This window comes from Mesoplasma grammopterae ATCC 49580, from assembly GCF_000701525.1.
Lineage (GTDB): Bacteria > Bacillota_I > Bacilli_A > Mycoplasmatales > Mycoplasmataceae > Mesoplasma > Mesoplasma grammopterae.
Map to the genome: position 1 here is coordinate 1 of NZ_JNJC01000006.1, position 46,526 is coordinate 46,526.

Sequence of the window (46,526 nt, forward strand, 5' to 3'; positions counted from 1 at the left end):
GGTACAAAAGAAGAGGCTCAAGCAGCAATTCAAAATGTTTTATTAAGTGATGCTTGAAAAGATCAAGTTACTGGAGTTGTTTCAACTACTGGTGATGCTTCAGAAACTGAAGTTGTTGAAGGTACATATTCAGTTGTTTTAACAGCAAAAGAAGGACACCAATTAAGTGGTGAAAAAACTATTACAGGAACTTTTGATTTAACTCAACAAGAAAAAAAATAAAATTAGACGAATTAAATTTAGTTACAAACATCACAGTTCTTGATATTAATTCTGAAACTATAATAGATGATATATTAGATGGTGTAATTGACCAAAATTCTTCAGCTATTTTAGATAGAACACAATTAACTGTTAGACAAGAAAATAATGATTTCTTTTTAGAACCTAATAATGATCAATCTAAATATTCTGGAAGTATTAAATTAAATGTAACAGAAGCAGATCAAGAAACTAATAAACTTTCTATCTTCTCATATTCAATAATTTCAGATAAATATTCTAACTAATTAGTTAACTATTTATTAATAATAAGTAAAAGAACTCAATCGAGTTCTTTTTTATTTATTCAGACTAAACAGTAAACAATTTATGTTAAAATATTATAATTTATTAAATTAAAAAAGGAGTATATATGATTAACAAATTACATTTTAAAAGTCTTAAAGACTTAATTGATAACTTAAAACAAAACAAAAACATTATTGGGATTATTCAATGTGGAAGTAGAGACTATTTAAATCAAGATGATAATCAACAAGGTGATTATGATTTAACAATTGTTTTAAATAAACCTATTACACCAAATATTACAGGTATTCATTTTTATGTTAATGATATTCCTGTTGATTGCATGATTAAAACAATTGATCAGTTTTATTTACAAACTAATAATGTTTTTGATTTAATGCATTTAAATGGAGTTATTATTCATGATACTAATAATGAAGTTAATAAAGCATTAGATTATTTTATTAAACATCATAATAAAGTTATTAATAATCAATTATTAATAGATAAATATCGTTATAAGTTTACACATTTAAAATACAAGTTATTTAAAAGATTAAATACTAATGATTTAACTATTAAGTATTTATTTAAGGTTAGCTTTATTACATTTACAGACTTTTATATCTTAACTAGAAACATACAACAAGGTAAATTTAATCTTTCATTTAAGATAATGCAAGAAAAAGATAATAAGTTATTTAAGCTTATACAAGAATATGAAAATACTACTGATGAAAAACTAATGTATGAATTAATTGATCAGATCTTTTCATATATGTTAGAACCTTATAATGGTTATTGAAAACAAGATGAAATTTTATTTAGAAAAGATATTAATACTAAAAAAGAAGATGAAGAGATGTTAATTAACTATATTTTTAATAAATAATTATTTTTATTATTAATTTTTTAATTTTATTTTGTAATAACAATATGAAGTTAGAAAAGAGGTAATTATGCAAAAACTAAAAGTTGATGAATTAAAAGATATAAAAGGTGGAGCTGCTTCAGGAGCGTTGTTAAATGGAATAGGTTCTATTATTGGTAAAACAGGTGATTTTATTATTGATGTAGCAATGTTACCATTTGCTTATATAGAAGCTGCTAAAGGGCATGATAAAGCAAAGTTTAAATTAGGTAATTCTAGTTTTGAATTTGATGACACAACTTCTCTTAAGTTAAATGCTAATAGTAATATTTCAGATAATATAGTTAAACTAGAAACTATGAGATCATTTGATAATAATTTAATTAATCAAAATAATAATTTAGAAATGTCACAACGTATTAACACAACTTTAGATGCTAATATAGGTAAAGAAAAAGTTTTTAATAAGTATTTTGGTTAAAAACAAGTAAATATATTAAGTAGTTAATCTCTTTAGTTGAATTATAAATTGGTTTGTAGTATCATTTAAATGTTGAAATCAAGTTTCAACCGCTCTTAACTAATACGTACATAAGTAGATTTATATCTCACGTATAAAGGCGAGTCTAGACTGGAGGATAAATATGTTCGCAATTATAAAAACAGGTGGAAAACAAATTAAAGTTGAAGCTGGAATGGAAATCTTTATCGAAAAATTAGAAGGTGAATTAAACAGTGAAGTTACTTTCGAAGAGGTTTTAATGGTTGATGGAAAATTTGGTAGCCCATTAGTACAAGGTGCTAAAGTTACTGGTACAATCGTTAAACAAGGTAAAGGTAAAAAAATTCGTGTAGTTAGATACCACCCTAAGAAAAACGTTAATAAAGTTTATGGTCACAGACAACCATATACAAAAGTAAAAATTGAAAAAATTGAAGCTTAATTATGATTAAAGTCAAAATTAAAAATGAAGGTGAATTGTTAAAACAATTTGAAATATCAGGACATGCTGAATCTGGACCTTACGGACAAGATCTTGTATGTGCAGCTGTTTCAGGAATTACATTTGGAGCATTGAATGCTTTAGATATTCACTTTTCAAAAGAAGTTGATTTAAAAGTTTTAGAAAATAAAATTGTTATTACAAATAACAATATAGAAAATCAATCTTTACAAACAATGTTGAAAATGTTGAAAATACAATTATCAACAATACAAACACAATACAAACAGTTTATAGAAATTATGGAGGTATACTAATATGCGTTTTATATTAAATTTACAATTCTTCGCTTCTAAAAAAGGAGTAGGGTCAACTAAAAACGGTCGTGACTCAGAATCAAAACGTTTAGGAGCTAAAAAAGCTGATGGACAATTCGCAAACGCAGGTTCAATCATCTTTAGACAAAGAGGTACAAAAATTCACCCAGGTCAAAATGTTGGACGTGGTGGAGATGATACTTTATTTGCATTAGTATCAGGAATCGTTAAATATGAAAAATTTGGAAAAGGTCGTACAAGAGTTAAAGTTGTAGCTCCTGCTGAATAATTATTCATAAAAATCAATTAGTCGATTACTCGACTAATTTTTTTTGTTTATTTTGTTAAAATAATATAAACACTAAAGAGGTATAAAATGGTAAAAATGTTAATTATTATACTTTGTATAATCATAGCTTTATTTATTATTGGTTCTATAACATTTTTATTTACGTTTAAAAAGAATCGGATTGATTCACCAGACGCTCAAATAAAGAAAAATGAAGAGCTATTAAGCACTAATCGCAAGGTATGAATGAGAAATACTAAAAGAACTGTTTTAGTATCAAAATATGACTATTATGAAAGTTTTGAAGAATTTCCTTTTAATTCAGAGTTTAATAGTACAAAAGAATATTTATTAAAAAATAATTTTTCATTCACAACAACAAATGATGTAATTAAAGAATTAAATAAAGCACAATCAAAAATATTAAATTTTTGATTAGTTGAACAAAGAAAACTATTAAAAGCATTTGATCAAACTGGTTTAGAAGATAATTATCAAAATCGAAACTTTTTAATGAAATTTTATAATGAATCTTTAAATATATATATGAAAGTAGTTACTCAAGGTTTTGTACCAAGAATATTAAAAGCTAAAATAGATTTCTTAAAAGGAGATGCGTTATTAGATATTGATAAAGAAGTCAATTTAATGCATTCATGATTTACAAAAGCTATTGATGATTTAATTAATGAATTATATAAACAATCTGGAGTTTATCAACAATCAGAAACATTCAATAATCAATATCAACAATATACATATCAACAACAAAAACAATCAAAAATGTCAGATCAGTTCAGTGATATTAATTGAGCTTATCAAACACTTGGTGTTAATGAAAAATCAACAAGTGATGAAATTAAAAAACAATATCGTAAATTAGCAATGACTTATCACCCAGATAAAAATAAAACAGCAGAAGCAAAAGATAAAATGGTTGAGATAAATCGAGCTTATCAATTTTTAAAATCAATTAACAAAGTTAATTAAGGAGAATATTATGGAAATTAACAACAAATTATTATTAGATAAATATTTTACAGAAGCTTTAGAAAAAACTAAAGAATTAATTAGAATACCTTCAGTATTAGCAGATTCAATTGGAAATATGCCTTTTGGAAAAGGGGTTAATGATGCATTAGACTATATTTTAAATTTAGGTAATGAATTAGGTTTTGAAACATATCGTGATGAAACTAATAAATATGGATTTTTAGAATATGGTGAAGGAAAAGAATTATATGTAATCTTATGTCATTTAGATGTAGTTCCAGCTGGAGGTATGTCAGAATGAGTTACTAATCCTTTTGAACCAATTGAAAAAGATGGTAAATTAATTGGACGTGGTTCTATTGATGATAAAGGTCCAACAATGATGAATCTATATGCACTTAAATACTTAAAAGATCATAATTGAAAATCAGATACTTATAAAATTAGAATGATTTTTGGATTAAGTGAAGAAACAACATGAGAATGTATGGAAAAATATGTAGCAGATCATGGTATTGCTTCAGCTGGTTATGTGCCTGATGGTTTATTCCCTTGTGTATATGCAGAGAAGTGAATTAATAACATGGATGTTATTGCTAATGTGCCTTGTGATTTTGAAATTAAAGGTGGAGAAGCTTACAACATGATTTGTGATAAGGTTTCATATAAAGGACCTAGAATTGATGAGATTAAAGCTAAATTAGATACAATGAAAGATATTCATACTTCAATTAATAATGATGAATTAATTGTTAAAGGAAAACCTGGTCATGCTTCTACTCCTCATGTTGGAGTTAATGCTGTATCTCATTTAGCATTTGCTATGAATGAATTAGGTATTAAACACCCTTTAATTCAATTTATTGCAAAAGAAGCTCACTTGAACTTTAATATGTCTAATATTTTTGATAATATTGCTGATGAAACTGGAGATTTAACTCAAAACATTGGAATCATTGATATTAAAGATGGAAAAGGAATGTTTACATTTAACTTTAGAATACCTGTTTTATCAGAACCTAAAGTTAAATTCTTCCCAATCATTGAAGCAGCATTTAATAAATATGGTTTAGATCATACTAAACAAAGAATTGAAGATGCAGTATACTTTCCAAAAGATGGTGAAGTTGTTAAAAACATTATGCAAGTTTATCAAGAAATTACTGGAGATATGGTTAGTCAACCTCAAGCAATGGGTGGAGGAACTTATGCTAAAACAATGCCTAATTTAATTGCGTTTGGAGCTGTTATGAGTTTAGAAGATTCACCTATGCATGACTATAATGAATTTGCTACTATTGAAGAGTTACAAAAAATGATTAAAATATATGCTAAAGCAATAACAAAGTTAGCGAAGTAAGAAAAAATGCTAGTTTGTTCAAAATGTAAAAATGATATTTTACCTACACATAAATATATTCAAAATAGTGCAGGAACATATCATTTAGATTGTTACAAGAAAAATAGTAGAGTGATAGCATGAATGTTAGCAATATTCATAATAATAACTGTTATAGCATCAATAATAGTACCAATAATAACATTGTCATTATCTTAAAGTAAAAAACCAAATTAATTTGTTTGGTTTTTTTATTTGTGATATCATAAATCTAATATGAAAAAAGTGTTAATAAATTTTAAAGCTGAAATATTAACTTGAAAGTTTTTATTTTATGCAATGTATATTTTATTTTTTATATATTCAATCACTTTAAAGTTTTTCTTTACTGAATTTTTTTATGCTTTATTTTCTGCAAATTTAGCAATGTTCTTTTTTGTACATATGATAAAGTCTTTTAAAGCTATTTATAATAGAGAAAAATTAGAGTTTAGTTTAATGGATACATTAGTTAGAATATTATGAACATCATTATTGATACGTGAATTAGTTCAAATAATTATTCATAATAATATAAATCAATTTACTGCTTTATATTGAAATAACTTTATGTTTTCTATTTCATTTATAGCAAGTATATTTTTCTTTCTTATTTTCTTTTTTAATGTAAGCGTTATTAAATTACTTAATGACTATAAGTTGAAAATGACTTTTATTAAATTTTTTATCTTCATAAAAGAATTTATTAAAAATGATATAAATGTTCTTGTAAAAATAATCACAAAATCAATTTATCGAATTAAATCTTTGATATTTAAATTTCAATTTATGTTAATTTTATTATTAAATAAAATTTTGCTTATTAATAATATGATGAGTGTAAACCCTCCTGCTAAAAACCTTCTAATAATTTAATTAATAAGGAGGAAAAATATGAAAGAATTAATTAAAATAAATAATTTAACAAAAGAGTTTAAAAATGGTCATGGAATATATGACATTAGTCTTTCTATAAGAGAAGGTGAAGTTTTTGGTTATTTAGGTCCAAACGGGGCAGGTAAATCAACAACTATTAGACATATACTAGGTTTTATGAAACCACAAAAAGGTCAAATATCTGTAGATGGAATTGACGCTTGAAAAGAATCAAGTAAAGTAAATGCTATTTTAGGGTATGTCCCAGGAGAAATAGCAATGCCTGAATTTATGACAGGTATTGAATTTATAAAATATATATTTCAAATTAGAAAATTAAAAGACTGAAATTATGTAGAAGAATTAATTGAATTTTGAGAATTTGACCCAAAAGTTAAAATTAAAAGAATGTCAAAAGGAATGAAACAAAAAGTAAGTTTAATTTGTGCATTTATGCATAAACCAAAAGTTTTAGTTTTAGATGAACCAACATCAGGCTTAGATCCTTTAATGCAACAAAAGTTTATTAACTTAATTAAAGAAGTTAAAGCTGAAGGTAGAACTGTTATTTTAAGTTCTCACATTTTTCAAGAAATTGAAAAAACATGCGATAGAGTAGCTATTGTAAAAAATGGAAGAATTGTTTCAAATATTGATATGGATGAAATTAAATATAATGAAAACAAAAAATTCGAAATTGTATTTAAAAAAGAAAGTGATTTAAAATCATTTACTCAAGAATATAAAAACATTGATGTAATGGATAAAAATAAAGTAGTGATTAATTTAAAACAAAAAGAAATGAAAAAATTAATGCAAATAATTTCTAAATTTGATACAGAAATATTTAAAGAGATACCTTTCACTTTAGAAGAATACTTTATGGACTTTTACAAGTTTAAAAAGGATGGTGAATAGTATGATAAACAAATCAATAATAAAACAACATTTTAAATCAAATTTTATACTTTGATTAATATTAATAATAATGCCCGCTATTTTTGTTAATTTAATTGTTCCATTAACAATTAATCAATTTGCAGGACAAGAAGGATTGCCTCCAATTGCAAATCTTTTACAATTAGCAGTTTTTACTTCAATAGGTTTTGAAATACCATTAATCTTTGTAATAATTGCTTCTAATAAAATAATGGTTGGAGAAGTTCAAACAGGAAGAATAACTTACGTTGTAGCTTCACCTTTAAAAAGAACAACTATTATAAATACTAAAATCATATTTATGACATTAACTTTATTTGTTGGATTTATTTTAAATGTTATTTTAACAGCACCAGTTATAATAATGAATGCAAGTAAGATTGATATAACATTTGGTGCATACGTAACTTCTTTAGCTGGTATGTTCTTATTATTATTTATGATTAGCGGAATAACTTTCTTAGCTTCAACTTACTTTAATAAAGCAGTTTGATCATATGTAGTTGGAGCAGGTCTACCAATACTATTTTTTATAGTTTCAATGTTGTCATCAAGTGTTGAAGCACTAGAACCTTTAAAATATATAACTTTAAATAGTTTATATAATAGAACAAATGTTTTTGAAATAGAAAATGGAACAAATACATTAGCATCTGCTAATCATTGAATTGGACAATATTTAACAATGTTTATAATAGGTGTTGGATTATATGTAACATCATCATATGTATTTAAAACAAAAGATTTATTATTATAATTATAAAAACCAAATCTATTGATTTGGTTTTATTTTGTTTAGATTAAATTGTATAATCATAGTTAAGAGGTGATTTATATCTTACTAGCATCAGGTTTATCAATGTGAGGGGCAAATATGTTTTCATTTTTATGAACAATTATAGCCGTTTTTATTATTTGAGTAATTTTATTAATATTTTCAAGTTTTAATCGCCATTGAAAAATGAAAAATTTAGCTGAAAAGCAAACTGTTTATTTAGAATACGTAAAAAATGAAAGAAAAGATCGCTATATAAAGTTAAACTGAACTTTATTTATTTCACTAATGTTTGGAATCTTTTTCATGATGATTCAATTAAACTTAACTCCTATTATTGTTTGTGAAGTATTTCCTATTCATAATTTAGATTTATATATTGGATGAGGATTGTATGGAACTTGAGTTTTCTTAACTATAATAGCCATTTTAAATATTTTATATTCAGGTAGAAATATATGTAATGCAAATATGAAAATGAAAGATTCTATGAATGAAGAAGAATTTAAATTTTATGTAAGTAATTATATTAATAAAGTAAAAGTAAAAGACTTAATTCAAGATTAATTAGTAAAGGAAAATTGAAAAATGAATTCAATATACAAAAAAGTTGATAACTTAAGTAGAGATAATAGAGAAACAACTTTTAAACTAATTGCTCAACAAATACTTAAAGATTTTTCAAAGGGCTTGTTTAGAGCACAAGACGAGTTAGCTAAAAAATGTTTTGTAAGTAAGTCAACAATTACACAATTCGCTAAAATAGTTGAGTGTACAGGATTTCGTGAGTTGCAAGTTAGATTGAAAATTGAATATGAAAATAATTTCACAGAAAAAAATGCAAATTACTCAAAACATTTAACAGTTAGAGAATATTATATTTCATTTGAAAAATGAATTTCAGAAAATTATGATTTTTTAGTGGACTTTGCAAATGATATAAGGAAAAATGAAGAAGTATTTTTATTTCCTAGTTTTCAAACACAATATGCATCAACTTTTTTGATTGATGTTTTAGAAAAACATGATTATCAAGCTAACATTTTTAACTTAGAAAAAGATTTCAATAAATTAAAAAAAATAGAGTGAGAAAATAAGATTGTTTTATTGATTTTAACTGGAAGAGATAACCAAAGTTTGAAATTAATTTATGAATACTTAACAAGTATGGGATCTAAAGTTTATATAATTTGTTCAACAAATTGAAAATTTGATAATAACAATACTAAACCTATGTATTTTGATAATAAGCTTTGTCAAAGAAATTATGTTGACAGAAATTTTTGATTGATTAACTTATTTAAATTATTAGAAGAATTATTGATGACAAAAGAATACTAAACTAGTTTATTTTTTAAAAACTAATTTAGTATTTTATTTTTACTTTAATATTTTTATAAAAAATGAGTTGAAATATATACAAAGGAGAATTTTATGAAATTTACAAAAGAAAATGTTACATTTCTTCTAGAAAATATCGGTGGATCTGAAAATATTGAAAAAGTAAGCCACTGTATTTCTAGAATGAGATTTAAGCTTGTAGATATTACAAAAGCTAACACTGAAGAAATTAAAAAACAAAAATGATGTAAAGGTGTTTTAATTGTTGGTGGTGAATATCAAGTTGTTATAGGAACAAAAATAGAAACATTTTATAAATTGTTTTTAAAAACAACAGGAATAAACGAGAACACAAATGATGAGTTAAAAACTAAAAAACAAAAAATGACTTTTATCATGTTTGTTTCATCAATTTTTAGTCCAATTATGATTTTACTTGTTGTATATGGAATGTGAGAAATGGTAAGAACACCTTTCTTCTTATCTTCTAATTCAACAGAAATTCCAACATTAATTGAAATTAATAGTTTTATGGAATTAATTTCAAAGGGATTAAGTTGATTTATTGTTATGGCTGTTTGTTGAAGCACTTTTAGAGTAATGGGGGGGACACCAATTATAGGTTTAGCAATTGGTGCGATTCTTATTAGTCCAATGTTAACACCTCTTTCAGCACTTGATCTTGATGGCGGTAAAACAATAATCCAAGCAATGAATGAGCATGGTTGAAAAATATTTGGAAACATTGTTTTTCCATGAAAAGTTTCATTTGAAGGTTTAGTAATACCAATGATTTTTGTTGGGCTACTGGGAGTTTTCATTGAAAGAGGAATGAATAAAGTTAATTTAGGTGGAGCTAGAATGCTTATTCAACCAATGGTTGTTATTGCTGGAACAGTTGTTGTAACTATGTTTACAATTGCTCCAGCAGGATTAATAATAACAAATTATATGTCTATATCATTTAACTTTTTAATGACACACAATATAACAAAATATATATTCACACCATTAATAGGAATGCTATATGCACCAATGGTAGTATTTGGATTGCATAGAACTATAACACCTATATTAATGCAAGATATATTAAAATTTAATGGTAGTTTTATAATGGGATTACTGATTATTTCTAATATTTGTTTAGCTGTAGGTTGTTTAACATTTGGAAGATTAAACAAAAATTGTAAAGAAGTTAAAAATATTGCATATTCTAACGGTATTTCTGCATTTGTTGCAGGAGTGACTGAACCTGCTATTTATTCAATTTCATTAAAGTATCTTTTTCCATTAATAGCTTCTGCTATAGGAACATATTTTGGGTGTTTATTGTATACTTCAAGTGGGGTTTGAACAAATGCTGCACCTTTTGGTATTTTAGGAATAATTGGTTTTGCTTCAACTGTACCACAAGGTATAAATGTAGAACAATGAGCTGGTGGTTCTATTGTTTGAGGAACACTAAGTGTAATTTTGGGAATATCAATAACAATATTGATGACAATAAGTTTAAGTAAGTTAAATTATTTTAAAGAAAGAACAAATAAAATACTTTTTGATGAATATGGATTTACTCCTGAATTAAAACAAAAAAGTATATTTATATTTAAAGGTAACAAAAATGAAAAAATTAAGTAAAAATATAATGTTGGGAACTTCAATATCAGCTAATCAAGCAGAAGGTTCATGAAATATTAATGGTAAAGGTTTATCAATAGCTGAAATGCGTAGATATAATCCATCTCTTGATCAAAAAGATATTAATACTGAAAGAAAGATGACTGAAGAAAAAATAAAAGAAGCTCTAGACCCTAATTCAAAATTTTATTATCCTAAAAAAAATGGAATAGATTTTTTCAAACATTTTAAAGAAGATATTAAATTATTAGCTGAAATGAATAACGATTGTTTTAGAACATCAATTGCATGAACGCGAATTTTTCCTAATGGTGATGAAATGCAACCCAACGAAGAAGGTTTAAAATTTTATGATCAATTAATTGATGAGCTATTAAAAAACAATATAGAGCCAATAATAACAATTTCTCATTATGAAATGCCTTATTATTTAGTTGAAAAATTTGGAGGCTGAAAAAATAGAGCATTAATCGATTTTTATACAAAATATGCCAAAACTCTATTAATTAGATTTAAAGATAAAGTTAAGTATTGAATTCCTTTTAATGAAATGAATGCTGCAAATTATAGTGTTTGAGCTGGAGCTGGTTTGAGAGATGATGAACATGAAAATATTTTGGGTCTATCAATTTATGCTTTACACAATATATTTGTTGCTAATGCTTCAATTATTAAAGAAGGTAGAAAAATAAATTCAGAGTTTAAGTTTGGATCAATGATAGCAACCTTATTATCTTATGCAGATGATTCAAATCCTTTAACTGTTTTGAAAACAGATAAAGATCAACAAATGAAAATTTACGCTTATTTTGATGTACTGCATCGTGGAGAATATCCTAAATATGCATTAAATCTTTATAAGTCATTTGGTATGGATTTAAAAATTAGTGAAGAAGATAGAATTATGTTAAAAGAAAATACATGTGATTTTGTTGGATTTAGCTATTATATGTCAGGTGTTGTTAATTTAAATGAAGATTCATTAACTGAAGGAAATTTAGTTAAAGTTGGAAAAAACAAACATTTAAAAGAAAATGACTGAGGTTGACAAATTGACCCTGTAGGATTAAGAATACTAATGAACAGATTATATGATAGATATCAAAAACCTTTATTCATTTTAGAAAATGGTGTTGGATTTAAAGAAGAGAATCCAAATCTTGAAGTTATTAAGGATGACTATAGAATTGAATATTTAAAATCACATTTACAACAAGTACAAAAAGCTGTTGATGATGGTGTTGAGTGTATTGGCTATACAATATGAAGTCCTTTTGATATTGTTTCTCATGGAACTAGTGAAATGGCAAAAAGATATGGCCTTATATACGTTGATCAAGATGATAAGGGGAATGGTACTAAAAAAAGAATACCTAAAAAGTCTTATTACTGATTTAAAGAAATTTGTGAAAAAAGAGAAATTTAAAAACCTTTTAAGGGTTTTTTTATTTTGTGTAAAGAAATGAAGAATTTGGTACTATGGAAGAAGTGGAAATTCTTATATCTGAAGCAAAGAAAAGAAATTGTTAATAATTTAGTTCAGAATATTGAAAATAATTTAATAAATGGAGAAGAAGTTATAATTGAGAACTTTGGTAAATTAATTAAAGTTGAAAAACCAGTAAAGCAAACAATTAATCCATCAAATGGAGAAACTGTAGAAGTACCTGCAACAACAATAATTAAATTTAAACCTTCATGTAATTTAAAATTAATTATGTCAGATACAAAATGAACTGGAATTAAATACAATAAAAAAACTATTGAAACAATAACAATTGAAGAAGAACAAAAATAAGTCCTTAATATTTGAGAAGCAGTCTGCATTTGTGAAAAGAAATGCAGATTTTATTTATAAATAATTAGCATAGTAACAGAAAAAATAGAAGTTGGCGAGCAATAAGAATTAAAAGTGCTGAAAAAACTATATTTCTTACAAGCAAAAATATTTAAAAATTGCTCACAAGACCTCTATTATTTCAGTGGTCTTGTTTTTTTTTTTTTTTTGATAGTATAAATCTAAACACATAAAGGAGTAAAAATGAAAAAACTAGTCCAATTATTAGGAGTAATAACATTAACTGGAACATCTGTTATAACTGCTGTCTCAATTCAATCTTATAATTCTACTCTTGACAAAGAACCTCAAGCTCAGATAGTTAAAAAAGAAACTATTGAAAACATCCTACAAGAATCTGTTTCTGAATTAAGTTTGAGCGAAGAAGAAATTATTAATAATCTAGAAAATGCGTTAAATGATATTCCTGGAATTGAAAAAACTGAAATAAAATTAGAAGAATCTTTTAGTACTATAGAACAAGAATTTAACGTTAAAGTTAGTTTAGCTAAAAATTTTAAATGAAATCAAGAAAATTTTGAAGGTATTTTCAAAGTAAAAGCGTCATTTGATGATACAAGCAAAATCCTTAATCATTTGGAGAATGTTAAACAAAAAATAATTATTTGATTTGCAGAAAAATATTTTGATGCAAGAAAATGAGTTGGTACTTATCCTAATGATGCATCATTATCTAAATCTAAATACACCTTTGAACTTTATGACTATTTAGAAATTGAAGATGATAGTTATATAAAAGATATTGAGCATTTTTCATCTTCTATTGAACAAGCAAATAATTCAAATCAATTTGATGATAATTCAATTTATAATATCGTAATTATTCCAGAAGATACAGTTGATAAAAGTAATAATAGCTTTGATGAAGTTTTAAAACCCTTTGCAATAAATTTTAATAAACAAACTATTGAAGATGCATTAGAAAATAAAACTATAGAAGTTAATACATTTATAGGAAAAAACGATAAAGAACTTATAACTGAGATAGAAAATATTTTAAAGAAAAATAATGAAAATATTAAGTGAGATATTATTGATTTTTCCTTAGATATTAATAAATATCCTTATATTATACATTTAACTCCTTCAAATAAAGAAACATTCTTTTATAAACCCGATCCAATTAAGCTAGAAGTATCTTATTTAGAAATACCCGCAATAACAAATAATTTAAAATTTGTTGAAGTTAAAAATCGAAAAATTGATAATGAATCAAAATTATTAATTGAAATTAAACAAACTTTAATTGACATTGACGAAAGACTTAATGATGATAATGTTGAAATAATTTTGACTTGTGGTATAGAGACTATACAAGAAGTTCAAACTGAAGTTTTTACAAATTTTGAAGTAAAGGCTTTACAAAATTCAAAATTGAAAGGTTCTAAAACTTTTGATATAATTGATCAGAGAAAATCAATTGATGTAGTTCTTTCAAATTTAAATGAAGTTGAAGTTAATGATATTTCTATTGCAGCTCATACTACTAATCTAAACAAAGTTAGAGATGCAATTTCTCAAATTGATTCAGATTTAACTAAAGATGATCAAGTCGAGTTAGTGATGATACAAGGAACTGTAGATGGTAACCTAATTTGCAAAGCAGTTAAAGTTAGAGCTAAACCTAATTCTAAAAAATATATATCTGAACATTTAGTTAAATTAGTTTTAACTAATAATTTAAATTAAATTCCTGATAATTTAAAACTTATAAAGAACAGGTTCAAGCCTGTCTTTTTATTATAAATTTATAAAAAATCTTTATTTTAACTAAAAAATAAATAAAGACAATATAATGATTGAATTATTTTAAAAATTAAAATAGTACTATAAAAGTAGGTGAGTTTTATACCTTAGAATAATAAGGAAAGTGAGCCAAAGGTGACAGTCTGTGCTTATTCTAGATTCTTAAAATAAAATCAAAATTAAATAAAGGAGGATATATCTATGAGTGATATACTTTTTCGTTGCCCCAAATGTGGCGAAGAAATTACAAGAGATTCGTTTAAGGATCATAATTCAAACTGAACAGTTATTGAAAACTATCTAGTTGAATTGAAACAAAAACAAGAAAATGAAATTCGTATACAACTTAAAAATGAATTAATAGCACAAATGAATGATAAGCAAATTGCTGAGATTAATTTAGTTAAACAAGAAATGCTAAATAATTTTAATAAGCAATTAGAAGTTTTAAATATTTCAATTAATGAAAAAGATAATTTAATTAATAAATTAAATGAACAAAAAACATTAGAAATAGATAAAGAAAGAAATGCTGTTATTAATGAATTCAATGAAAAAATTCAAACATACGAATTAAATATTCAAAAACAACAAAATATTATTGATCAATTAAATCAACAAAAGATTGCAGAATTGAATGAAGCAAAAAGTAATTTATTAAATGAGTTTAATAATGTTAAAAATTCATTAGAAATTAAACTTGCAAATAAGGAAGTTCAAATTAAAGCTTTAGATGAAAAACTAAATCTTGAAATTGAGAAAAATAAAGAAGTTTTAATTAACCAATTTAGTCAAGAAATAAATAATTTAAAACTAGAGTTAAATAATAAAAGAATTGAATTAGAAAATTTAGTAATTCAAAAAGAAGCAGAATCAAAAACTAAAGAATTAACTTTAATAAATGACTATGATAAAAGGATAGCTGATTTAGTGCAGGCTAACCGTGAATTTAAAATTATTAACTCAAAACGTAAAGGTGAAAACTTTGAGCACGAAGTATATGAAGATTTAGTTAAAGCATTTTCATTATTTGATGGAATTGAAAAAATTACAACTGGTGAAAAAAAAGCTGACTACCTACAAACTATTAAAAATCATAAACGTCAAGAAATCGGAAAAATTGTTTATGAAGTTAAGAATGCTGAGTGAAGTAATACTTGAATTCCTAAACTGTCAACTGATGCAGCAAGCAATAATACTAAATATGGAATATTAATTGCAACGAGTTTTAATGATAAATATCCAGGATTACCGTTTGTAAGAAGTGATGAATATGAAAATATTTGAATAACAGATTCAGAAAGTTTTATTTTTGTTGGGCAAATTGTAAGAAGACTAGTTGAATTTGAAAATGAATACAATCAAAAAATTAAAACTGTTACAAATTCTTCAGATAATCAGTTATTTAAAGAACTAGAAAAACAAAAGGCTGAGTTAAATGAGTATTGAACAATCCAATTTCCAACAGCATATAAGAAAATGCAAAAAGAATTAGAGGATCTTGATAAAGTGGCTGATAGTTTGGAAAGAAACTCATCGAGAATTAAAAAATCAATTAATGTTATTAATCAACAATTCTTTAATAAAGTACAAAAAGGATTATCTAGTATACTTGGAGAAATGAAAGCACAAGACAAGTAATGAGCGCAAAGAAGAAAAAATTGCCAAGTGGTTTTTCCTACAGTCAATTTTGAATAACAGAAAATTTAAAATTTAAATTGAATTTCTTTCTTAAAAGTAATTATTTAAAAGAAGAAAAAGATTATTACTATATTTTTAAAAAAGAAATATATATGGATTTTATCCTAACGTTTAATTGTAAACCACCTAAATGATTGATACATGATGAACAAGAGTTAAAATTGGACGAAAAATCAGGAAAATTTTGTTCATGATATAAAATTTTCAAAGAAGATTACAAAATTATAGTTAACGAAATAGAATCTAAGTTCGGAGTAAACAATTTCGTTGAAATTTATCAAAATAAATTAAAAGAAATGAATATACCAAATAGTCTATTTGATTCAAATAATAATTTAAAAAAATATTATTTAGATATATCTGAATGAATTTCATGATTAAGTATTTTTAATTATGTAAGCACAGAATTAAAAATAAAAAAAATTAAATTTTCTACAAAAAATTACAAAATATATAAAAAAGATTTTAAAAATTTTGAAAAATTTTCTGACTATGAATTTTTTGAAAAAATAGATACATTTAGCGAAATTAAAATTAAAAATTTTTTGAATAATGTAAAACATTTAAGAGACTATTTTTCACACTTTTGAAATTTTAAATTTAAAGAAGATGATTTTATTGAATATAAGACTATTAAATTTTATACAAAATTAAATTTACTTGCTATTTTAATTGAAATAAATGATGAAAGAGATTTTTATATATTACATCTTGTAAATTTTACTGACATAATAAATGCAGTTGAATCAAAAACAAATAGTATTATAAATTAGAATAAAAAGCTGCACTTGCAGCTTTTATTTATATTACAATCATAAGTAGAAAAGACTTTTTTAGTAATTTAACTAAAACAAACTTTCATAAATCAGAAGCTTAATATTTCATTAATAATGAAACTGGGTTAATCTAACTATCTGTTTGTGATATTTAAAATGCCAATCAAAAATATCACATTTATTTATGCCTTTTCTACAATGTTTTTATATAAAAAAAATTACATATTTTATTATCTATAAGAAATATATGTAAGTACTTAAAAATTTTTGAAAGTACTTTAAGGAGAAAATAAATGTTTAAGAGTATAAGAGAAAAATTAAATTTAATTTATGAAAGCAATGAAACTGTTTCTCACAAGTTAATTGCTAAGTATTTAATAGATTGTTTAGATAAAGGTTCTATACCAACTAGTAAAGAATGTTCACAAGTTTGTTTTGTTTCAGAATCAACACTTACTGCATTTTCTAAAAAATATGGTTATGAAGGCTTTAGAGAAATAATAATAAGAATAAAAGTTGAAAGAGAACTTTATAAGCCATTTGAAAAAACTAAACTAAAAACTAAAGATACAAATGTGAGAAAATTATTTTTGAAATATATGGATCAAATTGATGCACAAGATCCTCAAGTAAATAAATTAATTGAAGAAATCAAAAATGCTAGAAAAGTTTTTATTTTCAGTTCCTATGAACAAAATGAAAATGTTGAATTATTTGCCAGTCAACTTCAATTTATGGATATTGAGTCATATTTTAATTCAAAAAGAAGACTACACGACATGTGAATTGATAAAAGCAATGAAAGTGATTTATGTTTATTTATAGTGTCTGGATTGGATAATCAAAATTTAGTAAGTCTATATAAACAAGCATGTGATATGAATAAAAAAACGTTTGTTGTGACATCGTCATCTCAAAGTCATAAATTTATTAATAATAAGAATTTGATAGTCCTACAACAAGAGTCTAATATGGAAATATATTTATCTATAAGAAACATTATTTTAAATTACTTATTTACAAAAATAATAATAAAACTTTAAAGAAAAGAAATGTGAAAGCATTTTTTTTATTTTTTAGAAAATGATATTTTAATCTATCTAATTTCAAAACTAAATGGTATTATTTATATATTGAAAAAATACTTAAGAAAGGACTTTATGAAGACAAATAAAAAAACATCACAAAATGCAGAATTCTTTAAAATAATTTCTAAGTATTATTTAAAATACTGATGAATAACAGTTATTCTAGCATTAACTATATTATCTTTTTGTTTAACTAGAGCCTCAATACCACTTTTAACACAACAAATTACATTGGCTATTAAAAGCGAAAACGGGGTTGATTTAAACAAAGCAGAACAAGCTCTTTTTTGAGGTTGAAGCTCTACAACCATTATTATTGTTGCTGTAGTTATGATTTTAATTGATGCAATTGGAACTTTTATCTTTAACTATTTTTCATATATCTTAGGAAGAAAAATTGAAATTGATTTAAGAAATAAAATTCTTGAAAAATTGGTAAGACAAGATATTTCATATTACTCAGATAAAAAAATTGGAGAAATCTTAACAAGTGTTGTTGCTGATACTCAAAACTTAGGTGATGGTGCGGTTAGAATTCCTACAAATATTGGAATCTCATTATCACAATTTGTTGTAGCATTTATTATGACATTTATACTTGCATGAAAAATTGCAATTTTTGGATCAATTATTTACTTTTCACTATTAGTTTTATATTTTATTTTCTATATTCAAACTGTTAAAAAATATGCAGTTGTTAGAGAAGTGTATGAAGAAGTTAATGGTAATGTTACTGATAGAGTTGGAACAATTAGATTGATTAAATCAACTGGAACAGAAGATTATGAAAAAGCTTATTTAGAAAAACAACAAGATATTAACTATAAAGCACATAAACCAGCTATTTTAAACTTGTCATTTTTAATGACTACAGTTTATGCAGGATCAATGATTTTACAATTTGCTATTCCAATCATTGCAGGAATTATTTACTCAATTAAAGGAGATACAGCAGCATCTGCTACATTCTTCTCAGTAACTTTCCCAGCTTATATGATTAATCAAGCAAGTTTAATTGCAACATATAGTAGTTTAATGGGGATTACATTCTCATTAGCTGTAGCTGGAGTTGCTAGTGTAAAAGTATCAAACTTATTAAAAGATGAATCAAGACTAGATCCACATTACACTGATGGAATTATAGTTGATGACATTAAAGGTGATATTGTATTTAAAGATATTGAATTTAGATATCCAGAAAAACCAGAGAAATTAATTTTACCTAAATTCAACTTTACATTTGAAGAAGGTAAGTCATATGCCTTTGTTGGTGAGACTGGTTCAGGTAAATCAACAATTGCTCGTTTATTATTAAGATTCTATGATCCAAGTAATGGTGATATTATTATTAATAAAAACCAAAACTTAAAAGACTTAAACTTATCAAGTTATTTAAGACATGTTGGTTATGTAGAACAAGAACCGCAAATCTTATTTGGTGATGTTTATGAAAACGTTAAATATGGAAGATTTGATGCAACTAATGAAGAAGTTATTGAAGCATGTAAAAAAGCTGAAATACATAAATTAATTAGTTCATGACCAGAAGGATATAACACAATTCTTGGTGAAAGAGGATTCATGTTATCTGGTGGACAAAAACAAAGACTAGTTATTGCTAGAATGATTTTAAAAAATCCACAAATATTAATTTTAGATGAAGCTACATCAGCTTTAGATAATATTGTAGAAAAAGAAATTCAAGCAAAATTAAATGAATTGATGAAAGGCAGAACAAGTTTTACTATTGCTCATAGACTTTCAACAATTAAAAACGTTGATCACATTATTGTTTTAGGTGGAAACGCTAAAGGAATAGTTCAACAAGGAACATTTAAAGAGTTAGTTAAAGTGGATGGACACTTTAAGAACTTATATGAAGCAGGTTTATTAGAAGAACAACAACAAAATCACTAAGGAGGTAATTATGAAAAAGAAAAAAGAAATTTCTAATAGTCGAGCATTTTTATATTTATTTTTTAAATATTATAAACAAGACTTTAAGAAAAACTGATGAGTAATTCCTAACTTTATATTTTGAGCTTCTATGTTGTTCTTAGCACCATTGCTGACAAACCAAATAAACTTAGCTTTAAGTTTAACTGATGCACAAAAAGCTGCTTCAAGTGGATTTTGATTAGTTAGATTTTGAGGTTTAGAGACAACAGAATTAATTATTATTTCAGTAGCTTTATTATTCTTTAACTTATTTAACTCATTTTTATTTAATTGATGATCAAATACGTTTGCAAAACAAATTGAAACTCACTTAAGAAATGAAATTTTAGAAAAGTTAATTAGACAAGATATTTCATATTATTCAGATAAGAAAATTGGAGAGTTATTAACTAATGTTATTTCTGATGCTCAAGTGGTAGGAAATCAAGCTGTTGATATCCCAATGAATGTTGCTAGTGCATTTATTCAATCACTTATAGGATTATCCTTAACTTTTATTCTTGAATGAAGAATTGCTTTAGTTGGATTTGTAATTTTTTTACTAATTCTAATTGCATTTTTTGGATGTTATATTGCATTAGTAATAAAATGAGAAAGAGTGAGATTAACATTAGAAAAGACAAATGGTAATGTTATTGATCGTGTTATCTCAATTAGATTAATTAAATCTTCAGGAACAGAAGATTATGAAACACAATATTTCAAAGATAAACATGTTGATTATTTTGATCAAGGTAAACCAATTGGTAAATGATTAAGTTTATTCTCAGTTATTGTTTTCGCAGGAGACTTCTTATTATTATTTACAGCTCCTGTATTTGCTGCAGTTTTCTTTGGCGGAGATTCAGATACTACTAGAATGCAAGCTTTCTTCCAAATCTTCCCAGCCTTTGTTATGGCACAAGGAATGCTGACTGGACCTATTATTACTTTATTTGTAATATCTGGTGGTGCTGCTATGGCAGGAGTTTCTTCTTCAAGAATTCTTAAAACATTAAATGCTGAATCAATTTTAGATTTCCATTATCATGAAGGAAAAGAAATTGAAAACTTAAAAGGTGATATTGTTTTTAAAGATGTTAAGTTTAGATATCCAGAAAAACCTGAAAACTTAATCTTACCTAATTTTAACTTTACTTTGCAATATGGTAAGTCATATGCGTTTGTTGGTGAAACTGGTTCTGGTAAGTCAACAATTGCTAAATTATTATTAAGATTTTATGATCCAACTGAAGGACAAATATTAATTAATAATAAAGATGATTTAAAAGATTTAAATTTATCACATTATTTAGACCATGTTGGTTATGTAGAACAAGAACCACAAATTCTTTTTGGAACTGTTTTAGAAAACATTAAATATGGTAAATTTGATGCAACTGATGATGATGCTATTGAAGCATGTAAAAAAGCTGAACTGCATGCATTAGTTATGAGTTGACCTGAAGGTTATCAAACTGTTCTAGGTGAGCGTGGATTTATGTTATCTGGTGGGCAAAAACAAAGATTAGTTATTGCTAGAATGATTTTAAAAAATCCTGAGCTATTAATTTTAGATGAGGCTACTTCTGCTTTAGATAATATTGTAGAAAAAGAAATTCAAAATAAATTGAATCAATTAATGAAAGGTAGAACAAGTGTTACTATCGCTCATAAACTTTCAACTATTAAAAATGTAGATCATATTATAGTACTTGGTGCTAGTGGTGCTGGTATTGTACAAGAAGGCACATTTAATGAATTAACTAAAAAAGAAGGTCATTTTAAGAACTTATATGAAGCAGGAAAAATAGACAAATAAAAAAATCAAGCAATATAAAGTCTTGATTTTTTATTATATTTAAATATATTTTTTAACTTTATTAAAATGTGTATATATAAAATCGTATCATTTTAATAGTATTTTTATTTAAAATAAAGTTATTAATTTTTCAATAGTTTAGTGTAAAAATATATTTATAGGTAAATTATTTTTTTAATATAAATAATTTACCTATAAAAGAAATAAGGAGAAAACTTATATGATTAAAACACTTGCAATTGCATCAGCAGCCACTATATTTGGTTCTTCAAATAGCCAAGTAGTAACAGCGTCATCAAATTTATATAAAACTGAATTAAGCGTTATCAATACTTATGCGAAGATCAAATTTTAACATTAGCGGATAATGGTAAATTTGATTATCATTATAATTCTGAAACAGGAGCTGATTATGAAGCTAGATTTTGACTTTGAAGTTTAAGTTCAATTGGTATCTGAAATAATACTCAATTACTGGAAAGATATTCAAAATTAGTTCCAACTAATGGAAGTGAATTGGTTTTCCCAACAACATATATTAATAATGAAAAATGGAGTGCAACCAATATTCAAACAGATTTAACAGCATTTAATTTAAATAATGTAAAAGATACACAAATAACATCTGTTGATGAATTTAAAGAAAATGCAACATGATTATGAGAAACTGAATATCAACAAGAAAATTTAAACAAAGTAAAGTGAGGTATTTCTATTTCAACATATAGAGATGAACAAAATAATTTTGTTTTACAATTTACTACAGGTTTTGATTTACAAATTAAAGATAAATTAGATTTTAATTTTGGTGGACAAATTTCACCATACTTTAAAATGGTAGGTAAAAACTAATAATTTTAATAAAAAAACAAAACTACTTCAAATTTGGGGTGGTTTTTTATTTTTTCTTTAATAACTATATGAGGTGAAAAGAATGAAGGATTATTTAATATGTGATATTAACTCATTTGATGATAATTATTTATATGTTGAGTATCAGAATAAGGGAGAGTACTTTTCTTATTTATTAAAAGATAATTTTAAAAATGAAAAAAACATTAAATTATTTATTGTTGATCATAATACTGAATTTGAAAATGTTGAAATAGCTTTCAGATCAAGAGATGAAAGAAACCTTTTTAAAGAATTGGTGAAAATTAAAACAGTAGGGCTTAAAACTTCTTTTTATTTATTAAATAATTTTTCATTCGAAGAATTTATAAAAATCATTGAAGAATATGATATTGAGAAATTAGCTAAATTAAAAGGGATTGGCAATTATACAGCTAAACTAATAATTGAAGAATTACAAAAACATTTTTTCAAAAACAAAATAACTCAGAAAAAAGAAAAAATAATAACATCACTTGTTAAGTTGGGATTTTCTTATAAAACAATAATGAAAAATATTGCTAATGTTGATAATTCACTTTCAGTGGATGAAATAACTAAAATAGTTATGGATCAAATTAGTTATGAGTAATGATTTTAGACCTAGTAAGTGGAGTGAATACATTGGACAAGAAAAGGTTATTAAGAATTTAAAAATATGTATAGAATCATCAATCAAACAAAATAAAGTTTTAGATCCAATAATTTTCTCAGGGCCAAGTGGAATGGGTAAAACAAGCCTAGCTTATTTATTAAGCAAAATATTAAAAACTAAAATTCATATCGTAAATGGCCCTAGTTTACAAAGACCAAGTGATTTAATTTCAGTTCTAACAAGTATAAAAGAAAACCAAATTCTTTTTATTGATGAAGTTCATTCAGTTAGCAAAGACATCATGGAAGTGTTATATCCGGTTTTAGAAGAAAATAAACTTAGCATTATTATTGGAAAAGAATATAATTCTAAAATTGTTAATATAAAGTTACCAAACTTCACTATCATAACTGCAACAACAGAAATAAATAAATTACCATTTCCTTTTTTAAATAGATTTCCAATACAATTTGAATTAGAAGGTTACAATCATGATGATTTAACAAAAATCATAATTAATACGTTTAATAAATTAGAATACAAAATAGAAATTGAACAAGCAAAGATTATTGCTAAATTTTCTCGATTAGTCCCAAGAGTTGCTATAAATTTGGTAAAAAGAATTTATGATTTTTTGATAACAGAAAAAATAAAAGATTTATCAGAAAAAAATTTAATATGAGTTTTTAAACAAATGGGACTTTATGAATATGGTTTGAATGAAAAAGATTTAGACTACTTATTTACACTATTAGAAAATAATACATTGTCATTAGATAGCTTAGCGCAAATTATAAATGTACCTAATCAAACAATTTTAAATAATATGGAGCCAATCTTTTTAAAAGAAAGATTAATTATAAAAACAGGCCGTGGTAGACAATTAACTAACAAAGGAAAAATATATTTAGAAAAAAATAAAAATCAACATATTTAAAAAAGAAAATTAATAATTTTAGAATTATAATCTTTACATTGAAATAAGGAGATTGTATATGAAACAATATTTAGAATTAGTTAATGAAATTTTAAAAGATGGAGAAAAAAGAGAAGATCGTACAAACACAGGAACAATATCTAAGTTTGGTGTACAAAAAAGATATGATTTACGTGAAGGTTTTCCATTACTAACAACTAAAAAAGTTTTTTATAAAGCAATCTTTCATGAAATGCTATGGTTTATAAAAGGTGATACTAATATTAAATACTTGGTTGACAATAATGTAAAAATTTGAAATGAATGACCATATGACAATTTTAAAAAATCATCTAAATTTAATAATGAAACTTTACAAGAGTTTGTTGAAAGATTAAAGAATGATAATGAGTTCTGTAATAAATGAGGAGATTTAGGACCTGTTTATGGAAAACAATGAAGAGACTTTGGTGGAATTGATCAATTTGCAAAACTAATTAATGATATTAAGAAAAATCCATTTTCAAGAAGACATATTGTTTCATCATGAAATCCAGCTGAAGTTGATAACATGTTGTTACCACCATGTCATTCTTTTTGACAAGTTTATGTTTCAAAAGACGGTTGATTAGATTTACAACTATACCAAAGAAGTGGTGATGTGTTTTTAGGAGTGCCATTTAATATAGCATCGTATGCGTTATTAATGGAACTAATCGCAAAAGAATGTAACTTAAAAGCAAGATACTTTGTTCATACAATTGGGGATGCTCATATTTATTTAAACCATCTAGAACAAATTGATGAGCAATTAAAAAGAAAACCATTGCCATTATGTAAAATTAAGATTAATTCTGAGAAATCAATTTTTGATATTGTATTTGAGGACATTGAAATTGAAGGTTATGAAAGTCATGCCAAAATAACAGGAGAAGTTGCTGTTTAGTAACTTTTTCTTTATTTTAAGATTTAGCACTCTACTATTGACTTTGCTAAAATTATGTATTAATATATTTACAAACCTAAGAAAAAGGTTTTTATCAAGGAGGAAATTTATTATGGAATTTCAGCAAAAAGGTGAAGAAATTAACGCATTAGAAAAGTACACACGTGATTTAACTCAAACTGCTAAGGATGGAAAAATTGATCCTATTATTGGTAGAGAAGAAGAAATATTGAGAGTTATTAGAATTCTTTCAAGAAAAACAAAAAACAATCCTGTTTTAATTGGAGAACCCGGAGTTGGTAAAACTGCAGTAGTTGAAGGATTAACTCAGAGAATAGTTAAAGGTGATGTACCTTCAATTTTAAAAGGAAAAAGAATTTTAGAATTAGATATGGGAAGTTTAATGGCTGGTGCTATGTACCTTGGGGATTATGAGTCTAGAGTAAAAGCAATTGTAAATGAAATTAAAAAATCAGAAGGTGAAATAATTTTATTTATTGATGAACTTCATTTAATAGTTGGTGCTGGTAAAACAGGCAATGGTGGAGGAATGGATGTTTCAAACCTTCTAAAGCCAGCTCTTGCAAGAGGAGAGTTAAAAGCTATTGGAGCTACAACTTTAAAAGAATATAGAGAATACATTGAAAAAGATTCTGCATTAGAAAGAAGATTTCAAAGAGTAATGGTAGAAGAACCAACTGTTGATCAAACTATTTCTATTCTTAGAGGATTAAAAGAAAGATTTGAAACTTATCATGGAGTTAGAATTCATGATAATGCAATTGTAAGTGCTGCAAATTTATCAAATAGATATATAGCTGATAGATTCTTACCAGATAAAGCAATTGATTTAATTGATGAAGCATCTTCTACAATTAAAACTGAATTAGCAAGTGTACCTACTGAACTAGATCAAGTTAATCGTAAAGTTATGCAACTTGAAATTGAAAAAAGTGCACTTTCAAAAGAAAAAGACGATAAATCAAAAGAACGTTTAGCTGAAGCTGTTAAAGAACTTGAAAAAACAAAAATTGAACAAGATAAATTAGCAGGCGAATGAAATAAACAAAAATCTCAGTTAGAAAAAATAAATGGTTTTAAAACAACTATTGAAAACTTAAGAAATGAATTAGAAATTTCACAGAATGAAGGTAATTATAAACGTGCTGGAGAAATACAATATTCATTATTACCGAGTTTAGAAAAGCAATTAAGTGAAGCTGAAAAAGATACTCGTGAAACATTAGTTAGTGAAGAAGTTACTGAAAAAGATGTTGCTGAAATTGTTGCTAAATGAACAGGTATTCCAGTTGATAGACTAGTTGAATCTGAAAAAACAAAATTGCTTGAGTTAGAAAAAACTTTAGAGGAAAGAGTAAAAGGACAAAATCAAGCAATCGAAGCTGTTTCTCAGGCTATCTTGAGAAGTAGAAGTGGTATTAAAGATCCCAATAAACCAATTGGTTCATTCTTATTCTTAGGTCCAACAGGTGTTGGTAAAACTGAAGTTGCAAGAAGTTTAGCTGATATATTATTTAACTCAAATAAAAAAATGGTAAGAATAGATATGAGTGAATACATGGAAAAGCACAGCGTATCTAAATTAATTGGTTCTCCCCCAGGTTATGTTGGGTATGAAGAAGGTGGAAGATTAACTGAAGCTGTTAGAAGAAGTCCGTACTCAATTGTTCTATTTGATGAAATTGAAAAAGCTCACCCTGATGTATTTAACATTTTATTGCAAGTTTTAGATGAAGGAAGAATTACAGATTCACTAGGTAAAACAGTAGACTTCAAAAACACAATTATCATATTAACTTCAAATCTAGGTAGTGAATATATTTTAAAAAATGGTTCAACATCAGAAGAAAGTAAAATTGCTATTCAAGCAGAACTGCTAAAACATTTTAGACCTGAATTTTTAAATAGAATTGATAATGTTGTTATATTTAATCCATTGTCAAAAGAAAATGTTTCTGAAATAGTAACAAAAGAACTAAATACTTTATCAGCAAGATTAGAAAATGATAAAAATTTCTTTTTAACATTTGATTTAAAAGCAAAGAATAAAATAATTGATGAAGGATATGACTCTCAATTTGGAGCAAGACCAATAAAAAGATATATTGAAAAAAATATTGAAACATTGTTAGCTCAAAAAATAATTTCTGGTGAAATAGAAGAAAACATTAGATATACAATAACAGTTGAAAATGATAACTTTGAATTATCAAAAATTAGAAATTAAGAAAAAAAGTAGCAATCTAATGCATAGAGTGCTAAAATAAAAACAGGTGATCAAATGTTAAGCGAAAGACAAGCTAAAATTTTAAAAGTAATTGTTTCAGAATATATTAAGACTAACCAAGCTGTTAGTTCTAAAAGAATTCAAGAGTTACTTAATATAAAAGTTTCAAGTGCAACTATCAGAAATGATTCTGCAACACTTGAAGAAATGAATTTTTTAGAGAAGCAGCACACATCATCTGGGAGAGTTCCTTCAACAAAGGGATACAGATATTATGTTGATCACTTAATGGAATTTGATGATTATAATGAAAGTTTAAAAGAAAACTTAAAATCAATTTTATTTCAACGCGGAACAAAAATTGAAAATGTTTTAGAACAAGCAAGTCAAATAATTAGTGAAATGACTAAAATGACAGCAATTGTGACAAAGCAAAACTTAAATAGTGAACTAATGGTTAAAAAAATAGACCTAATTTCATTATCAGAAACTATGGCATCAGTTATTTTTATTCTTTCAAATGGAGAAATGCAAAATCAATTATTCAATCTAAAAGATATTTCTTTGTCAGACTTATCAATATCAATAAAAATATTTTCAGATTGTTTAGTTGATACTCCGGTTAGAGAAATTGAAAATAACATATCACTTATCAGACCTAACTTAGAAACAACTGTTAAAAACTATGATTTAATTTTAGAAACTTTTATGTTAAATATTTTACAAACGAAAGAATCTAAAAAAGAAATTGTTGGAATGAAAAACATGTTAGAAAATCCAGAATTTAATGATACAGATAAACTTAGAAAAGTTATCAACATCATGGAAAACATGTCACCGTTTGATTGATTTGATGTAAGTTATAGTTCAAATCAAAAAATGATTCAAATAAGAACAAAAATAGGTGAAGAAATTTCAGAAGATTTAAGTGATATTTCAATTGTTGAAACTGCAATTAAAACAGAACAGGGTTCAACAATGTTAACTTTGGTTGGACCTAAAAGAGTTGATTATTCTCAAGCCAATCAATTAATTAACTTGATAGTAGAAATAATAAATGGAGATGATCATAAAAATGAATAGCGAAAAAGAATTAAAAAAAGAAGAAACTTCAGTTGAGAATAAAGAGAAAAAAGTTACAACTGAAGAAATCAAAAAAGAGAAAAAAGATTATAAAAAAATAATTCAAGATCTTGAAAAGCAAATTGAGAGCTATCAAAAAGAAATTGAATTTCAAAAAAGTTTGAGAAATGCTGATATTGCAAATCTTACAAAAAAAAGAAATGAACAAGAAGCTTTAGTTAGAAAATATGGTTCAAGCAATTTAGCTGAGGACTTAATAAAACCAATTGAATTACTAAAAAAAGTGGTTGACACACCTACAGATATTCCAGAGTTACAAAATTATTTAATGGGATTTAAAATGATCATTAGTCAAATTGAAAATGCATTTGAAACTAATGGAATAAAAGCAATGGCTGTAAAAGCGGGGGATGAATTTGATTCAAGCTTTCATGAAGCAAACGAATCACTGGAAAACAGTGGAATGGAATCAAATAAGATAGTATCTGTAATATCAGATGGATATATGATTCACGATAGAGTATTAATTCACGCAATTGTAAAAGTAGCAAAATAGTATTAAGAGGAGAAATAAATTATGGCAAAAGAAAGAATTATAGGAATAGACTTAGGTACAACTAACTCAGTTGTTTCAATTATGGAAGGTGGACAACCAATCATTTTAGAAAACCCTGAAGGACAAAGAACAACAGCATCTGTTGTAGCATTTAAAAACGAAGACATTATTGTTGGGGGAGCTGCAAAACGTCAAGCTGTTACAAATCCAAACGTAGTTATATCTGTTAAATCAAAAATGGGAACAAATGAAAAAATTGATATAAATGGTAAAAAATATACACCTGAACAAATTTCAGCTGAAATTTTAAGATACATGAAAAAATATGCAGAAGAAAAAGTTGGAGAAAAAATTACTAAAGCAGTTATTACTGTTCCTGCTTACTTTAATGATTCACAACGTAAAGCAACAAAAGATGCAGGTAAAATTGCAGGGTTAGATGTTGAAAGAATTATTAACGAACCAACTGCAGCAGCTTTAGCTTATGGATTAGAGAAAAAAGATAAAGAGGAAAAAGTTTTAGTTTACGATTTAGGAGGAGGAACATTTGACGTTTCTATTCTAGAATTAGCTGATGGAACATTCGAAGTTTTATCAACAAGTGGTGATAATAAACTTGGAGGAGATAACTTCGATACTCAAATCATTAACTGATTAATTGAAAAAATTAAAACTGAAAGTGGTGTTGATTTAAAAAACGATAAAATGGCATTACAAAGATTAAAAGATGAAGCTGAAAAAGCAAAAATTAATTTATCAAGTCAATTAGAAGTTGAAATTAACTTACCATTTATTGCAATGAATGAAAATGGACCAGTTTCATTCTCAACTCAATTTTCAAGAACAGAATTTGACAAAATTACAAAAGATTTAGTTGATAGAACTTCTAAACCAGTAAAAGATGCATTACAAGCAGCTAAATTAAGTGCTAGTGATATTGATGAAGTTTTACTAGTTGGTGGATCAACAAGAATACCAGCTGTTCAAAAAATTGTTAAAGAATTATTAGGAAAAGAACCAAACCGTTCAATTAACCCAGATGAAGTTGTAGCTATGGGTGCAGCTATCCAAGGTGGGGTTTTAGCGGGAGATGTTACAGATGTATTATTATTAGACGTTACACCATTATCATTAGGAATTGAAACTATGGGTGGAGTTATGACTAAATTAATTGATAGAAATACAACTATTCCTACAGAAAAATCACAAATATTCTCAACAGCAGTTGATAATCAACCAGCAGTTGATATTAATGTTTTACAGGGTGAAAGACCAATGGCAGCAGATAATAAATCATTAGGTCAATTCCAATTAACAGGAATTAAGCCAGCTCCAAAAGGTACTCCTCAAATTGAAGTTACTTTCAAAATTGATGTAAATGGTATTGTAAGTGTTATTGCAAAAGATAAAGCAACTAATGAAGAAAAATCTATTACAATTAGTAACTCAGGAGCATTAAGTGATGCTGATATTGAAAAAATGATTAAAGAAGCAGAAGCAAATGCAGAAGCTGATGAATTAAAAAGAAAAAACATTGAATTAAAACATAAAGCTGAAAGCTACGTTGCTATTATTGAGTCAAGTTTAACTCAAGAAGGGCAAGAAATTCCACAAGAACAAAAAGAACAAGCTGAAAAAATGGTTGCTGAAGTTAAAGAATTAATTGAAAAAGAAGATTATGAAGCTTTAGAAACAAAAGTAAATGAATTAGAACAAATGATTCAAATGGCAAGTCAATTTGCTCAAGCACAAGCTGCTCAACCTGAAGAAGAAAATTCAGATTCAGAAGAAAACAAATAAACCAAATTTAAAAACTAACAATTGTTAGTTTTATTTTTTAAAAAGGAAAAGAACATGGCAAAAAGAGATTATTATGAAGTTTTAGGTGTTTCTAAAACTTCAACAGAACAAGAAATAAAAAGCGCATACAGAAAACTTGCTAAAAAGTATCACCCTGATATGAATAAAGAGAGCGGTGCTGAAGAAAAATTTAAAGAAGTTAATGAAGCTGCAAGCGTTTTACTTGATGCTGATAAAAAAGCTAAATATGATCAATTTGGTCATGCAGCTTTTGATGGTAGTTCAGGCTTTGGTGGATCAGGCTTTGGTGGATTTGAAGATTTCTTCTCAAACATGGGTGGAGGAATGGACTTTGGTGACATATTCTCTGATTTATTTGGTGGAGGAAGAAGCGGGCGTTCTTCTAGACGAGGACCTTCAAAAGGTCAAGACATTGGCTTAGAAGCAACACTAACTTTTAAAGAATTAGTTTTTGGAGTAAACAAAAAAACAATTTTAAATTTAGTTAAAACTTGTGCAAAATGTGATGGTGCAGGTGCTGAAAACCCTTCTGATGTTCATACTTGTACAAAATGTAATGGTGCTGGACAAATTATTGTTAATAAACAAATGGGACCTTTCCAAGTTCAAAACCAAGTTACTTGTGATAAATGTAATGGAGTTGGAAAAGAATTTAAAAGCAAATGTAAAAGTTGTCATGGTAAAGGTGTTGAATCTAAAAGAGAAGAAGTTGAAATACCTCTTCCAAAAGGTTTATGACCTGGTCAACAATTTGTTATGCGAGGAAAAGGACATGCATCACTAGAAGGTGGAATTCCAGGTGATCTTTACATAACTATAGGTATTGTGAAAAGCGATGTATTTGAATTGATTCCAAATTCAAATGATTTAATAATGAATTATAATATTTCATACCTTGATGCTATTTTAGGAAATGAAGTTATCATTAAAACATTAGATGGACCTGTAAGATTAAAAATACCAAAAGGTGTTCATTCTGGTCAACTAATAAAAGTACATGATAAAGGATTATATAAAAATCAAACTTCTGATAAGCGTGGAGATTTATTAATTAAAATAAGTATTTCTGTTCCAACATCAGTTTCTAAAGAAGAGAAAAAAATACTTAAAGAGTTAGAAGAACTTTCTAATTTTGAACCAAAAAATATTATTGATTAAACTAACTTAAAATAAAAGTTAGTTTTTTTATTTGAATATTGGCTATTTTTTATATAAAATCGTTAAGTATAAAATGAATATGAAAACTTGTATAATCCTTCATATCGGGAAGGAGTCTCTACCTAACACCAATGTTAGATTATGAGTTTTATGGTTTTCGCTATGCGTATTTTTTACGTAACGAAAACTTTTTTATTTTTTTGCTGAGTTCTTCATTGAATTTTATACATAGAAAGAATAGGCAAAATGGATAATAAAAGTCTAAAACAGACTCAAGTTGAGAATGAGTCTGAATTATTTATAAATGAAACACCTGAGCAAACGGCTCAGAGAAATAAGGAAGCTTTTGTCTTCAGCAACAATAAAGCTATCCGATCAATTGAAAAGTACTTTAAGTTTGATATTTTAGGTGCAATTATGAAAAAAGAAATCATTGGTGGTATTACAACATTTTTAGCACTAATGTACATACTTACAATAAACCCTGGATTAGTTTCAGGAACACCTTCAATTAATACTGGTGCTGGAAATATGAATTACTTTGGTATATTTTTTGCAACAGCATTGGTTTCTGGTATATGTTGTATAATTATGGGTTTATTTGCTAATATACCTGTAGCAATGTCAACATCAATGGGAATGAATGCATTGGTTAGTGTAAACATTGGAATTAGTGGTGGTTTAGGTTTTGAAGGTGCAATGATTGTTACAATGTTATCATCTGTTGTGTTTGTAACAGTTTCACTTACACCTTTAAGATCATTTATTATTAAATCAATACCAAAAGGAATCGTATTAGCTATTGGTGTTGGTATTGGTCTATTTATAGCTTATGTAGGTATTTCAAGCATGGGATGATTAGCTCAAGAAAATGGAATACCAATTGCTTCAGTAGCTACATTAAAAGATAATTACTTACCAATAATATTAGGTTCAATAACTTTATTATTAATTTTATTTTTAGCATTTAAAAAAATACCTGGAGCTGTAGCGATTGCTATTTTATCAATGTCAGTTATTGCAATTATATTAGCATCTACACTTCCTAGTGATTCAAAAGCTATTTCATTATTAGGCTCAGCTGACTTAAGAAAATGAGAAGGATGAAACTATGATTTTGATGGTTTTGCATGAAACTGAACTTCTACATTTAAAGCATTTGGTAATGCAAAAATTTGAACTTCACCAGTAACATATATTTCAATATTTGTTGTTATGTTAATTAATTTCTTTGATGCAACAGGAACAATGGCTGCATTTACACATCAATTAGATCAAAAAACAAATCAACATAAAGAAATAAGTCAAAAAGCTTTAGTTATTGATTCAATGGGAACAATGATGGCTTCAGTAACTGGAACAACGCCTTTAGGAGTTTTTGCTGAATCAGCAGCAGGTATAGAACAAGGTGCTAAAACAGGATTAGCAGCAGTTGTTAATGGAATTCTATTCTTATTGGCAATTATAATGTTCCCAATATTTAAATTAATTCCTCAACCAATTACAAGTGCTGCTTGTGTGTATATTGGAATTATGATGATTAAAGAAGCTGCTCATGTTGAATGAGATAAACCTGAATTTTTAGTTCCTACATTCTTATCAATTTTATTTATGATTGCAACTTATGAAATTGCAAATGGTGTTGCCATGGCATTTATAGGATATTCATTCATGATGATGATAACAGGGAAAGCTAAAAAAGTTCATCCAGCAGTTTATTGCTTATCTGTATTATTTGTAATATATTTTATTGCTTTTGCTTTCATACAAGTTAAGTAATTGAAATAAATTAAAATATGTTAAAATTAAATTACTCATTTGAGTAATTTTTTTGTTTAAGGAGGAAATATGAAAAGGAAAGTTATCGTAGGTTTAAGTGGTGGTGTTGATTCATCAGTTGCTGCTTATTTATTAATTCAACAAGGTTATGAAGTTGAAGGATTATTTATGCGAAACTGAGATTCCTCAGCAAATAATGATATTTTAGGAAATCAAGAAATTGATAATGATGTATGTCCTCAAGAACAAGACTATTTAGATTCATTAGAAGTTGCAAATAAATTAGGAATAAAATTACATAGAATAGATTTTGTTCAAGAATATTGAGAATACGTTTTTGAATACTTTATTAAAGAGTATAAAAAAGGAAGAACTCCAAATCCAGATATTTTATGTAACAAGTATATTAAATTTGATAAGTTTTTAAATCACGCAATAAATGAATTAAAAGCAGATTACATTGCAATGGGTCATTATGCAGGTGTTAGATTTAATGAAAAAACAAAGCAATATGAAATGATAAGAGCGGTTGATACAAATAAAGATCAAACATATTTTTTATGTCAATTGACTCAAAATCAACTTTCAAAAACTTTATTCCCATTACAAAGTCTAGAAAAACCTGAGATTAGAAAAATTGCTGCTGAACAAGGTTTAATTACCGCAGATAAAAAAGATTCAACAGGAATTTGTTTTATTGGTGAAAGAGAATTTACTAAATTTTTACAAAATTATATTTCAAATCAACCAGGTGATATTGTAGATATCAAAACTAATGAAGTTGTTGGTAAACATATTGGAGCAATGTATTATACAATCGGTCAAAGAAAAGGGCTAAATTTGGGTGGTATGAAAGAACCATATTATGTTGCAGCAAAAGACATAGACAAAAAAATAATTTATGTATGTCCTGCTAGTGATGAAAGTTATTTATTATCAAACAGCGCTATTGTTACAGAAATTAATTGATCATTAGATTTAAAAGAATATATGGATAATGTTGATGAATTTGAATGTACTGCAAAATTTAGATATAGACAACCAGATGTAAAGGTTAGATTAAATAAAATTAAAGATAATGAATATAAAGTATCATACGATGCTATTGTAAAAGCAGTAACTCCAGGACAAGAAGCAGTTTTCTATTTAAACGATATTTGTCTTGGTGGAGGAATTATTGATATAGTAGAATAATTTTAGAAAAAATAATTTATAATAATAAAGAAATTAAAAAGAAGGAATGATATTTTTATGGGTAATAGTGCAGGATTAATAATTCTTTTAGTTATGCTTGTTGTTGTTGTAGGTTTTGTAATCATTACAACAATTACTGGTAAAAAAGCAGCTAAAAAAGAAAAAGAACAAAGGTATAAAGCAGTTAGAAATGAAATCAAAGCATTTTTAGCTAAATCAGATAACAGAAAAAACATTAGAGTTGAATTTGAAAAGGTTTATTCAAGAAAAGGTCCTGAATATAAATATCGTGACGTATTTGATGTTGTTGTTGAATTAATTGAACCTAAAACTCAAAAGTCAATCGAAAGAAGAGCTTATGAAGTTGAAGGTATAACAACTAAAATTGATAAAAAGAACTATGCAACAAAATGAGTTGTTAATACAATTTTAGATTTAAATGAAACAGAGCAAAGAATTGCGATTGGTCAAAAAGAAGTTAAATTGACTAAAGAAGAAAGAAAAGCAATTAAAAAATCTGATCGTATAAAAGAAAAAGAGTTAGCTCAAATTGAAAAAGCTGAAATTAAAAAAATCAGAGCTGAAGCTAAAGAAAACAAAAAAAATCCAGTTATCCAAAGAACAACTGAAAATAAAGAAAAATTTGTTCCTGTTAGAAGTAGAGAAAAAAACTAATATTATCAATAACTTGCAATTATGTTTATAAATGCAAGTTATTTTTTAATAACCACATTTAAAGTTGATAAAATATTAATAATAAAAAGTTTTATAAGGAGATTAACCATGTTTAAATTAAAAGCTAAAGTTAATAAAGAAACATTTAAATTATCCATGAAAGAATGTGTTAAAAAAGCATGAATATGAGATAACAAAGAAAATTTTGCAAGTGCTGTTAATTGAAAAAAAGACAGAATACTTGAGATTGATGCTGATGCTAATTTTGATGATGAAAATGAATTTTCTGATTCAGCAGAATCAATTGATATATTTTCTGCATATTTAAACATTGAGTCACTTAATGAAAGTGAAAAAGAAGAGTTTCTTAAAAAATGAAATTCTGCATGAGATTCTGAAACTGGTTTTGACCCTGAATTATTTGCTGGAGAAACTATTGAAGATGGTAATGCATTTGGTGAAAAAGTTAGAGAATATTTTGACATGAAAAATATTATTGCTAATGATAAAAGAAGCGAAAAAAAATTAACAGCAAATCTTGATGAATTAAAATTTTTTGAAGCAGAGAAAAAAACAAAAGAATTACTTGAAGAAAATAAGTGTGAATATATTTATGAAGCAGCTTTTAGTTTTGATGACGAAAAGATAAGAACAAGATGTGACGTTTTAAAAATTAAAGATAATAAACATGTTGAAATAATAGAAGCTAAAGCAACAACAAAAGTTAAAGCTGAACACTTTTTTGACTTAATGTATCAAGTTTTTGTTTTAGAAAAATGTGGTTTTATAGTAGATGATATTTGTATTGCTAAAATAAATTCTGATTATGTAATGAATTCTGACTTAATAATAACTGAAAAAACATTTGGAGACCAAGCTAAAGAATTTATAAACAAACTTGGAAAAATTAAGTATGAAGAAATTAAAGATTTTGTAAAAAGCGATTTTACTGTTGAATATGATAATGAACCTATTGAAGTTGATTTAAATAAACTAATTTATCTTGACTATTTGACTTATGGTAAAAATGCCAAAAGACCAACTTTAAAGGATGATTTAAAAGCTTTTAGAGAAAAGTTTGATTTAGATCAAATATTTATGAATCTATCAAACCATTTAAATATGAAATTTGAAAATGGTGAAATACCAGAATTTTTACATAATAAAAAATGTACATTAAATTACAATAAAGATCGTGCTGGGAATTGAGATCATGGTTTTAATCATGATGAATATGATAATTGCTTTCATGTGATGAATTGATTTGATAAAGATGAACCAGGTTTTTGAAATATAGGAAAATTTAAACGTGCATTTAAATCACATGTTATAAGAAATTCAAAATCTCCTTACTTTAAAGACTATGAAAGTTTATTTGAACCAAGTATTGTTTTAAACAAAAAAGGAGAATCTTTTTTTCAAACAAACAGAATAGCTAAAAGAATGTTTGAAGTCTATAACCTTAAAAAACAATATCCAGAAGATGAATCAAAATGAAGAGTTATTGATTTAGATAATCTTGAATGAATAAACAGTTTATTAAGTGTTTATGAAAATTATCCTATTTATATGTATGATTTTGAAACTTCTAAATGAGCTATTCCAAGATTTAATTTAGTTAACACATACTATCAAACACCATTTCAATATTCTATTGATGTAATTGTAGATAATAACTATGATTACAATAAACCTGAAACAATGAAACACTACAGCTTTTTAAGCAGTGAACAAGATACAGATCCAAGAATTAAATTTATTGAAAACTTTATTAAAGATTCTTTTAAACATGGTCCTGGTGTTTATGTAGCTTATAATAAAAGTTTTGAACAAGGTGTATTGAGAAAACTGGCAATGATGTTTCCAAAGTATGCAAAACCATTAGCGTACATAATTCAAAATACAGTTGATTTAATGGACTTTTTTACAAGTGATACTAAAGGAACAGGAAGACCAGCATTTTTAATTTATCATCCTTACTTTAAAGGAAGTTATTCAATCAAAAAAACACAACCAAGTTTAGACCCAAGTTTTTCATATAATGATTTAGTTATTAATAAGGGTGATAAGGCAAGTGAAACATTTAGAAAATTTGTGGATGGTAGAATCCCAAAAGCAGCATGAGATTTAAAAGTAAAAGAAGGAATGCTTAAATATTGTGATAGAGATACTCTTGCAATGGTAGTTATTCTTAAAAAAGTGAAAGAATTAGTGGAGGCACATAATGGAAAAAATTAAAGTTATATTTTGTGGCACTCCACAAATTGGGGCTGACATTTTAACAACATTAACTGAAATGAAAAATGTTGAAGTAGTATTAGTTATTTCTCAACCTGACAGACCTGTTGGCAGAAAAAAAGAATTAAAGCCAACTCCTGTTAAAGAAATTGCTTTAAAAAATAATTTAAAAATAATTCAACCAGTTAAAATTTCTGAAGCCTATGAAGAAATTGCTCAAATCGAAACTGATTTTATTGTTACATGTGCTTATGGTCAATTTGTACCAACAAAAATATTAGATTTACCAAAAATTGATTCAATTAATGTTCATGGAAGTTTATTACCAAAATATCGTGGTGGTGCACCTATTCAGTATGCTATTAAAAATGGTGATTCTAAAACTGGTATATCAATTATGAAAATGGTTAAAAAGATGGATGCAGGTGATTATTATATTCAAGAATCAATTAATATTGAAGAAACTGATGATACAGGAAGCATGTTTGAAAAATTAGCTAAACTAGGTCAAAAAATGATTAAAGAAAATTTATTAAAAATTTATAATAATGAATTATCACCAATTGCCCAAAATGAAGATGAAGTAACTTTTTCAAAAAATATTTCAACAGAAGAAGAAAAAATTAATTGAAATGATTTATCAGTTAATGTTTGAAATCATATCAGAAGTTTATCACCATGACCAATAGCTCATACATTCAAAGGCGAAGAAAGATACAAAATTCAAAAAGTACAAATTTTAAATAATAATGTAGAAGCAAAACCAGGAACAATAGTTAATATTAGTGAAAATGGAATAGACGTTCAAACAAATGATGGTCAAGTTCAAATTCTACTTATTCAAAAACCAGGTAAAAAAATGATGGAAGCAAGTTCATACAAACTGAACAATCTTTCTGATTTAAAAGTTGGTGATTATTTTGAGTAAAAGATGAACAATTAAATATATATGTTTAATTGGAATGCTAACGGCGTTGCTTGTAACTTTATCATTAGTAACTATGTTATTTACTGCTGATGGTATTGCTATTCAATTTACAACAGGAGTTTATTTAACATTCTGTTATTTAGTACCAGGATATGGAATGTTAGTTTCTGGAATTGTGTATGGAGCAATAATGGATTTAGCTTTAAATTCTGTTATTACAATGGGTATAACTATTGCAATAAATATTTTAATGTTTTTAATTATGAAGTTTGGTTCAAAAATATTTACTAAACATATTGCAGTAATTTTAGCGGCTAGCTTAGTATTTTTATATATACCATTTTTATATTATGTTGTTTGAAATACACTACAAATTTCAACAAGAAATGGTCTAGCTGTAAAAGAAGCTATTGTTGATAGTATTCAATGAATTATTTCAATTATAGTTTTTGAAGTAATGTTTTTAACTTTATCAAAAACAAAACTAAATGAAAAACTTTCAAACTTTTAGGTTAAATGCTATAATTTACTATGATTAAAATCAAAATCTTAAAAAGAAAGAAGGAAAACAAATGTCAGTAAATGATTTACGTCCTGGAACAACATTTATATACGAAGGTAATTTATTTGTTGTTATTGAACAGTCTTTCTCAAAATCAGGAAGACAACAAGGAAAAGTTAGTGTAAAAGCTAAAAACTTAAGAACTGGATCAAGAGTTGAAATAACTTTCACTGGTGGAGAAAAAGTTGAAAAAGCAATGATTGAAAGAAAAGATATGCAATATTTATACAATGATGGTACAGATGCATACTTAATGGATACAGATACTTATGAACAAATTCAAATACCAATGACTAGATTAGAATGAGAAAGTAAATTCTTAACAGATGGATTAATGATTAAAATGACTGAATATGATGGAGAAGTTTTAGGAATTTCTTTACCAGATAAAGTTGAATTAGAAGTTACTGAAGCTGAAGCTGCAGTTAAAGGTGATACAACAAGTGGAGCATTAAAAAAAGCTGTTGTTGAAACTGGATTAGATATTATGGTTCCATTATTTGTTAATGTAGGAACAAGAGTTATTATTTCTACAACAGATGGAAAATACAGCGGTAGAGCTCAATAATAATAAAATAAGAAAAAGAGGTGTAAGAATATGTATATTTCAATAGAAAGAAATAATCGTGGAGCATTAGAGATTGAAGTTAATGCTTTAAATAAGTTAATTCAAAATACAATCTTAATGCGTTCAAATTCAGATTTGAATAATGTAGACAATATTGAAGTATTAACAGACTTATACCACGATAACTTACTTTACGTTTTAATTAAAATTGATTTAAAAAACAAAAAACAAATGTTAGAAGAAAATCAGATTAATAAAATTGTTGAAGAAATAATTGTAAAAACATTAAGCATAAAGCCTAAAAATATAGCTGTTGCTTATAAGAGATAGAATAAACGAGGAATAGAAAATGAAATTCACAGAATTAAAAATTATCGAACAAGGTCAAGGTAAATGAACTGTTACTATTGATGGAACAGAATGAACAGAAACTTTAAAAAAAGCAAAAAACAGAGTTCTTGCTAACTTAGAAGTTCCTGGATTTAGAAAAGGAAAAATTCCTGCTGCTCAAGCTGAAAAATATGTAACTCCTTCAAAAATTTATAATGAAGCTTATAGAATGATGGTTTCACCTGCTTTTGATTTTGCTAGAGCTCAAGAAGTTAAAGTTGAACCAATGAACTCACCAGAACCAATTCCAGCAAAAGTAAGTGAAAAAGAATTAGTTATTGAATTCTTATTTGACTTAAAACCTGAAATTAAATTAGGTGATTACAAAAACATTAAAACAGTTAAAAAAGAAACTGTTGAAGTTACAAAAGAAGAAATTGAAGCAGTTATTGATCAATACTGTGAACAATTCATTATGGAAAAACCAAAAGCTGCTGATGCAAAAATTGAAAAAGGTGACATTGTTACTTTTGACTTTAAAGGATTTATGGATGGAGAAGCTTTCAAAGGTGGAGAAGCTAAAGGACATAAATTAGTTATTGGTTCAAACCAATTCATTCCTGGATTTGAAGATTCAATGATCGGTTTAGGACTTGGAGAAGCTAAAATTGATGTAACTTTCCCAGAAGGTTATACTCCAGAATTAGCAAACAAACCTGCAACTTTTGAATTAAACATTACTGAAGTTAAAGCAAGAGAATTACCTAAAAAAGATGATGAACTTGTTAAAGATTTAAATTTACCTAATGTTGAAACTTTTGCTCAATTTGAAGCAAAAGTAAAAGAAGACATTACAAAACAAAAATTACAAAATGTTAAAAATCAATTCGTTAATGATTTAATTACTGAAATAATTAAAAACTCAACAATCGAATTACCTAAATCAGCAATTGAAAATCAAACAGCAGATTTAAGAAAAGAATTTGAAGCTCAATTAAAACAACAAGGATTAGATATTAAAAAATATAAAAAAGTTACTGGTTTATCAGATGAAGCTATTAAAGCTGAATTAACAGCTGATGCTAAAAATAAATTAGAAACTTACTTAGTTACATCTGAAATTAGAAGTAAAGAAAAATTTGAAATTACTGAAGAAGCAATCAATGCTAAATTCGAAAACTTAGCAGCACAATTTGGAATTCCTGCTGATCAAATTAAAACTATGGTAAATCCTGAGATGTTAAAATCAGAAATTGTTAACGATTTATTAGTTGATTTCTTATATTCAAATAACGGATAATTATAAAATAAAACAAACCTTATAAAGGTTTTTTTATTTTTAGCACTCTACTATTGTAATTGCTAATCAATATGATAATATATACTTAACCACATAGGAGGTTAACAAAATGAGTAAAAAAATAAAACTACCTATTTTCCAAATAAGAGGTTCATTTATTGTTCCTGGAATCAAAGAAAATTTAGAAGTTGGAAGAAAAAACACATTAGCGAGCGTTAATTATGCGATTAAAAATTCAAATAATCAAATGATCGCAATACCACAGATTGATGCATCTGTTGAAAAACCTGAATTTTCAGATTTGCATGAATTTGGAATTTTAATTGATTTTGAAGTAATCAAAGAATGAAAAGATAATTCATTAACTATTAGTACAAACCCTATTCAAAGATGTAAAGTAATTAGCTTTTTTGAAAATGAAGATCAAGTGCAATATGCAGAAGTTGAATTAATTGAATCAATTAATGATTTTAGTGATGAAGAGTTAAAAGAACTAATTGAAAAAATTTCAGAAGCTATCAAAACTAAAGCTAGTTTAGTTACAAAACAAATTAAGCAGTTAATATCAGGTGAATCTGATGATTTAAGCTTAGCTTTTGATTCAATTATGTTTAAACTGGCTCCATCAAAAATATTGACAAACCCAGAATACATAACATCTCCATCATTAAAAACAAGATGATCAATTATTGAAAAAATAATTTTTGCTGAAGATGGAATCATAACAAGAAATGCAGAATCAATTGATGCAGCAAGACAAAAGAATGAAATTGAACAAGAACTAAACCATAAATTAAAAGAAAAAATGGATAAACAACAAAAAGAATATTATCTAAGAGAAAAAATGAGAATTATCAAAGATGAATTAGAAGATGAAGATGATTCTGATGATAGTTCATTAGAAAAATATAAAGAACGTTTAGCTAAAGAACCATTCCCTGAAGAAGTTAAAAGAAAAATTATGGCTTCTATCAAAAGAGTTGAAGCACTTCAATCAGGAACTCCTGAATGAAATACTGAGAAAAATTACATTGATTGAATGATGAGTATTCCTTGATGGGAAGAAACTGAAGATTTAACTGATTTAAAATATGCTAAAGAAGTTTTAGACAAACATCATTATGGTATGAAAAAAGTTAAAGAAAGAATTATTGAATACTTAGCTGTTAAAACTAAAACAAAATCACTAAAAGCACCAATTATTACATTAGTTGGTCCCCCAGGTGTAGGTAAAACAAGTTTAGCAAAATCAATTGCAGAAGCAGTTGGAAAAAACTTTGTTAAAGTAAGTTTAGGTGGAGTTAAAGATGAATCAGAAATTCGCGGGCATAGAAAAACTTATGTTGGTTCAATGCCAGGAAGAATTATTCAAACAATGAAAAGAGCAAAAGTAAAAAACCCATTATTCTTGCTTGATGAAATTGATAAAATGGCATCTGATCACAGAGGTGATCCAGCAAGTGCAATGTTAGAGGTTCTTGACCCAGAACAAAACAAAGAGTTTTCAGATCATTATATTGAAGAACCATATGATCTAAGCCAAGTTATGTTTATAGCAACAGCTAACTATCCTGAAGATATTCCTGAAGCCTTATATGACCGCATGGAAATCATAAATTTATCTAGCTATACTGAAATTGAAAAAGTTAAGATAGCACAAGATTATTTAGTTCCAAAAGCAATAGAACAACATGAATTAACTTCAGAAGAAATTTCATTTACTGAAGGTGCAATTAATGAAATTATTAAATATTACACTAGAGAAGCTGGTGTTCGTCAATTAGAAAGACATATTAATTCTATTATTAGAAAATATATTGTTAAAAATCTAAATGGTGAAATGGATAAAATTGTTATTGATGAAAAACAAGTAAATGATTTATTAGGTAAAAGAATTTTTGATCACACTGAAAAACAAGAAGAATCTCAAATTGGTGTGGTTACAGGTTTAGCATATACACAATTTGGTGGAGATATTTTACCAATTGAAGTAAGTTTATACCCTGGTAAAGGAAATTTAATTCTTACAGGTAAACTTGGTGAAGTTATGAAAGAATCTGCAACAATTGCGTTAACTTATGTTAAATCAAACTTTGAAAAATTCGGAGTAGATAAAAAAGTATTTGAAGAAAATGATATTCATATGCACGTTCCTGAAGGAGCTGTTCCAAAAGACGGACCAAGTGCTGGTATCACAATTACAACTGCTTTAATTTCTACACTTTCAGATAAACCAGTTTCAAAAGAAATTGGAATGACTGGTGAAATTACACTAAGAGGAAATGTATTACCAATTGGTGGATTAAGAGAAAAATCAATTTCTGCTTCAAGAAGTGGATTGAAAACAATCATTATTCCAAAGAAAAATGAAAGAGACTTAGACGAAATTCCAGATGAAGTAAAAGCAAAACTAAAAATTATACCTGCTGAAAAATATGAAGAGGTATTTGCAATAGTTTTTAAAACAAAATAAGAGTAAAATAATAACTAGTAAAAACTAGTTATTTTTTATTAAGGAGGAATTATGAATACACCATTAGCATATTTATTAAGACCAAAGACAACATCTGAAATTATAGGTCAAGAGAATCTATTAAAAGAAGATGGTTTGATTAAAAAAATGATTAGTAACAATTTTTGTAGATCATTAATCTTTTATGGACCAAGTGGGGTTGGTAAAACTTCATTTGCTATAGCATTAGCTAATGATCTTAATATTGAATATGATTTGTTTAATGCAAGTTATGATAAAAAAGAAAATCTAACTAAAATTATTGATAAAGCTATAAATAAAGAAAGATTTATTTTAATAATTGATGAAATACATAGATTAAACCGTGACAAACAAGATATACTTTTGAACTTTATGGAGAGTGGGAATGTCTATTTATTTGCAACAACTACAGAAAATCCATTTTTTACAATTAATCCTGCTATTAGAAGTAGGGCCACAATATTAGAATTAAAAAGAGTAAGTCATGATGAATCTTTTGCTTTTGTAAACAAATTAATTAAAGATAAAAAAGTAGATATTAATATTAAACCTGAATCACTTAAATACTTATGTGAATTAAATAGTGGAGATATTAGAAGTCTTTTAAATAATATTGAACTATTTCATAATTTATATAAAGGTGAAGAAATTACAATTGATTTAATTTCTTCAATTATTTCTCAAGGGAAAAATCCAAGTGGAGCTACTGGAGATGATTTTCATGATTTAAAATCAGCATTACAAAAATCAGTTAGAGGTAGTGATGTTGATGCTAGCTTACATTATTTTAGTAGATTATTATCTATTGGAGATTATGAAACTTTAATGCGAAGAATGGTTATTATGGCATATGAAGATATAGGATTAGCAAATCCAAGTTTACCACCAAGAGTTATGCAAGCATGTGATGCATTTAGACAAATTGGAATGCCTGAAGGAATTATTCCATTAGGTTTAGTTATTATAGAAATGGCTTTAAGTCAAAAATCAAACTCTGCTTTAATGGCAAGTGGAAAAGCTTTTGAAGATGTTAAAAATGGAATGGCATATGAAGTCCCACTTCATTTAAAGGATAATCATTATAAATCAGCTGTTAAATTAAATAGAGGTGTTAACTATTTATACCCACATGTTGAAGAAAAAGGTTGAGTTGCTCAACAATATTTACCTAATGAGATAAAAAATATTAAATATTTCAAACCAAAAACAAACTCTGCTTATGAAAGAAAACTTTGATCTTTATATGAGGAGATGAAAAAATAATACTAAAAGAGGAGTTATTAAAATGAAAAAGATACTTATTGTATTAACTAATACAAACCAATATGGTAATTACAATGAAAAAACTGGATTGTGGCTTGGTGAAGCAACCGAATTTATCATTTTTTTAAAAAAGACTGATATTAAATTTGAATTTACTTTCATTAGCCCTAAGGGAGGAAAAGTTCCTGTAGATCCAAGAAGCTTAAAATTTGCAAGTGAGGAAGATATTAAACTTTATAAAGATAAATGATTTGTTGATAAAGCGTTAACTAATTCATTAAAACCAAGTGATATAAAAGATGAGGAATATGATTGTATATATTTCACAGGTGGTCACGGAGTAATGTGAGATTTTACAAATAACAAAGAAATTCACGACATAGCTTTAAAAATTTATGAAAAAAATAAAATAGTATCTTCAGTTTGCCATGGAATCGCAGGTTTACTTTATTTAAAGGATAAGAATAATAAGTTTATTATTGAAAGTAAAAATATTACAGGATTTACAGCGACAGAAGAAATTTTAAGTGGTAAATATAGGAAGGTACCTTTTCTTAATAAAAAAATAGCAATTAAAAATAATGCTAATTTTAAAAGCAAAAGATTTTATAAGCCATACGCGTTAAAGGACGGAAATTTAATTACAGGACAAAACCCCTTTTCTGTAAATAAAGTAGCTAAATTGGTTTATGAAAATATTTAATTAAATACAAAGAATAATAAATTTTTAATTTTTTTTTAAAGAGTTTTTTAATTTTTTCATTTTTTGGAAAAAATTTTCAAAATTTGTTGCAACTTGATAAAAACTTATGCTATTATTAAAAAGTCCCTGATTGGGAAATGATCTTTGAAAACTAAATAGAACAACAATTGTACAATCCTGTAACAATTTCAAATTGAGTACAGAATAATATACAAAAAAATATAATAGTCAGAATCAAAACAATAATTTAAAATGAGAGTTTGATCCTGGCTCAGGATAAACGCTGGCGGCATGCCTAATACATGCAAGTCGAACGGAGGTGCTTGCACCTCAGTGGCGAACGGGTGAGTAACACGTATCTAATCTACCTTCTAGCGGGGGATAACTTTTGGAAACGAAAGGTAATACCGCATGTGGATGTTATTATCGCATGAGAAAACATTCAAAGATCCGTTTGGATCACTAGAAGATGAGGATG

Annotated in this window: 45 protein-coding genes, 1 rRNA gene, 1 riboswitch and 1 other annotated feature; all 46 genes read left to right on the forward strand. The window is 26.2% G+C overall.

Going from position 1 to position 46,526, the window contains the following annotated elements:
- Positions 1-53: 53 nt before the first annotated feature.
- A complete protein-coding gene (locus T314_RS03990; RefSeq protein ID WP_156933610.1) occupies positions 54-509 on the forward strand; it encodes a hypothetical protein in 456 nt (151 codons plus the stop codon).
- 125 nt (positions 510-634) lie between these two features.
- Entirely contained in the window at positions 635-1,402 is a 768-nt protein-coding gene (locus tag T314_RS04020; RefSeq protein WP_029511987.1) for a hypothetical protein, read from the forward strand.
- A 67-nt stretch (positions 1,403-1,469) separates the two neighbouring features.
- The gene (locus T314_RS03895; protein WP_051612885.1) at positions 1,470-1,862 is read left to right on the forward strand and encodes a hypothetical protein; all 393 of its coding nucleotides are present in this window, start codon (positions 1,470-1,472) and stop codon (positions 1,860-1,862) included.
- Between the two features lie 77 nt (positions 1,863-1,939).
- Positions 1,940-2,019 (forward strand) — a sequence feature (ribosomal protein L21 leader region).
- A gap of 6 nt (positions 2,020-2,025) precedes the next feature.
- Entirely contained in the window at positions 2,026-2,325 is a 300-nt protein-coding gene (rplU, locus tag T314_RS0102230; RefSeq protein WP_029511989.1) for a 50S ribosomal protein L21, read from the forward strand.
- A gap of 2 nt (positions 2,326-2,327) precedes the next feature.
- Positions 2,328-2,642: a ribosomal-processing cysteine protease Prp gene (locus T314_RS0102235; RefSeq protein WP_011183339.1), complete on the forward strand. Its 315-nt coding sequence runs from the start codon at positions 2,328-2,330 to the stop codon at positions 2,640-2,642.
- Between the two features lies 1 nt (position 2,643).
- Positions 2,644-2,931 (forward strand): 50S ribosomal protein L27, encoded by a 288-nt coding sequence (gene rpmA / locus T314_RS0102240; RefSeq protein ID WP_011183338.1) that lies wholly within the window; start codon positions 2,644-2,646, stop codon positions 2,929-2,931.
- 87 nt (positions 2,932-3,018) lie between these two features.
- Positions 3,019-3,921, forward strand: a complete 903-nt coding sequence (locus tag T314_RS04080) for a J domain-containing protein (RefSeq protein WP_084322466.1) — start codon at positions 3,019-3,021, stop codon at positions 3,919-3,921.
- A 10-nt stretch (positions 3,922-3,931) separates the two neighbouring features.
- The gene (locus tag T314_RS0102250) at positions 3,932-5,284 is read left to right on the forward strand and encodes a M20 family metallopeptidase (protein WP_029511991.1); all 1,353 of its coding nucleotides are present in this window, start codon (positions 3,932-3,934) and stop codon (positions 5,282-5,284) included.
- Positions 5,285-5,290: 6 nt separating this feature from the next.
- Positions 5,291-5,482 carry a hypothetical protein gene (locus T314_RS03995; protein ID WP_106380181.1) on the forward strand — a complete coding sequence of 64 codons (192 nt, stop codon included), beginning with the start codon at positions 5,291-5,293 and terminating at the stop codon, positions 5,480-5,482.
- Between the two features lie 57 nt (positions 5,483-5,539).
- Entirely contained in the window at positions 5,540-6,178 is a 639-nt protein-coding gene (locus T314_RS0102255) for a hypothetical protein (protein ID WP_029511992.1), read from the forward strand.
- Between the two features lie 18 nt (positions 6,179-6,196).
- Entirely contained in the window at positions 6,197-7,096 is a 900-nt protein-coding gene (locus tag T314_RS0102260) for an ABC transporter ATP-binding protein (protein WP_029511993.1), read from the forward strand.
- Position 7,097: 1 nt separating this feature from the next.
- Positions 7,098-7,874, forward strand: coding sequence for an ABC-2 family transporter permease (locus T314_RS0102265; RefSeq protein ID WP_029511994.1), 777 nt, complete (start codon positions 7,098-7,100; stop codon positions 7,872-7,874).
- A 117-nt stretch (positions 7,875-7,991) separates the two neighbouring features.
- Entirely contained in the window at positions 7,992-8,459 is a 468-nt protein-coding gene (locus tag T314_RS0102270; RefSeq protein ID WP_029511995.1) for a hypothetical protein, read from the forward strand.
- A 21-nt stretch (positions 8,460-8,480) separates the two neighbouring features.
- A complete protein-coding gene (locus T314_RS0102275) occupies positions 8,481-9,233 on the forward strand; it encodes a MurR/RpiR family transcriptional regulator (RefSeq protein WP_029511996.1) in 753 nt (250 codons plus the stop codon).
- Positions 9,234-9,326: 93 nt separating this feature from the next.
- The gene (locus tag T314_RS0102280; RefSeq protein WP_029511997.1) at positions 9,327-10,871 is read left to right on the forward strand and encodes a PTS transporter subunit EIIB; all 1,545 of its coding nucleotides are present in this window, start codon (positions 9,327-9,329) and stop codon (positions 10,869-10,871) included.
- On the forward strand, positions 10,855-12,297 hold the full coding sequence (locus T314_RS0102285) for a glycoside hydrolase family 1 protein (RefSeq protein WP_029511998.1): 1,443 nt from the start codon (positions 10,855-10,857) through the stop codon (positions 12,295-12,297). Before T314_RS0102280 ends, T314_RS0102285 begins: the two co-directional genes overlap by 17 nt.
- Before the next feature lie 36 nt (positions 12,298-12,333).
- Positions 12,334-12,669 carry an HU family DNA-binding protein gene (locus T314_RS0102290; RefSeq protein WP_084322468.1) on the forward strand — a complete coding sequence of 112 codons (336 nt, stop codon included), beginning with the start codon at positions 12,334-12,336 and terminating at the stop codon, positions 12,667-12,669.
- A 243-nt stretch (positions 12,670-12,912) separates the two neighbouring features.
- Positions 12,913-14,418: a hypothetical protein gene (locus T314_RS0102295; protein ID WP_029512000.1), complete on the forward strand. Its 1,506-nt coding sequence runs from the start codon at positions 12,913-12,915 to the stop codon at positions 14,416-14,418.
- Positions 14,419-14,676: 258 nt separating this feature from the next.
- Positions 14,677-16,116 carry a DUF2130 domain-containing protein gene (locus T314_RS0102300; protein ID WP_029512001.1) on the forward strand — a complete coding sequence of 480 codons (1,440 nt, stop codon included), beginning with the start codon at positions 14,677-14,679 and terminating at the stop codon, positions 16,114-16,116.
- Positions 16,116-16,949: a hypothetical protein gene (locus tag T314_RS0102305; protein ID WP_029512002.1), complete on the forward strand. Its 834-nt coding sequence runs from the start codon at positions 16,116-16,118 to the stop codon at positions 16,947-16,949. The genes T314_RS0102300 and T314_RS0102305 overlap by 1 nt, the downstream gene beginning before the upstream one ends.
- Positions 16,950-17,245: 296 nt before the next feature.
- Positions 17,246-17,995, forward strand: a complete 750-nt coding sequence (locus T314_RS0102310; RefSeq protein WP_029512003.1) for a MurR/RpiR family transcriptional regulator — start codon at positions 17,246-17,248, stop codon at positions 17,993-17,995.
- 117 nt (positions 17,996-18,112) lie between these two features.
- Positions 18,113-19,957 (forward strand): ABC transporter ATP-binding protein, encoded by a 1,845-nt coding sequence (locus T314_RS0102315; RefSeq protein ID WP_036237536.1) that lies wholly within the window; start codon positions 18,113-18,115, stop codon positions 19,955-19,957.
- A gap of 10 nt (positions 19,958-19,967) precedes the next feature.
- Positions 19,968-21,800, forward strand: coding sequence for an ABC transporter ATP-binding protein (locus tag T314_RS0102320; RefSeq protein WP_051612886.1), 1,833 nt, complete (start codon positions 19,968-19,970; stop codon positions 21,798-21,800).
- Positions 21,801-22,020: 220 nt separating this feature from the next.
- Positions 22,021-22,155, forward strand: coding sequence for a hypothetical protein (locus tag T314_RS04155; RefSeq protein ID WP_267893072.1), 135 nt, complete (start codon positions 22,021-22,023; stop codon positions 22,153-22,155).
- Between the two features lie 161 nt (positions 22,156-22,316).
- Entirely contained in the window at positions 22,317-22,652 is a 336-nt protein-coding gene (locus tag T314_RS0102330) for a hypothetical protein (RefSeq protein ID WP_029512006.1), read from the forward strand.
- A gap of 82 nt (positions 22,653-22,734) precedes the next feature.
- A complete protein-coding gene (gene ruvA, locus T314_RS0102335) occupies positions 22,735-23,283 on the forward strand; it encodes a Holliday junction branch migration protein RuvA (protein WP_029512007.1) in 549 nt (182 codons plus the stop codon).
- Complete coding sequence (gene ruvB / locus T314_RS0102340) at positions 23,276-24,223, forward strand: Holliday junction branch migration DNA helicase RuvB (protein ID WP_029512008.1); 948 nt, start codon at positions 23,276-23,278, stop codon at positions 24,221-24,223. The genes ruvA and ruvB overlap by 8 nt, the downstream gene beginning before the upstream one ends.
- 58 nt (positions 24,224-24,281) lie before the next feature.
- Positions 24,282-25,148, forward strand: coding sequence for a thymidylate synthase (locus T314_RS0102345; RefSeq protein ID WP_029512009.1), 867 nt, complete (start codon positions 24,282-24,284; stop codon positions 25,146-25,148).
- A 112-nt stretch (positions 25,149-25,260) separates the two neighbouring features.
- Positions 25,261-27,396 (forward strand): ATP-dependent Clp protease ATP-binding subunit, encoded by a 2,136-nt coding sequence (locus T314_RS0102350; protein ID WP_051612887.1) that lies wholly within the window; start codon positions 25,261-25,263, stop codon positions 27,394-27,396.
- A 54-nt stretch (positions 27,397-27,450) separates the two neighbouring features.
- On the forward strand, positions 27,451-28,479 hold the full coding sequence (hrcA, locus tag T314_RS0102355) for a heat-inducible transcriptional repressor HrcA (RefSeq protein ID WP_029512011.1): 1,029 nt from the start codon (positions 27,451-27,453) through the stop codon (positions 28,477-28,479).
- Positions 28,472-29,035 (forward strand): nucleotide exchange factor GrpE, encoded by a 564-nt coding sequence (locus T314_RS0102360; RefSeq protein ID WP_029512012.1) that lies wholly within the window; start codon positions 28,472-28,474, stop codon positions 29,033-29,035. Before hrcA ends, T314_RS0102360 begins: the two co-directional genes overlap by 8 nt.
- Positions 29,036-29,056: 21 nt before the next feature.
- Positions 29,057-30,835, forward strand: coding sequence for a molecular chaperone DnaK (gene dnaK, locus T314_RS0102365; RefSeq protein ID WP_029512013.1), 1,779 nt, complete (start codon positions 29,057-29,059; stop codon positions 30,833-30,835).
- A 54-nt stretch (positions 30,836-30,889) separates the two neighbouring features.
- Positions 30,890-32,014: a molecular chaperone DnaJ gene (gene dnaJ / locus T314_RS0102370; RefSeq protein WP_029512014.1), complete on the forward strand. Its 1,125-nt coding sequence runs from the start codon at positions 30,890-30,892 to the stop codon at positions 32,012-32,014.
- A gap of 67 nt (positions 32,015-32,081) precedes the next feature.
- A riboswitch (purine riboswitch) is annotated at positions 32,082-32,176 on the forward strand.
- Between the two features lie 84 nt (positions 32,177-32,260).
- Positions 32,261-33,793 (forward strand): NCS2 family permease, encoded by a 1,533-nt coding sequence (locus tag T314_RS0102375; protein ID WP_051612888.1) that lies wholly within the window; start codon positions 32,261-32,263, stop codon positions 33,791-33,793.
- A 69-nt stretch (positions 33,794-33,862) separates the two neighbouring features.
- Positions 33,863-34,987 carry a tRNA 2-thiouridine(34) synthase MnmA gene (mnmA, locus tag T314_RS0102380; RefSeq protein ID WP_029512016.1) on the forward strand — a complete coding sequence of 375 codons (1,125 nt, stop codon included), beginning with the start codon at positions 33,863-33,865 and terminating at the stop codon, positions 34,985-34,987.
- Between the two features lie 57 nt (positions 34,988-35,044).
- Positions 35,045-35,662, forward strand: coding sequence for a membrane protein (locus tag T314_RS0102385; RefSeq protein ID WP_029512017.1), 618 nt, complete (start codon positions 35,045-35,047; stop codon positions 35,660-35,662).
- Positions 35,663-35,770: 108 nt separating this feature from the next.
- A complete protein-coding gene (locus tag T314_RS0102390; protein ID WP_029512018.1) occupies positions 35,771-37,900 on the forward strand; it encodes a DUF2779 domain-containing protein in 2,130 nt (709 codons plus the stop codon).
- Positions 37,884-38,828, forward strand: a complete 945-nt coding sequence (gene fmt / locus T314_RS0102395) for a methionyl-tRNA formyltransferase (protein ID WP_167321182.1) — start codon at positions 37,884-37,886, stop codon at positions 38,826-38,828. The genes T314_RS0102390 and fmt overlap by 17 nt, the downstream gene beginning before the upstream one ends.
- Positions 38,821-39,339, forward strand: coding sequence for an ECF transporter S component family protein (locus tag T314_RS0102400; RefSeq protein ID WP_029512020.1), 519 nt, complete (start codon positions 38,821-38,823; stop codon positions 39,337-39,339). The genes fmt and T314_RS0102400 overlap by 8 nt, the downstream gene beginning before the upstream one ends.
- 61 nt (positions 39,340-39,400) lie before the next feature.
- On the forward strand, positions 39,401-39,958 hold the full coding sequence (gene efp, locus T314_RS0102405) for an elongation factor P (RefSeq protein ID WP_029512021.1): 558 nt from the start codon (positions 39,401-39,403) through the stop codon (positions 39,956-39,958).
- Positions 39,959-39,988: 30 nt separating this feature from the next.
- Positions 39,989-40,288 carry an MMB_0454 family protein gene (locus T314_RS0102410; RefSeq protein ID WP_011183305.1) on the forward strand — a complete coding sequence of 100 codons (300 nt, stop codon included), beginning with the start codon at positions 39,989-39,991 and terminating at the stop codon, positions 40,286-40,288.
- A gap of 19 nt (positions 40,289-40,307) precedes the next feature.
- Positions 40,308-41,588, forward strand: a complete 1,281-nt coding sequence (tig, locus tag T314_RS0102415) for a trigger factor (RefSeq protein ID WP_029512022.1) — start codon at positions 40,308-40,310, stop codon at positions 41,586-41,588.
- Between the two features lie 109 nt (positions 41,589-41,697).
- Complete coding sequence (gene lon, locus T314_RS0102420; protein WP_029512023.1) at positions 41,698-44,061, forward strand: endopeptidase La; 2,364 nt, start codon at positions 41,698-41,700, stop codon at positions 44,059-44,061.
- Positions 44,062-44,112: 51 nt separating this feature from the next.
- Positions 44,113-45,345 carry a replication-associated recombination protein A gene (locus T314_RS0102425; protein ID WP_029512024.1) on the forward strand — a complete coding sequence of 411 codons (1,233 nt, stop codon included), beginning with the start codon at positions 44,113-44,115 and terminating at the stop codon, positions 45,343-45,345.
- Positions 45,346-45,367: 22 nt separating this feature from the next.
- A complete protein-coding gene (locus tag T314_RS0102430) occupies positions 45,368-46,048 on the forward strand; it encodes a type 1 glutamine amidotransferase domain-containing protein (RefSeq protein WP_029512025.1) in 681 nt (226 codons plus the stop codon).
- A gap of 248 nt (positions 46,049-46,296) precedes the next feature.
- Positions 46,297-46,526 (forward strand): 16S ribosomal RNA (locus tag T314_RS0102435); the annotation flags it as partial.